General features: G+C 62.2%; 51 protein-coding genes and 1 pseudogene. 27 read left to right on the top strand and 25 right to left on the bottom strand.

Annotated features, from left to right (window positions below; genetic code table 11):
- The first annotated feature begins 26 nt into the window (after positions 1 to 26).
- Together AC0L3O_RS24200 and AC0L3O_RS24195 are read left to right on the top strand one after the other, a co-directional pair.
- A complete protein-coding gene (locus AC0L3O_RS24200) occupies positions 27 to 518 on the top strand; it encodes a universal stress protein (RefSeq protein ID WP_023796709.1) in 492 nt (163 codons plus the stop codon).
- A 429-nt stretch (positions 519 to 947) separates the two neighbouring features.
- Positions 948 to 1517: a NifU family protein gene (locus AC0L3O_RS24195; protein ID WP_023796710.1), complete on the top strand. Its 570-nt coding sequence runs from the start codon at positions 948 to 950 to the stop codon at positions 1515 to 1517.
- A 109-nt stretch (positions 1518 to 1626) separates the two neighbouring features.
- Here AC0L3O_RS24195 and AC0L3O_RS24190 read toward each other — a convergent pair whose 3' ends face one another.
- Positions 1627 to 2244: a L,D-transpeptidase gene (locus tag AC0L3O_RS24190; protein WP_027151583.1), complete on the bottom strand. Its 618-nt coding sequence runs from the start codon at positions 2242 to 2244 to the stop codon at positions 1627 to 1629.
- Between the two features lie 226 nt (positions 2245 to 2470).
- Between AC0L3O_RS24190 and cueR the strand changes: the two genes are divergently transcribed.
- On the top strand, positions 2471 to 2893 hold the full coding sequence (gene cueR, locus AC0L3O_RS24185; protein WP_287361657.1) for a Cu(I)-responsive transcriptional regulator: 423 nt from the start codon (positions 2471 to 2473) through the stop codon (positions 2891 to 2893).
- Positions 2894 to 2919: 26 nt separating this feature from the next.
- Here cueR and AC0L3O_RS24180 read toward each other — a convergent pair.
- Positions 2920 to 3684: pseudogene (locus tag AC0L3O_RS24180) on the bottom strand (TSUP family transporter); the annotation flags it as partial.
- Between the two features lie 133 nt (positions 3685 to 3817).
- On the bottom strand, positions 3818 to 4051 hold the full coding sequence (locus AC0L3O_RS24175) for a hypothetical protein (RefSeq protein ID WP_077377488.1): 234 nt from the start codon (positions 4049 to 4051) through the stop codon (positions 3818 to 3820).
- A 178-nt stretch (positions 4052 to 4229) separates the two neighbouring features.
- On the opposite strand from AC0L3O_RS24175, the gene AC0L3O_RS24170 reads away from it, so the two are divergent.
- Positions 4230 to 4730, top strand: coding sequence for an MmcB family DNA repair protein (locus AC0L3O_RS24170; protein WP_287214037.1), 501 nt, complete (start codon positions 4230 to 4232; stop codon positions 4728 to 4730).
- 225 nt (positions 4731 to 4955) lie between these two features.
- On the opposite strand, the gene nhaA is transcribed toward AC0L3O_RS24170, so the two are convergent.
- From nhaA to hrpB, 4 genes are all read right to left on the bottom strand, one after another.
- Positions 4956 to 6152, bottom strand: a complete 1197-nt coding sequence (nhaA, locus tag AC0L3O_RS24165) for a Na+/H+ antiporter NhaA (protein WP_473616807.1) — start codon at positions 6150 to 6152, stop codon at positions 4956 to 4958.
- A 130-nt stretch (positions 6153 to 6282) separates the two neighbouring features.
- Complete coding sequence (locus AC0L3O_RS24160; RefSeq protein ID WP_023796717.1) at positions 6283 to 6846, bottom strand: ActR/PrrA/RegA family redox response regulator transcription factor; 564 nt, start codon at positions 6844 to 6846, stop codon at positions 6283 to 6285.
- A gap of 63 nt (positions 6847 to 6909) precedes the next feature.
- Positions 6910 to 8235, bottom strand: a complete 1326-nt coding sequence (locus tag AC0L3O_RS24155) for an ActS/PrrB/RegB family redox-sensitive histidine kinase (protein WP_236392166.1) — start codon at positions 8233 to 8235, stop codon at positions 6910 to 6912.
- Between the two features lie 32 nt (positions 8236 to 8267).
- The gene (hrpB, locus tag AC0L3O_RS24150; protein ID WP_473616806.1) at positions 8268 to 10883 is read right to left on the bottom strand and encodes an ATP-dependent helicase HrpB; all 2616 of its coding nucleotides are present in this window, start codon (positions 10881 to 10883) and stop codon (positions 8268 to 8270) included.
- Positions 10884 to 11285: 402 nt separating this feature from the next.
- Between hrpB and AC0L3O_RS24145 the strand changes: the two genes are divergently transcribed.
- From AC0L3O_RS24145 to AC0L3O_RS24080, 14 genes are all read left to right on the top strand, one after another.
- Entirely contained in the window at positions 11286 to 12617 is a 1332-nt protein-coding gene (locus AC0L3O_RS24145) for an ABC transporter substrate-binding protein (RefSeq protein ID WP_473533002.1), read from the top strand.
- A gap of 126 nt (positions 12618 to 12743) precedes the next feature.
- Positions 12744 to 13691 (top strand): carbohydrate ABC transporter permease, encoded by a 948-nt coding sequence (locus AC0L3O_RS24140; RefSeq protein ID WP_128244752.1) that lies wholly within the window; start codon positions 12744 to 12746, stop codon positions 13689 to 13691.
- A complete protein-coding gene (locus AC0L3O_RS24135) occupies positions 13688 to 14638 on the top strand; it encodes a carbohydrate ABC transporter permease (RefSeq protein ID WP_128172947.1) in 951 nt (316 codons plus the stop codon). Before AC0L3O_RS24140 ends, AC0L3O_RS24135 begins: the two co-directional genes overlap by 4 nt.
- The gene (locus tag AC0L3O_RS24130) at positions 14635 to 14841 is read left to right on the top strand and encodes a hypothetical protein (protein ID WP_027151572.1); all 207 of its coding nucleotides are present in this window, start codon (positions 14635 to 14637) and stop codon (positions 14839 to 14841) included. The genes AC0L3O_RS24135 and AC0L3O_RS24130 overlap by 4 nt, the downstream gene beginning before the upstream one ends.
- A gap of 3 nt (positions 14842 to 14844) precedes the next feature.
- Positions 14845 to 15957 carry an ABC transporter ATP-binding protein gene (locus tag AC0L3O_RS24125; RefSeq protein ID WP_473536494.1) on the top strand — a complete coding sequence of 371 codons (1113 nt, stop codon included), beginning with the start codon at positions 14845 to 14847 and terminating at the stop codon, positions 15955 to 15957.
- Positions 15950 to 16969: an ABC transporter ATP-binding protein gene (locus tag AC0L3O_RS24120; RefSeq protein ID WP_023796724.1), complete on the top strand. Its 1020-nt coding sequence runs from the start codon at positions 15950 to 15952 to the stop codon at positions 16967 to 16969. The genes AC0L3O_RS24125 and AC0L3O_RS24120 overlap by 8 nt, the downstream gene beginning before the upstream one ends.
- Before the next feature lie 65 nt (positions 16970 to 17034).
- Positions 17035 to 17637: a dihydroxyacetone kinase subunit DhaL gene (gene dhaL, locus AC0L3O_RS24115; RefSeq protein ID WP_023796725.1), complete on the top strand. Its 603-nt coding sequence runs from the start codon at positions 17035 to 17037 to the stop codon at positions 17635 to 17637.
- Entirely contained in the window at positions 17634 to 18023 is a 390-nt protein-coding gene (gene dhaM / locus AC0L3O_RS24110) for a dihydroxyacetone kinase phosphoryl donor subunit DhaM (RefSeq protein WP_027151568.1), read from the top strand. The genes dhaL and dhaM overlap by 4 nt, the downstream gene beginning before the upstream one ends.
- 21 nt (positions 18024 to 18044) lie before the next feature.
- A complete protein-coding gene (locus AC0L3O_RS24105) occupies positions 18045 to 18347 on the top strand; it encodes an HPr family phosphocarrier protein (RefSeq protein ID WP_023796727.1) in 303 nt (100 codons plus the stop codon).
- Positions 18331 to 19917, top strand: coding sequence for a phosphoenolpyruvate--protein phosphotransferase (ptsP, locus tag AC0L3O_RS24100; RefSeq protein ID WP_473536495.1), 1587 nt, complete (start codon positions 18331 to 18333; stop codon positions 19915 to 19917). Before AC0L3O_RS24105 ends, ptsP begins: the two co-directional genes overlap by 17 nt.
- An 8-nt stretch (positions 19918 to 19925) precedes the next feature.
- Positions 19926 to 20357, top strand: coding sequence for a hypothetical protein (locus tag AC0L3O_RS24095; RefSeq protein ID WP_023796729.1), 432 nt, complete (start codon positions 19926 to 19928; stop codon positions 20355 to 20357).
- A 35-nt stretch (positions 20358 to 20392) separates the two neighbouring features.
- Complete coding sequence (gene dhaK / locus AC0L3O_RS24090) at positions 20393 to 21379, top strand: dihydroxyacetone kinase subunit DhaK (RefSeq protein WP_287171371.1); 987 nt, start codon at positions 20393 to 20395, stop codon at positions 21377 to 21379.
- Positions 21380 to 21576: 197 nt separating this feature from the next.
- Positions 21577 to 23484 carry a propionyl-CoA synthetase gene (locus AC0L3O_RS24085; RefSeq protein ID WP_473536497.1) on the top strand — a complete coding sequence of 636 codons (1908 nt, stop codon included), beginning with the start codon at positions 21577 to 21579 and terminating at the stop codon, positions 23482 to 23484.
- Positions 23485 to 23618: 134 nt separating this feature from the next.
- Positions 23619 to 24701 (top strand): acyltransferase family protein, encoded by a 1083-nt coding sequence (locus AC0L3O_RS24080; RefSeq protein WP_473536498.1) that lies wholly within the window; start codon positions 23619 to 23621, stop codon positions 24699 to 24701.
- 298 nt (positions 24702 to 24999) lie between these two features.
- On the opposite strand, the gene AC0L3O_RS24075 is transcribed toward AC0L3O_RS24080, so the two are convergent.
- The 6 genes from AC0L3O_RS24075 to AC0L3O_RS24050 form a co-directional block, all read right to left on the bottom strand.
- On the bottom strand, positions 25000 to 27381 hold the full coding sequence (locus AC0L3O_RS24075; RefSeq protein WP_023796733.1) for a polysaccharide biosynthesis tyrosine autokinase: 2382 nt from the start codon (positions 27379 to 27381) through the stop codon (positions 25000 to 25002).
- 251 nt (positions 27382 to 27632) lie between these two features.
- Positions 27633 to 28529, bottom strand: coding sequence for a UTP--glucose-1-phosphate uridylyltransferase (locus AC0L3O_RS24070; RefSeq protein WP_023796734.1), 897 nt, complete (start codon positions 28527 to 28529; stop codon positions 27633 to 27635).
- A 58-nt stretch (positions 28530 to 28587) separates the two neighbouring features.
- Positions 28588 to 29556 carry a glycosyltransferase family 2 protein gene (locus AC0L3O_RS24065; protein WP_473536499.1) on the bottom strand — a complete coding sequence of 323 codons (969 nt, stop codon included), beginning with the start codon at positions 29554 to 29556 and terminating at the stop codon, positions 28588 to 28590.
- Positions 29546 to 30496 (bottom strand): glycosyltransferase family 2 protein, encoded by a 951-nt coding sequence (locus AC0L3O_RS24060; RefSeq protein WP_473616804.1) that lies wholly within the window; start codon positions 30494 to 30496, stop codon positions 29546 to 29548. Before AC0L3O_RS24060 ends, AC0L3O_RS24065 begins: the two co-directional genes overlap by 11 nt.
- Entirely contained in the window at positions 30496 to 31488 is a 993-nt protein-coding gene (locus tag AC0L3O_RS24055) for a glycosyltransferase family 2 protein (RefSeq protein WP_473536512.1), read from the bottom strand. Before AC0L3O_RS24055 ends, AC0L3O_RS24060 begins: the two co-directional genes overlap by 1 nt.
- A 28-nt stretch (positions 31489 to 31516) precedes the next feature.
- The gene (locus AC0L3O_RS24050) at positions 31517 to 32686 is read right to left on the bottom strand and encodes a glycosyltransferase family protein (protein WP_473536500.1); all 1170 of its coding nucleotides are present in this window, start codon (positions 32684 to 32686) and stop codon (positions 31517 to 31519) included.
- A gap of 191 nt (positions 32687 to 32877) precedes the next feature.
- Between AC0L3O_RS24050 and AC0L3O_RS24045 the strand changes: the two genes are divergently transcribed.
- Together AC0L3O_RS24045 and AC0L3O_RS24040 are read left to right on the top strand one after the other, a co-directional pair.
- Positions 32878 to 34407, top strand: a complete 1530-nt coding sequence (locus tag AC0L3O_RS24045) for a lipopolysaccharide biosynthesis protein (RefSeq protein ID WP_473536501.1) — start codon at positions 32878 to 32880, stop codon at positions 34405 to 34407.
- 4 nt (positions 34408 to 34411) lie between these two features.
- Positions 34412 to 35434 carry a phosphoribosyltransferase gene (locus tag AC0L3O_RS24040; RefSeq protein WP_473536502.1) on the top strand — a complete coding sequence of 341 codons (1023 nt, stop codon included), beginning with the start codon at positions 34412 to 34414 and terminating at the stop codon, positions 35432 to 35434.
- A 138-nt stretch (positions 35435 to 35572) separates the two neighbouring features.
- Here AC0L3O_RS24040 and AC0L3O_RS24035 read toward each other — a convergent pair whose 3' ends face one another.
- The 8 genes from AC0L3O_RS24035 to AC0L3O_RS24000 form a co-directional block, all read right to left on the bottom strand.
- A complete protein-coding gene (locus AC0L3O_RS24035) occupies positions 35573 to 36652 on the bottom strand; it encodes a glycosyltransferase (RefSeq protein WP_023796741.1) in 1080 nt (359 codons plus the stop codon).
- A gap of 80 nt (positions 36653 to 36732) precedes the next feature.
- A complete protein-coding gene (locus tag AC0L3O_RS24030) occupies positions 36733 to 37182 on the bottom strand; it encodes a hypothetical protein (RefSeq protein WP_023796742.1) in 450 nt (149 codons plus the stop codon).
- Complete coding sequence (locus AC0L3O_RS24025; protein WP_473616803.1) at positions 37179 to 38639, bottom strand: GMC oxidoreductase; 1461 nt, start codon at positions 38637 to 38639, stop codon at positions 37179 to 37181. The genes AC0L3O_RS24030 and AC0L3O_RS24025 overlap by 4 nt, the downstream gene beginning before the upstream one ends.
- Before the next feature lie 90 nt (positions 38640 to 38729).
- Complete coding sequence (locus AC0L3O_RS24020) at positions 38730 to 40061, bottom strand: UDP-glucose dehydrogenase family protein (protein WP_287239110.1); 1332 nt, start codon at positions 40059 to 40061, stop codon at positions 38730 to 38732.
- Positions 40062 to 40122: 61 nt separating this feature from the next.
- Positions 40123 to 40992 (bottom strand): endo-1,3-1,4-beta-glycanase ExoK, encoded by an 870-nt coding sequence (gene exoK / locus AC0L3O_RS24015; RefSeq protein WP_473536504.1) that lies wholly within the window; start codon positions 40990 to 40992, stop codon positions 40123 to 40125.
- A 144-nt stretch (positions 40993 to 41136) separates the two neighbouring features.
- Positions 41137 to 41535: a hypothetical protein gene (locus AC0L3O_RS24010; protein WP_128172937.1), complete on the bottom strand. Its 399-nt coding sequence runs from the start codon at positions 41533 to 41535 to the stop codon at positions 41137 to 41139.
- 266 nt (positions 41536 to 41801) lie between these two features.
- Positions 41802 to 42815: a glycosyltransferase family 2 protein gene (locus AC0L3O_RS24005; protein WP_473536505.1), complete on the bottom strand. Its 1014-nt coding sequence runs from the start codon at positions 42813 to 42815 to the stop codon at positions 41802 to 41804.
- Positions 42816 to 43227: 412 nt separating this feature from the next.
- Positions 43228 to 43548 carry an exopolysaccharide production repressor exox gene (locus AC0L3O_RS24000; RefSeq protein WP_287171383.1) on the bottom strand — a complete coding sequence of 107 codons (321 nt, stop codon included), beginning with the start codon at positions 43546 to 43548 and terminating at the stop codon, positions 43228 to 43230.
- A 558-nt stretch (positions 43549 to 44106) separates the two neighbouring features.
- Between AC0L3O_RS24000 and AC0L3O_RS23995 the strand changes: the two genes are divergently transcribed.
- The 3 genes from AC0L3O_RS23995 to AC0L3O_RS23985 all read left to right on the top strand — a co-directional run bounded on the left by AC0L3O_RS23995 (position 44107) and on the right by AC0L3O_RS23985 (position 47125).
- Positions 44107 to 44781 (top strand): sugar transferase, encoded by a 675-nt coding sequence (locus AC0L3O_RS23995; protein ID WP_473536506.1) that lies wholly within the window; start codon positions 44107 to 44109, stop codon positions 44779 to 44781.
- Positions 44782 to 44953: 172 nt separating this feature from the next.
- Positions 44954 to 46162 (top strand): polysaccharide biosynthesis/export family protein, encoded by a 1209-nt coding sequence (locus AC0L3O_RS23990; RefSeq protein ID WP_473616847.1) that lies wholly within the window; start codon positions 44954 to 44956, stop codon positions 46160 to 46162.
- 204 nt (positions 46163 to 46366) lie between these two features.
- The gene (locus AC0L3O_RS23985; protein WP_473536507.1) at positions 46367 to 47125 is read left to right on the top strand and encodes a class I SAM-dependent methyltransferase; all 759 of its coding nucleotides are present in this window, start codon (positions 46367 to 46369) and stop codon (positions 47123 to 47125) included.
- A 134-nt stretch (positions 47126 to 47259) separates the two neighbouring features.
- Here the strand turns inward: AC0L3O_RS23985 and AC0L3O_RS23980 are convergent, their stop codons facing one another.
- A complete protein-coding gene (locus AC0L3O_RS23980) occupies positions 47260 to 48522 on the bottom strand; it encodes an O-antigen ligase family protein (protein ID WP_091593000.1) in 1263 nt (420 codons plus the stop codon).
- A 456-nt stretch (positions 48523 to 48978) separates the two neighbouring features.
- Here AC0L3O_RS23980 and AC0L3O_RS23975 point away from each other — a divergent pair, with 456 nt between their 5' ends.
- From AC0L3O_RS23975 to AC0L3O_RS23965, 3 genes are all read left to right on the top strand, one after another.
- Positions 48979 to 49908: a TIR domain-containing protein gene (locus tag AC0L3O_RS23975; RefSeq protein ID WP_236379044.1), complete on the top strand. Its 930-nt coding sequence runs from the start codon at positions 48979 to 48981 to the stop codon at positions 49906 to 49908.
- 213 nt (positions 49909 to 50121) lie between these two features.
- Positions 50122 to 50874: an SDR family NAD(P)-dependent oxidoreductase gene (locus tag AC0L3O_RS23970; RefSeq protein WP_473536508.1), complete on the top strand. Its 753-nt coding sequence runs from the start codon at positions 50122 to 50124 to the stop codon at positions 50872 to 50874.
- A 51-nt stretch (positions 50875 to 50925) separates the two neighbouring features.
- Positions 50926 to 52266 (top strand): glucoamylase family protein, encoded by a 1341-nt coding sequence (locus tag AC0L3O_RS23965; RefSeq protein WP_091592785.1) that lies wholly within the window; start codon positions 50926 to 50928, stop codon positions 52264 to 52266.
- Between the two features lie 185 nt (positions 52267 to 52451).
- On the opposite strand, the gene AC0L3O_RS23960 is transcribed toward AC0L3O_RS23965, so the two are convergent.
- Positions 52452 to 53888: an aldehyde dehydrogenase family protein gene (locus tag AC0L3O_RS23960; protein WP_473533026.1), complete on the bottom strand. Its 1437-nt coding sequence runs from the start codon at positions 53886 to 53888 to the stop codon at positions 52452 to 52454.
- Positions 53889 to 54150: 262 nt separating this feature from the next.
- On the opposite strand from AC0L3O_RS23960, the gene AC0L3O_RS23955 reads away from it, so the two are divergent.
- Positions 54151 to 55182 carry a hydroxyacid dehydrogenase gene (locus tag AC0L3O_RS23955; RefSeq protein WP_473533015.1) on the top strand — a complete coding sequence of 344 codons (1032 nt, stop codon included), beginning with the start codon at positions 54151 to 54153 and terminating at the stop codon, positions 55180 to 55182.
- A gap of 29 nt (positions 55183 to 55211) precedes the next feature.
- Here AC0L3O_RS23955 and AC0L3O_RS23950 read toward each other — a convergent pair whose 3' ends face one another.
- Complete coding sequence (locus tag AC0L3O_RS23950; protein WP_027151538.1) at positions 55212 to 55697, bottom strand: hypothetical protein; 486 nt, start codon at positions 55695 to 55697, stop codon at positions 55212 to 55214.
- 229 nt (positions 55698 to 55926) lie between these two features.
- Positions 55927 to 57062 (bottom strand): molybdopterin dinucleotide binding domain-containing protein (locus AC0L3O_RS23945; protein ID WP_473616801.1); only part of this gene is annotated, 1136 nt, incomplete at its 5' end.

Below are 57062 nucleotides of genomic sequence, written 5' to 3'. Positions count from 1 at the left end.
GCGACCGAAACCATTTGAGGTAGAATATGGTCTCCAAACGCCTCAGCCGCGAAGCCGGCCATCGCCGCAAGTTTTTGGCGATCATCGACGACACGCCCGAATGCGAACGGGCCGTCGTCTACGCCTCGAAGCGCGCGCAGAGCACCAGCGGCGTGCTGGTGCTGCTCTATGTGATCGAGCCGGACGATTTCCAGCATTGGCTGGGTGTCGAGAAGATCATGCGCGAGGAGGCCACCGCCACCGCGCGCGCCGCACTTGACAGCTATGCCAACAAGGTGCGCCAGAAGCTCGGCATCGAGCCGGAACTGGTGGTGCGCGAAGGCAAGCCGACGGAAGAGATCCACAAATTGATCGAGGAGGACCAGGATATCGCCATCCTCGTGCTGGCCGCCGGCGCCGGCAAGGAAGGGCCGGGCCCGCTGGTCGGCGCGGTCGCCGGCAAGGGCGCCGCCTTCCCGATCCCGGTGACAGTGGTGCCGCAGAACCTGTCAGACGAAGAAATCGACAGCCTGGCCTAAGGTGTGCTGATATTCAGGTGAGGCCGGCCTGCAAACGGCGGCTTCCTGTGCTTACTACAGCGCCGCGCGCCTTGTTGGGCGCGCAAAGGACGCTCTAGAACTCTGATTTTGCGCATGACCTTCCGAAATCAAATTCGATTTCGGAGTCATGCGCGTACCCAAAAGTACGCTCCGCTCCGGTTCTCGGAAACCGTCATTTTCGGCCCGGCCTGACCTGAATCTCAACACACCTTGGCGCAAAATCCCTGGCCAGCGCAAAAATCGAAGTGCTACAGCCCTTGCACGTCCAATAAGGACGCGCGGCGCTGTAGACGAAAATTCATTCTCTCGGGCGGCCGTTCCGGCGATGGCTTTCGCTTGAATGTCCTGCCGATAAGGCCTATTTAGAATTATTCCAAACTATATGCCCGAACGGGCTCGGAGACGTCCATGTTCATCCAGACCGAATCGACGCCAAATCCGGCGACATTGAAGTTCCTGCCCGGCAAGGAAGTGCTTGTCGAAGGCACCGCCGATTTCCGCGATGCCGACAGCGCTGCCGCGGCTTCGCCGCTGGCCGGCCGGCTGTTCGAGATCCCCGGCGTGACCGGCGTCTTCTTCGGCTATGATTTCGTCACCGTGACCAAGGACGGCCCCGACTGGCAGCATCTGAAGCCGGCGATCCTCGGCGCCATCATGGAGCACTTCATGTCCGGCGCGCCGGTCATGGCCAGGGCCGGCCCCGCCGCCGAGACCAGCCAGACCGGCGAATTCTACGACAAGGCCGACGAGGAACTGGTCATCACCATCAAGGAACTGCTCGACACGCGGGTGCGTCCGGCCGTCGCCCAGGACGGTGGCGACATCACCTTCCGCGGCTTCGAGAACGGCACCGTGTTCCTGCACATGAAGGGCGCCTGCGCCGGCTGCCCGTCGTCGACGGCGACGCTGAAGCACGGCATCCAGAACCTGCTCCGGCATTTTGTGCCCGAGGTGCAGCAGGTCGAACAGGTCTCTTAAGATCAAAGGACGTCAATTCGCCCTTCGCGCGACACAAAAAACCGGGCCAAATTGCCCGGTTTTTTGCTTTGGGACGTCAGTTGTTGCCTAGACGGTCCGCGTATGAGTTCTAGAGAACGATGACCTTGGCGCCGACGGAGGTGCGGTCGTAAAGGTCGATGATGTCCTGGTTCATCAGCCGGATGCAGCCCGACGACATCGCCTTGCCGATCGAGTTCCACTCCGGGCTGCCATGCAGGCGGTAGCCTGAATCGCCGCCCTTGTTGAATAGATACAGGGCGCGCGCGCCGAGCGGGTTGGTCAATCCGGGATCCATGCCGCCGGCAAATTTGGCGAGTTCCGGCTGGCGCTTGATCATCGCCGATGGCGGCGTCCAGGTCGGCCATTCGCGCTTCGCCGCGATGCGGGCGGTGCCGCGCCATTCAAAACCCTCGCGGCCGACGCCGATGCCGTAACGCATCGCCTCGCCGCCGCCCATGACATAATAGAGGAACTTGTTCTGCGTATCGACGACGATGGTGCCCGGCTTTTCACCGGTGTCGTAGCTCACGATCTGCCGGCGGTACTTGAACGGCACCTTTTCGATCGGAATGCGCGGCAGTTGATAGCCCGCATCGGTCATCGGGCCATAGTTGTTGGTGAATATCTGCGAGCCGATGGTGCTGCAACCAGCAATAGCCGTCGACAGCGCAAGTGCGGCGACGATTGCGAATGACTTCATGCGCATGAAAAGGTCCGATGCCCCGCCCGAAAGATAGCGGCACGAGACGGCCGCCTTGTCGCCATCATTCATGCTGGCATTTGCTTTGCTTGCCAAGCGGGCGATGCCTATATGCAGGTGCTTACATGCCGGTAAGTCCGCAGCTGTGGCTTTTCGGCAACGGCACTCATAAGATTATGTAGGAAATTCAATGGGGCGGTCCGCCAGGCCGCCGGAAGTTAGGGAACCAATCATGAATGTCGGAGATGCCGCCCAGCGTTCCGGCCTGCCGGCCAAGACCATTCGCTACTATGAGGAGATCGGCCTGATCCGTCCGGCGCGGGCCGGCAACGGCTACCGCGACTATTCGGGCGACGACATCCACCGGCTGACGTTTCTGCGCCGCGCGCGCAATCTCGGCTTTTCCATCGACGACTGCCGCCAGCTGATGGCGCTCTACCAGGACCGCAGCCGCGCCAGCCATGACGTGCGCGAGATCGCCGCCGCGCATGTGACGGCAATCGAGGAGAAGGTGCGCGAATTGCAGTCGATGCGCTCGACCCTGCAGAAGCTGATCCATGCCTGCCACGGCGATGACCGGCCGGACTGCCCGATCCTGGACGATATTGCGGGGGCGGTTTTGCCATCTGACAAAGTCGTTCCCGCACAGGTGTGAAGGTTGCGCGGCTAGGCTAGGTGGTGCTATTCGTGTCGCCAGATCTTGTAGGCTGAGATCACCAGAATTGCCGCCAGCAGTGGGAGCAGGATTTGCTCGGGGACCACGCCAAGCAACTGCCCGCCGATATATGTCCCGACAATCGAACCGCCAGCCATGGCCAGCAAGAACGCCTTGTTCCTGCCGATGACCGAAAAGCTCTGGTCGCGGCTGTAGCGGGTGAAGCCGACGAGCATCGTCGCCAGGCTTACTGCCAGCGATAGAGAGCCCGCCAGCTTGATGTCGGCACCGAACAGAAGCACAAGCGTCGGGACGAGCAGTTCACCGCCTGCCACGCCGAGCAGGGATGCCACGACGCCGACGGCAAACCCAGCAATGATCCCGGCAACGATCAATGCGGCTCCGGTGACAAATTGCAATCCTGCAGCATCTGGATCATGGCCGAAAACCAGGACAATCGCGATTAGGATCAGCAGTGCGGCAATCACCTTGTAAAGCGTCGCGGACTGGAGGCGGGTTGCCCATCCTGCGCCAAACCAGGCGCCCAGAAGGCTGCCAGCCAAGAGATTGAGTATGATCGGCCATTGTGCGGCTACCGAGGCTAGCGGCACCGTGGCCGCCCGAAACGGCAGCGCTGCGGCGACGACAGCCAGGCTGGCGGCCTTGTTCAAGATCACGGCTTCAAGGGCGGCAAACCGAAACAGACCGATCAGGAACGGCAGACGAAATTCTGCACCGCCAAGCCCGATCAAGCCGCCAAGCGAACCAACGCCAGTTCCAACTGCAAAGGCACCAGGCCACGTCGCTCAATCATTGAACCGCTATGCCGTGGCGAGACCCGGAATGCCAGCCGTTTTGCAGGTTGGGTTTGGCCATGCATCGTTATCGGCGGAGGGTCGATGATTGATCCAGCTACAGTGCCGATCAAGAAGTACCATCGACACGCTCGGCTATGGCGAATGCCTGCAGGTTCCTTGCCTTGCCGTGGTCTTCTTCGGCGTTGGCGATGATCGAGAAGAAGGCCGCACGGGCGATGTCCTTCTTTGACGCGTTCGGGTGTTCCTTCCTGGCCGCTTTGATCAATTGCTTGGGTGCCATGTCAGGCGTCACGACCCGCATCAGGGTGTCGGCTACCGCCTGCATCTCGTCCGCGTTCATCATCCAAACTCCCCTAGAGCCACCCGCATTGGCACCGTATCTCATATGCTAATGTTTGGAACTTGCGGTGTCCGTTTGGGGACCAGGATTTCACGCGAAAACCACATTTCAAGCGCGCCTTTGGGTGCCTCCCAGAAAACGGGTTCAAACCGTGAACAAAGTCTGGCATGATGCCGCCATGCCAATTATCTCACCGATTCCTCTCAATCCCCTGATCGACGGTCGCCAGTCGGAACGCGCGATGCTGGTTCGGCGCGGTGTGCAGCGGCTGCTCAGGGAAATGGGCGCGCATGTGCTGCCCGAGCTGTCGCTGGCGACCGGGCGCCGCGCCGACCTCGTCGCGCTGACCCGCCAGGGCGACATCTGGATCATCGAGATCAAATCCTCGATCGAGGATTTCAGGGTCGACCGCAAATGGCCGGATTACCGGCTGCACTCCGATCGGTTCTTCTTCGCCACCCATCCCGGCGTGCCCTTGGAGATCTTTCCGCAGGAATGCGGTTTTATCCTTTCCGACGGCTACGGCGCCGAAATCCTGCGCGATGCGCCCGAGCACCGCATGGCGGCGGCAACGCGCAAGGCGCTGATGCTGAGGATCGCGCGGGCCGGAGCAGCGCGGCTGCTGGCGGCGGAACTTGCCGGCGTGGCGGTGCCGGCGCTGGAGGGCGAGAGCGAGTAGCTGGAACGTTTGTGCTCTTCCTTGACCCTTCGAGCTGCCCCACATCCGCCTGCCGGCACCTTCTCCCGGTACAGTGACGGGGAGAAGGGATCTGGCCGCGACCTTGGCGTCCTTTCTTGCAACGCTGGAAATTGGCGAAATCCTTTGCGAAGGCGTCTTTCTCCCCGTCTCTATACGGGAAGAAATGCCCGGCAGGGCAATGAGGGGCGGCGCGACGTTCGTCGGCTACTCTTCGTCCTCATCCATCCCATTCGCCGCCGGCGCCAACAGCAGCACGGCGGCGCCGAGGATGGCGGCGATGAAGGAGCCGGCGAGGATGCCGACTTTCACCGCGTCCTTGAGCTCGACATCGCTGGCGAAGGCGAGCAGGCCGATGAACAGGCTCATGGTGAAGCCGATGCCGCAGAGCAGCGAAATGCCGACCATGTGCAGCCAGCCGGCATTGACTGGCAGATCGGCGAGGCCGAGCCGGATGGCAAGCGCACAAGAACCGAACACGCCGACCAGCTTGCCGGCGACGAGGCCGGCGGCGACGCCCAGCGTCAGCGGCTCGACCAGGGCGGCTGCGCTGAGGCCAGCAAGCGAAACACCGGCATTGGCAAAGCCGAAGATCGGGATGACGACAAACGGCACTATCCTGTGCAGGCCGTGCTCGAGCCGGTGCAGCGGGGAATGGTCTGAATCCTGACTGAAGCCCGGGGTGATCTTCAAAGGTATGGTCAGGGCCAGCGCCACGCCGGCGAGCGTGGCGTGGACGCCCGATTTCAGCACCAGCACCCACAGGACGACACCAAGCAGGAGATAGGGCAGCAGTGTCAGCACCTTCATGCGGTTGAGCACGACGAGCAGAGCGATGACGGCGAAGGCGGCGCCGAGATAGGCGAGCGACAGGCCGCTCGTGTAGAACATCGCGATGATGATGACGGCGCCAAGGTCGTCGATGATGGCGAGCGCGGTGAGGAAGACCTTCAGCGACCCCGGCACGCGGCTGCCGAGCAGCGACAGCACACCAAGCGCAAAGGCGATGTCGGTGGCGGTCGGGATCGCCCAGCCGGACAGGGCGGCTGGATTGTCGCGGTTGATGGCGACATAGACAAGTGCCGGCACCAGCATGCCGCCGGCAGCGGCGATGCCGGGCAGAGCGCGGCGCGGCCATGTCGAGAGCTGGCCGTCCAGCATCTCGCGCTTGATCTCCAGGCCGACCAGCAGGAAAAACACCGCCATCAGGCCGTCATTGATCCAGTGCGATACGCTGAGCGGTCCCAGATAGGCGTGAAGGGCATCGAAATAGGTTTCGGCCAGCGGCGAATTGGCGACGACCAGCGCCAATGCCGCGGCTGCCATCAGGACGATGCCGCCTGCCGCCTCGCTGGCCAGGAATTCGCGAAAGATGGAGGTCGGCCGCGGCTTCTGGTCCTGCATGTCGTCTCCGTCGTGTCGCCTACCAGCCGGCAGGGACAACATCACCCTGTGCGATGATGCGCAACCGCCGATGGCAGGGCAGTTCTTACAGTGCCACGCGACCTTGGCGCGCGCAAAGGACGGTCAGGCGTTAGCGCGGCGCGCGTTTGGCGAGTATCCGTTGCAGCGTACGGCGATGCATGTTGAGACGCCGGGCCGTCTCGGAGACGTTGCGGTCGCACATTTCGTAGACGCGCTGGATGTGCTCCCAGCGCACGCGGTCGGCCGACATCGGGTTTTCAGGCGGTGCGGCGCGTTCGCCCGCAGTGCGGGTAAGAGCCGCGAAAACCTCGTCGGCATCTGCCGGTTTCGACAGATAGTCGATGGCCCCCAGCTTCACCGCCGTAACCGCGGTGGCGATGTTGCCGTATCCGGTGAGGATGACGGCGCGAGCGTCGTCGCGCTTCTCGCGGATGGCGGCGACGACGTCGAGGCCGTTGCCGTCGGCGAGCCGCATGTCGACCACCGCGTAGGCTGGCGGATTGGCGCGCGCCTTGGCCACGGCCTCCTCGACGCTCTCGGCCGTCTCGACCACGAAACCCCTGGTCTCCATGGCGCGGGCAAGGCGCGTGAGGAATGGCCTGTCGTCGTCGACGATCAGCAGCGAGGTGTCCTCGCCCTCAACCATTGCGCCAATCGTTTCGTCGCCATTCATCGTCTTGACATTCCTGCTGCCCGAATTTTACGCAGATATAGTTTTGGAGCGCTATTGTCCAATTCAAGCCGTGTCAAACATGGTGGCCGAAGCCGATTCAGGATTGAGGAAGACGCTGCGCGGCCACGATATCCGCACGACGGCGCCCTCGCCCGGCTCGTTTGAATTGCGGAAATCGAGCGTGGCGCCCGAGCGTTCAAGCAGGGTCTTGGCGATGAACAGCCCCAGTCCGAGGCCGCCGCCGGCCTCGGTGCCCTGGCGTGTCGACATATAGGGCTCGCCGATGCGATCGATGATTTCGGGAGGAAAGCCCGGCCCGTCGTCGGTGATCGAGAAGGTGACCGTTGCCTCGTTCCAGCTCCAGCGCACGGTGACGCTCTTGCGGGCAAAATCGACGGCGTTCTCGACCAGATTGCCGAGGCCGTAGATGACGCCGGGATTGCGCCGTCCCACCGGTTCGGGGCCGATGCGCTCGCCAGGGAGAAGCTTGATCGAGATGCCGAAATCGCGGTGCGGGGCGGTCATCTCCTCGACCAGCGAGGTCAGCGGCAGGCGGGAGAGATGCGCCTCGCCCTCAGAGGACAGGCTGGTCAGGCGTTTGAGGATCTCGCGGCAACGCTCGCTCTGCGAGCGCAGCAGCGTCACGTCCTCGCCGTATTTCGGGTCATTGCGGAGCGCCTTCTCCATCTCCTTGGCAACAAGCGTGATGGTGGCGAGCGGCGTGCCGAGCTCATGCGCGGCGGCAGCGGCAAGGCCGTCCAGCGCCGACAAATGCTGTTCGCGCTGCAGCACCAGCTCGGTGGCGGCAAGCGCGTTGGCGAGCAGCCGAGCTTCCTCGGCCACGCGGAAGGCGTAGATCGCGGTGAAGGCGATCGAGGAAAACACTGCCATCCACATGCCGGCGACGTAAATGAACGGCATCTCCAGCGGCGCGCCCTCGTACCAGGGCAGCGGCAGATGGAAGAACACCAGCAGGCTTGCCGTCACCATCACCAGCGCGCCGAGGATGGCGGTCAGGCGCAGCGGCAGCGACGTCGCCGAGATGACCACGGGCACGGTGACCAGCACTGAAAACGGGTTGGTGAGCCCACCAGTCAGGTAGAGCAGACCGGCAAGCTGCAGGCTGTCGATGGTCAGGATGGCGAAAGCCTGCAGCGGGGTCAGCCGATGCGCAGCCGGATAACGGAAGGTCAGCAGCAGGTTCATCCAGGCCGAACAGGCGATCAGCGCGAAGCAGAGACTGACCGGCAGCGGGAATTTCAGCCCATAGGCAACGACAAGGACCGCCAGGCTCTGGCCAACAATGGCAAGCCAGCGCAGCCTGATCAGCGTGTTGAGGCGCAGCCGCTGGCTTTGCTGGAAGTCGGGCGCCCGCAGGATGTTTATCATGGCCAAGGATTATAGCCGGAAAAGGAGAAAGGCTAGGTCCCCCGCGGTTTGGCGCGGCTGGTGGCGGTGGCGAGAAGCGGGTTCTCCGGCCAGACATGCCGGGGATAGCGGCCACGCATCTCGGCTCGCACATCGGCCCAGGAGCCGCGCCAGAAACCGGGCAGGTCACGCGTCGTCTGGATCGGTCGGTGCGCCGGTGACAATAGCTCGAGCGTCAGCGGCACCGCGCCGTTGGCGATCGCGGGATGCCGGTCGAGACCGAACAGCTCCTGGACGCGGATCGCCAGCACCGGCCATTCACCGTCATAGCGGATCGGCACACGGCTGCCGGATGGAGGGTCGAAATGGGTCGGCGCCAGCGCCTCGATCCGGCGCTGCAGATCGTGCGGCACCAATGCCATGAGGCCGGCCGAAAGCACGCCCGGATCGATCGCGGCAAAGGACGCCGCGCCGGAAAGGAAGGGCAGCAGCCAGTCGTCGAGGCGGTCGATGAGCGCCGCATCGGAAACATCTGGCCAGGGCGCGCCAAGACCGCGATGTAGCCAGCCGAGCCGTTGGCGCAGCGTTTCGGCCTCCTTGCCCCACGGCAAAAGCGACAGCCCGTGTTGGCGCAGGGCGTCAAGGATGGCGCGATCGGCGGCGATGCCGGCCGGCGCCGGCAGCATGCGTTCGGACAGGGTGATGGCGCCGAGGCGAACGGTTTCACGCACACGCACCGCACGCCTGTCGCGGTCGAAACTGGCTTCGCGGTTTGTCTCGATCTTATCGGCGAGCGAAGCGCGAATGTCGGCTTCGTCTATCGCCGCCGCTGCCGTAATACGGGCGTTCTGCGCCTTGCCCTGCAGATCGGCGACGACAAGCCAGGTTTCGCCCGCCAGCGGGTCGGCGGCGTCGAGCATGGCGCCTGAACCGTTGGCCAGCACGAAACGGCCGCGCTCTCCGCGCGCCCTGGCGACGCGGTCCGGCCAGGCATGAATGAGGAGAGCGCCGGCGCTGCCCTCCCCCCCGAGGGGAGGGTCGGCGAGTGAGCCTTGCCCAGCAAGGCGAGGGAGACGGGGTGGGGTCGGCGATGGCGTGCCCGACCCAATCCCACCCCGATCCGCTTCGCGGATCGACATACCGGGGCGAACCACGGGCCTCGCCCGTCCTTCGGTCCCCCTCGAGGGGGAGGGTGAAGCCTGTTTCGCCAGCCGCTCGGCGAGTTGCCGGGCGGCGGTGGCGCGCGGCGATCTTTCGGATCGGAACCGAAGCAGCCGCCGTTCGAGGTCGGCGCCGTCGCCGCCCAGGCCACGCTCGGTGAGCAGCACGGCGAGCATGGCCGCTTCGAACGCCCGGCCGGTGTTTGCCACCTCGGCGACCATGTGAGCCAGCCGCACAGGCAGTGCCAGCCTGCGCATCGCAGCACCCGATTGCGTCAGTCGCCCTGCCTCGTCAATGGCGTCGAGCGCACGAAGCAGCGCCCTTGCCTCGCTGAGCGCCGGGGCCGGCGGCGGATCGAGGAAGCAGAGGCTCGACGGGTCGGCGACACCGAAGGCGGCGCAATCGAGCAGAAGTCCGGAAAGGTCCGCCTCGAGGATTTCCGGCGGCGTGAAGGCGGGAAGTGCCGCGGTCTGCTCGGCCCGCCACAACCGGACGGCGACGCCGGGCTGCGTGCGGCCGGCGCGGCCGGTGCGCTGGTCGGCGGAGGCTTTGCTGACCCGCACCGTCTCCAGCCGCGTCAGGCCGCTGGCCGGCTCGTAGCGCGGCAGGCGCGACAAGCCGGAATCGAGGACGACGCGCACGCCGTCGATGGTAATCGAGGTCTCGGCTATCGAGGTCGCCAGCACCACCTTGCGGCGGCCGGACGGCGCCGGCTTGATCGCGGCGTCCTGCGACTTGTTGTCGAGCATGCCGTAGAGCGGCACGATGTCGGTGTCGGCACTGACGCGGCCTTGCAGCCGCTCGGCGGTGCGCTCGATCTCGCGCTGGCCGGGCAGAAAGGCGAGCACGCTGCCGCTCTCCTCGGCAAGGGCCGCGCGGATTGCCTTGGCCATCGCGTCCTCGATGGCGATGCCGGCCGGCCGCTCGTCGTAGCGGATGTCGACGGGAAAGGCGCGGCCTTCGCTCTCGATCACCGGGGCGCCGGAAAGCAGCCGAGCGACGCGCGCGCCGTCGAGCGTCGCCGACATGACCAGCAATCGCAAATCGGTCCGCAGCGCACCTTGCACATCGAGCGCCAGCGCCAGACCAAAATCGCCGTCGAGCGAGCGCTCGTGGAACTCGTCGAAGAATACCGCCGAGACACCGGGCAACTCCGGATCGTCGAGGATCATCCGCGACAGCACGCCTTCGGTGACGACAAGGATCCTGGTCCTCGCAGAAGTGCGGTTCTCCATCCGCATGGCATAGCCGACCGTTTCGCCGGGCTCCTCGCCGAGCAGTTCGGCCATGCGGCGGGCGGCAGCGCGGGCAGCGAGCCGACGCGGCTCAAGCAGAATGATCTTCCCCGTGCCGAGCCATGCTGCATCGAGCAGCGCCAGCGGTACCAGCGTCGTCTTGCCGGCGCCGGGCGGCGCCACCAGCACGGCACTGTTGCCATGGCCGAGCGCTTCACCGAGCGCCGGCAGCACGGCGGAGACCGGAAGCTCTGGCAAGGGTTTTCTGGTCATTGTTTCAGGGATGCATCCATCCAATCTCGCGGCAGGTCGGTCGCGCCCCGCATATCAGCGGTGGCCGTCGCCGCGCAACCGGGCAACGGACCAACTCAAAGCGAGTCCACCTCCTCGCCATAGTCAAAGGCGGAAGCCACCGACGATGACGCGGCCGAGGAGCGACAGGAAGTCGGATATTTCCTAATAGAACGGCGCGGCCAGGATCACCGCCCAGATACAAGCAAATTATGCTGCAGCGCAGCGACGAATTCGCTTGCGTTGTTTAGTAAAAATTGCATCACTAAACAAATTACTAAACATCCGCCGCTAAACTGCGTCGTCATGTTTAGACCCCTGAGGAGGGGGTTGAGGTTTTTTTGAAACCGTCATCCGGGCGCGTTTCGCAAATGGGAGGAAGGCATGAAATCGACCTTGAAACTGACGTTGGGACTGACATCGGCGATGTTTGCGTCGACCGCCGTTTCGAATGTCGCGCAGGCTGAAGATCTGACGCTTTGCTGGGCAGCCTGGGACCCGGCCAACGCGCTTGTCGAATTGTCCAAGGATTTCACCAAGGAAACCGGCATCGGCATGAAATTCGAATTCGTGCCGTGGACCAACTATGCCGATCGCTTCCTCAACGAACTGAATTCCAAGGGCAAGCTGTGCGACCTGATCATCGGCGACAGCCAGTGGATCGGCGGCTCGGCCGAGAACGGCCACTACGTCAAGCTGAACGACTTCTTCGACAAGGAGAAGATCAGCATGGACGACTTCGTGCCAGCGACCGTCGTCGGCTACTCCGAATGGCCGAAGAACTCGCCGAATTACTGGGCGCTGCCGGCCATGGGCGACGTCGTCGGCTGGACCTATCGCAAGGACTGGTTCTCCAAGCCGGAACTGCAGAAGGAATTCAAGGAAAAGTACGGCTGGGATCTCGCAGCGCCGACGACCTTCGACCAGCTGAAGCAGATCGCCGAGTTTTTCCAGAAGCGCGAGATCGACGGCAAGACGGTCTATGGCGCATCGATCTATACCGAGCGCGGCTCCGAAGGCATCACCATGGGTGCCATGGACGGGCTCTACAGCTTCGGTTTCAAATATGAGAATCCCGACAAGCCATATGAGATGGACGGCTTCGTCAACTCCGAGAAATCGGTGAAGGGTCTTGAGTTCTACAAGGCGCTCTATGACTGCTGCACGCCTCCTGGAGCCTCGAACAGCTACATGGGCGAAGGCGTCGACGCCTTCAAATCCGGCCAGGTGGCGATGCACATGAACTTCGCCTTTACCTGGCCAGGCCTGCAGAAGGACGAAAATGTCGGCGGCGACAAGATAGGTTATTTCGCCAATCCCAAGGGGCCCGACGGCGATCAATTCGCCCAGCTTGGCGGCCAGGGCATCTCGGTGGTCTCTTACTCCGACAAGCAGGAGGCTGCGCTCAAATACATCAGGTGGTTCGCCAACAAGGATGTTCAGGCCAAATGGTGGTCGCTCGGCGGCTTTTCCTGCCTCAACGCGGTCGTCAAGGATCCAGGCTTCCCGGCCAGCCAGCCTTATGCGCAGACCTTCCTCGACTCCATGGCCATCGTGAAGGATTTTTGGGCAGAGCCCAGCTATGCGCCGCTGCTGCAGGCGTCGCAGAAGCGCTTCCATGATTACGTCGTCGCCGGCCAGGGTTCGGCCAAGGATGCACTTGATGGCCTGGTCAAGGACTGGACCGAGGTCTTCCAGGACGACGGCAAGATGTAGTTGGGGCAGTATCCAATCGGCTCCTCCCGAGCCACGACCGCGTGTCCCGTGCCACCCTTGGCACGGGACACAGCTCAGATAAATTCCACTGTCGAGACGACCCAAGTGACCGAAGCGGGACTGACCATGCTCAATCGGACTGCGGACAGCGTCGCCCGGGCTACGCCTGAGCCGTTGGCCCGCAAGGTCCGAGGTATCAGCGACAAGGGCCTCGCCTGGCTGTTCATCTCGCCGACGATCCTGTTGCTGCTTGCCGTCAACATCTTCCCGCTGTTCTGGGCGATCTATCTGTCCTTCACCAATTACCGCGCCAACCGTCCCAACGAGGTGGTCAGGAACGTCGGCCTTGCCAACTACAAGCGCATCCTCGGCGACCAGGACATCTGGATCGCCATGCAGACGACGGCGCATTTCGTATTCTGGACCATCCTGCTGCAAACGCTGATCGGTTTTACCCTGGCCTGGCTGATCGATCGGAAGTTTCGCGGCCACGCCTTCTGGACGACCATCATTCTGGTGCCGATGATGCTGTCGCCGGCAGTGGTCGGCAATTTCTGGCGCTTCCTCTACGAGCCGCAGATCGGGCTGTTCGCCTATGCCATCTCGTTCGCCACCGGCATTCCGGCAACGCAGATCGGCATGCTCTCCAACGTGTCGCTGGCGCCGTGGTCGATCGTCATCGTCGACACCTGGATGTGGACGCCTTACGTGATGCTGATCTGTCTCGCCGGCCTGCGCTCGATCCCCGAATACATCTATGAGGCTGCCGAGGTCGACCGCGCCTCCAACTGGCGGCAGTTCTGGTCGATCACGCTGCCGATGGCGCTGCCCTTCATCATGCTGGCGGTACTGTTCCGCGGCATCGAGAACTTCAAGATGTTCGACATGGTCAACCTCCTGACCGGCGGCGGACCGGGATCGACCACCGAGGTCGCCTCGATCACGCTGAAGCGGCAGGCCTTCGAAAGCTGGCGGACCGGCTATTCCTCGGCCTTCGCCATAATCCTGTTCGTTGCGGTGTTCGGGCTAGCCAACATCTATGTCAAGGCGCTCAACAAGGTGAAGCAGAGATGAGCCTGACGTCAGCCCATTCTGTTGTCGCACCCTCCGCGATTTCGAAGCGCGTCGCCGGCACAATTATCGTGCTTTACGCGCTGATCTCGATCGTGCCGCTGTTGTGGATCTTCGCCACCAGCTTCAAGACGCCGCCGGACTCGATCGCCTATCCGCCAAAAATCCTGTTCCAGCCGAGCCTCGAGGGCTACTGCAATCTGTTCTCGACCCGCACCCGGCAGACACCGGAATACATCAACGCGCTGGGACCGGCGACGGACATCTGCGATGAGACAGTGCGCAAGCGCAACATGGTCATCGCCGGCCCGTCCAATTTCATGCCGCGCTTCGTCAATTCGCTGATCATCGCCTTCGGCTCGACCTTTTGCGCGGTGTTCCTCGGCACATTGTCGGCCTATGGCTTCTCGCGCTTCAAGGTGCCGCTGGCCGACGACCTGCTGTTCTTCATCCTGTCGACGCGCATGATGCCGCCGATCGCGGTCGCTATTCCCATCTACCTGATGTATCGCGAGATTGGCCTGTCGGACACCGCGCTCGGCATGATCCTGCTCTATACGGCGGTCAATGTGTCGCTCGCCGTGTGGCTGCTGAAGGGCTTCATCGACGAAATCCCGCGCGAGTACGAAGAAGCGGCGATGATCGACGGATATACGCGGCTGCAGGCCTTCTGGCGCACCGTGCTGCCGCAGGCGACCACCGGCATTGCCGCGACCGCCATCTTCTGCCTGATCTTCGCCTGGAACGAATATGCCTTCGCCGCACTGCTGACCTCGGGCACGGCGCAGACCGCACCGCCCTTCATCCCGACCATCATCGGCGAAGGCGGCCAGGACTGGCCGGCGGTCGCCGCGGGCACGACGATCTTCCTGGTGCCAATCCTGGTGTTCACCATCCTGCTTCGCAAGCAGTTGCTGCGCGGCATCACTTTCGGCGCGGTGCGCAAATGAGCATGACCCAACCCGCAAAACGCAAGTCGCGCTGGCCGGTCTGGGCGAGGCGCGGATTGATGGAGAATATCGCCACGGTGATCATTGCCATTGGCTTCCTGATGCTGTTCCAGCCGTTCGCGCTGTCGCTCTACACTTATTCGTTCATCACCATGCTGGCCGGCACGGCGATGTTCATCATCGTCTCGAAGTTTCCGGAGTAGACGATGGCGGAGATCAGGGTCGAGCATCTGAGAAAGGCATTCGGCGATTTCGTCGCCGTGCAGGATTCCAACTTCGTCGTCGGGGATGGCGAGTTCTTCGTCATGCTGGGGCCGTCGGGTTGCGGCAAGACGACGACGTTGCGCATGATTGCCGGGCTCGAACTGCCGACCGGCGGCAAGATCCTGCTCGGTGGCGAGGACGTTACCATGCGGCGTGCCCGCGAGCGCGACATCGCCTTCGTCTTCCAGCTGTTCGCGCTCTATCCGCATATGAACGTGCGCAAGAACATCGGCTTCCCGCTGCTGGCGCAGGGCACGCCAGGCATCGAAATCCGCCGGCGCGTCGAAGAGACGGCGAAGCTGTTGCGCATCGACCATCTGCTCAACAAATCGGTCTCCGGTCTTGCCGGCGGCGATCGCCAGCGCGTGGCGCTCGGCCGCGCCATCGTGCGGCGGCCAAAATGCTTCCTGATGGACGAGCCGCTCGGCACGCTCGACACCGAATTCCGCGATCTCATGGTGCATGAACTGCGCGAACTGCACAACCGCATCCACGCCACCACGGTCTATGTCACGCATGACCAGATGGAAGCGATGTCGATGGCCGACAAGATCGCGGTTATGAACCACGGCGTAATCGAGCAGTTCGGCATGCCGCGCGAAATCTATGACCGGCCGGCGACAATGTTCGTCGCCGATTTCATCGGCTCGCCGCCGATGAATTTTCTCGGCTTCGGCGGCGGGCTTTCAAAGGGCGCCAAGGAGATTTTGGTGCAAGGCGCCAAGGTGGCAGTGCCGGAGGTGCGCGAGGACATCGCGCCGGCCGACATGGCGCTCGGCATCCGACCGGAACACATCCGCTTCGACGACGCTTCGAAGCTGCGCGGCGCCATCTATAGCACCGAGTATCTCGGCACCACGCAGATCGTTGCGGTGGAGACATCCGGCGGCATCATCAAGGCGCGGGTGCCGGCCGAAATCCGGCTCAATGCGGGCGACCATGTCGGCCTGGCGCTGAGCAGCGCACGGCTGTCGCTGTTCGAGAAGGGCTCCGGCCGCGCGGTGCGAACCGCAATCCATGACGGGGCGTCCCAGGGAAGAGCGCATCATGGCTGACGTGCAGATCAAAGGCGTGACCAAGAGCTTCGGCGAACATGTCGCCGTGGACACTCTCGATCTGCACGTCGCCGACGGCGAATTCGTCGTGCTGCTCGGCCCGACCGGGGCCGGCAAGACGACGACGCTCAGACTTATCGCCGGATTGGAACGGCCGGATACGGGCTCGATCCATATCGGCGGCCGCGATGCGACAATGTTGTCGCCGGCCGAGCGCGACACGGCCTTCGTCTTCCAGCAATATTCGCTTTATCCGCATCTGTCGGTCTTCGACAATTTGGCCTTTCCGCTGCGCTCGCCTGCGCGGCGGCTGAGCGAGGACTCGGTGCGCCGCCGCGTCGAGGATGTGGCCAAGATGGTGCGTATCCACCACAAGCTGAACAACCGCTCCACCAAACTTTCCGGCGGCGAGATGCAGCGCGTCGCCATCGGGCGCGCGTTGGTGCGCAAGCCCTCGATCTATCTGATGGACGAGCCGCTGTCGTCGCTCGATGCCAAGCTGCGCGCCGATCTCCGGCTCGAACTGAAGCGCATCCAGGCCGAGGTCGGCGCCACCATGCTTTATGTCACGCACGACCAGATCGAAGCGATGACGATGGCCGATCGCATCGGCATTCTCGCCGACGGCGTGCTGGCGCAGATCGGCACGCCACGCACCATCTACTCGGAGCCGGCAAACGTTCATGTAGCCGCAAGGCTCGGCCAGCCGGCGATCAATCTGCTGCCGACCGGCCTGCTGCCGGATGGCGACATGCCGGCGGGAACCAAAACGATCGGCGCGCGTACAGAACATCTGTCGATCGGCAAGGCATCGAATGGCCCCGCCGACGGCGTTGTTAACTGGGTCGAGCATCTGGGCGACCAGAACCACCTGCATGTGACGGTGGGAAGCAGAAAGCTGGTGACGCTGACCGAACCCGACATCCAATTGGAAAAAGGCGACAGGGTGATTATCCGCTACCGGGCGCCGCTGTTCTTCGACCAGGCCGGAAACAGGATTGCAAACCGATGAGCCCCGGGACATTGGAAAAGAACGGGATACTGGACAAGACTGCGACACTGGACAAGACCGGGACGATGGACAAGCTTGACCTGAAGACGCTGATATCAGTCACCGCCGACACGATTGCCGCTCACGCCGAAGAGCTGACTAAGCTCGACCAGGCAATTGGCGACGGCGACCATGGGCTGAACATGAAGCGCGGCTTCGAGGCAGTGCGCGCCGAGGCGGACACGTTCGCGACAAAGCCGCTGCCGGACGCTCTGAAGGCGATCGGCACCAAGCTGGTAATGACCGTCGGCGGGGCTTCGGGCCCCTTGTTCGGGACGCTGTTCATGGCGCTCGGCAAGGAAATTTCCGTAGAGCCGGATCGCGCCAACCTGATGTCGGCGTTCGGCAAGGCGATCGAGGCGGTGGCAGCCAGGGGCAAGTCGCAGGTCGGGCAGAAGACCATGCTCGACGTGCTGCAACCGGTGCATGACGCCCTGCTGCAGGGAAAGACCGGATCGGAAATCGCCGATGTCGCGGACAGTGCTGCCGATGCCACCGTGCCGATGAAGGCCTTGCGCGGGCGCGCCTCGTTTCTCGGCGACCGCTCCATCGGCCATATGGATGCCGGGGCACGCTCGACCGCGCTTCTGGTGCGGGCTGTCACCGAGACCATCGAGGGGCAAGCATGAGCAATGTCGGCATCGTCATCGTATCGCATTCACCGCTGGTCGCCGAGGGCACGGCCGACATGGTGCGCCAGATGGTCGGCGACGAAGTGCCGCTTGCATGGTGCGGCGGAAACGGCCATGGCGGGCTGGGAACCAATGTCGAGGCGATCATGGGCGCGATCGACAAGGCCTGGTCGGAGGCAGGTGTCGCTATACTTGTCGATCTTGGCGGCGCCGAAACCAACAGCGAGATGGCGGTCGAGATGATCGGCGAGCCGCGCGCGCACAAGATCATCGTCTGCAACGCGCCGATCGTCGAGGGCGCGGTGATGGCGGCGACGGAGGCGTCCGGCGGCGCCTCGCTCAGGGAAGTGGTGGCGACGGCACACGAATTGTCGCCATCGTGAATGAACAGGAATTTTGACTCAATGTCCGCATCCGCAGAAGCCACCGTTCTGATCACCCATGAGGTCGGCCTGCATGCGCGCCCTTCGGTGAAATTCACCAAGCTCGCCAAGACGTTTTCGGCCGAAGTCGAAGTTGCGCTCGCCGCCAACGGTCCTTGGTTCGACGCCAAGAGCATCGTCAAGGTGATGGCGGCCAAGGCGCCGAAAGGCACGGTGCTGCATATCAGAGCCAAGGGCGACGGTGCCGGCGAGGCGGTCGGCGCGCTCGTCGAACTGGTGCGGCGCGACTTCGACGAGGGCGTGGACCATGCCCGAACCGCTTAAGCTGCAGGGGATCCCGGCTTCGGCCGGCTATGCCGAAGGGCCGCTGTTCAACCTCGACCCGGTCGTCGCGCGCTATAAAGGTAAAGCGACCGCCGCTGACGAGAGGCTCGCGCTCGAAACGGCAATCGGCACAGCGACAGGCCGGCTTGCCAAGCTGATCCAGGCAACCGACGGCGATGCCGCCGACATTCTCGAATTCCAGCTCGCCATGCTGGAGGACGATGCGCTGACCGGCCCGGCCTTTGCCGCGATTGCCGCCGGCCAGCCGGCCGATGCGGCATGGCGGCAGGCGCTTGACGCCGAAATTGTCGGCTATGAAACGTCGGATCAGGATTATTTCCGGGCACGCGCCGCCGACATGCGCGACATCAGAGACCAGGTGCTTCGCGCGCTGACAGCGGACAGCGCGGCTGCCGCGCCGACAGGCGCCATCTTCTACGGCGAGGACATCGCGCCGACGCGCTTTCTCGAAACCGACTGGAGCGCCGGCGGCGGCATTGCGCTGAAGGCGGGCAGTACCGCCAGCCACGTCGCCATGCTGGCGCGCTCGCGCGGCGTGCCTATGATCGTGGGGCTCGGTGCTTCGCCGGCTGATCTTGCCGGCGTCGCCCTGCTCGATGCCGAGCACGGCGGCATCGTGTTGAGGCCAACAAGGGCAGAGGTCGAGGCGTTCCGGCAATCGTCGTCGTCTTTCGCGGCACGTCGCGACAGGGCGGAAACTTTTTTGGCTCGGCCGGCGGTGACGAAAGCCGGCACTGCGGTGCGGGTGCAGGTCAACATCGCCGATCCGTCCGATGTCGACGGTATCGATGTCTCGACCTGCGATGGCGTCGGGCTGATGCGGACCGAGTTCCTGTTCGGCAAGACGCTGCCGGACGAGGAATCGCAGTATCGCGCCTACCGCAAGGTGCTCGAATGGGCCGGCGACAGACCGGTGACCATCCGCACCATCGACGCCGGCGGCGACAAGCCGGTGCCGGGTTTCACCGTCGAGGCGGGTAATCCGTTTCTCGGCCTGCGCGGCATCAGGCTATCGCTGGCGAGACCGGAGGTTTTTCGGGTGCAGATCAGGGCGCTGCTGCGCGCCGCCTTGCATGGCAATCTCAAGGTGATGTTCCCGATGGTCGCCGTGTGGGACGAGTATCAGCGAGCAGCCGCGCTCTTCGCCGAAGAGCAGGCCGCGCTTGCCGCGCGCGGCGTCGCGCAAAAAATGCCGCCGCTCGGCATCATGGTCGAGGTGCCGTCGGTGGCGATCGCTCCTGAGGCGTTTGCCGAGGTCGCCTTCTTCTCGATCGGCTCGAACGACCTGACCCAGTATGTGATGGCGGCGGCGCGCGACAATGCCTCGGTCGCGCATCTCAATTCGATCAGGAACCCGGCCGTGCTTCGGCTGATCGCCTCGGTTGCGGCGTTCGGCCGCGCGCAAAAGATTCCGGTCAGCCTGTGCGGCGACGCCGGCGGCGATCCTGCGGCGATCCCGGCGCTGATTGAGGCCGGTCTGCGCGACCTTTCCGTGGTTCCCGCCCAGCTCGCAATGGCCAAGGTGGCCATTGCGGACGTCTCGATCTAGGCACCGGCATGGCCGAAACCAAGAAGACGCCTGAAGCCGGTTCCGAAGAGGCGATCCGCGCCTATAAGACGATCCTGTCGCAGGTCCTCGACCAGCGCCCGTCCGGCATGCGCCAGCGCCTCGCCGACGCGTTGGGCAAGCATCGCAGCTTCGTCACCCAGATTTCCAGTCCGGCCTACTCGATCCCGATCCCGTCAAAACATTTGCCGGCTATTTTCGCCGTCTGCCATTTCAGCCCGGCCGAACGCGACCATTTTCTTGCCGCCTACCATCAGGCGCATCCGGGAAAAATGTCGCTGGCATCCGGCATGCGCAAGACGCGGCATGTTTCGCTGATCGTTCCCGATTTCGGCGACGACAAACAGAACGCGGCGCTCGACAGGGCGGTCAACGATTTCATCCAGAAGATCACCAGCATTGCCGGCAAGGGCGGGACATAGTCGCGCCACGTTCAGCTATTTCGGGAGAGACGGCCATGAAGAAGTTTCTGAATTCTGTGGACACGGTGCTGACCGAAAGCCTCGACGGCTTCGTTGCCGCCCATGCCGACATCCTTGTGCTTGGCGACGAGCATAAATTCGTGCGCCGCAGGACACTCAAGCCCGGCAAGGTAGCGCTGATTTCCGGGGGCGGCTCTGGCCACGAGCCGCTGCATGGCGGGCTGGTCGGGCATGGCATGCTGGATGCCGCCTGCCCCGGCCAGGTGTTCACCTCGCCGACGCCGGACCAGATGATGGCGGCCGCGGAGGCGGTCAACACCGGTGCCGGCTGCCTGTTCATCGTCAAGAACTACGAGGGCGACGTGATGAATTTCGACATGGCTGCTGAAATGTCGGAGGGTGTGATGCAAGTGGTGACCAATGACGACGTCGCGGTCGAGAACTCCTCCTACACCACTGGCCGACGCGGCGTTGCCGGCACGCTGGTGGTCGAGAAGATCCTCGGCGCCGCGGCCGAGCAAGGCATGGCGCTGAAGCCGTTGAAGGCGCTTGGCGAACGCATCAATGGCGCGACGCGCTCGATGGGCGTTGCGCTGACCAGTTGCACCGTACCGGCCGCCGGCAGGCCGACCTTCGATATCGGCGACGGCGAGATGGAATTCGGCGTCGGCATCCATGGCGAACCCGGCCGCCGCCGCGACACATTGAAGAGCGCCGACGCCATCGCCGAGGAGATCTGCGCGGCGATATCAGGCGATCTGGGTGACAGAGCAAAAGGCCCGGCGCTGCTTTTCGTCAACGGCTTCGGCGGCACGCCGCTGATGGAGCTCTACCTGATGTACAACAGCGCCCGGAAAATCTTCGAGAAAAACGGCGTGACGGTCGCCCGTTCGCTGGTCGGGTCCTATGTGACATCGCTCGACATGGCCGGCTGCTCGATCACGCTGACCATGCTCGACGACGAGACGACCGCATTGTGGGACGCACCGGTGCATACGGCTGCCCTGCGCCGGGGGATGTAGCACGGCCAACACCGCGCCACGGCTATAGGAACAGTATTAAGCAAGCAGGCGCTTTCTACGACCTGGCCGGTTGCGGCGATAAAGCGGCGGTCACGTCCATTTCGACCAAAGCGAGGTCGCCAAGACGAATTTGCACGTGCTTGCAAAAACAGCATACGCTATTTCCAAGGACAGAAACATTCCTGGGAGAAAGCTGGATGGCGTCACGCTACCACGAGGTCTATGACGGCTGGAAACGCGATCCGGAAAAATTCTGGGCGGATGCGGCCAAGGCCATCGACTGGTTCTCGCCGTTCGAAACGGTCTTCGATGCGAATGCCGGCGTCTATGGGCGCTGGTTTGGCGGCGCCTCCTGCAACACCTGCTTCAACGCCGTCGACCGCCACGTGGCGGGTGGCCGCGCCGATCAGATCGCGCTGATCCATGACAGCGCGATTTCCGGCACGGTCAGGAAATTCACCTATGCCGAATTGAAACGCGAGGTGGTCGCGCTGACGTCGGTGCTGAAGAACCGCGGCGTCCAAAAAGGCGATCGGGTCATCATCTACATGCCGATGGTGGCGGAAGCTGCGTTTGCCATGCTTGCCTGCGCCCGTATCGGCGCCGTACATTCGGTCGTCTTCGGCGGCTTTGCTTCGCACGAGCTCGCCACACGCATCGACGACGCCAGACCGAAGCTGATCATTTCCGCCTCTTGCGGCCTGGAGCCCGGGCGCGTCGTCGCCTACAAGCCGCTGCTCGACAAGGCGATCGAGATGTCGCGGCACAAGCCCGAAGCCTGCCTCATCCTGCAGCGCGATCAGCTGCGCTGCGAGCTAGAGGAGAACCATGACATCGACTATGCCGACGCCGTCGCCCGCGAGCGGGCCGCGGGCGCCAATGTCGACTGCGTTCCGGTGCTCGCCACCGACCCGCTCTACATCATCTACACGTCCGGAACGACCGGCCAGCCCAAGGGCATCGTGCGCGACAATGGCGGCCACATGGTTGCGCTGAAATGGTCGATGGAGAACGAGTTCGGCGTCAAGCCGGGTGAGGTGTTCTGGGCGGCTTCCGACGTCGGCTGGGTGGTCGGCCATTCCTACATCGTCTACGGCCCGCTGCTGCATGGCTGCACGACCGTCCTGTTCGAGGGCAAGCCGGTCGGCACGCCCGACGCCGGCACCTACTGGCGGGTGATATCAGAGCATAGCGTGGTCGCGCTGTTCACCGCGCCGACCGCATTCCGCGCCATCAAGGGACAGGACCCCAAGGGCGAATTCGTCCCGAAATACGACCTGTCGAAATTCCGCACGCTGTTCCTCGCCGGCGAGCGCGCCGATCCGGAAACCATCAAATGGGCCGAGCAGAAATTGAACGTGCCGGTAATCGACCATTGGTGGCAGACCGAGACGGGCTCGCCGATGACGATCAACCCAGCCGGATTAGGGCTACTGCCGGTGAAATACGGCTCGCCCGGGGTGCCGATGCCCGGCTACGATATCCGTGTGCTCGACGATGCCGGCCACGAAGTGCCGCGCGGCACGTTGGGCAATGTCGTGGTCAAGCTGCCGCTGCCGGCCGGCTGCCTGCCGACGCTGTGGAATGCCGATGACCGGTTTCGCCAAGCCTATCTCGAGGAATTCCCCGGCTTCTACAAGACGGCGGATGCCGGCATGATGGACGAGGACGGCTATTTGTTCGTGATGGCCCGCACCGACGACATCATCAATGTCGCCGGCCACCGGCTGTCGACCGGCGCCATGGAGGAGGTGCTGGCCGCGCATCCGGACGTTGCCGAGTGCGCTGTCGTCGGCATTGCCGACGCTATGAAGGGCCAGGTTCCGCTCGGGTTCGTCGTGCTGAATGCCGGTGTCACGCGTGACAGCGGCACTATTGAGACCGAGGTGGTCACGCTGGTGCGCGAGCGGATCGGCCCGGTCGCCGCCTTCAAGACGGTGGTCACGATCAAGCGCCTGCCCAAGACGCGCTCCGGCAAAATCCTGCGCGGCACCATGCAGAAGATTGCCGACAAGGAAGACTGGACAATGCCAGCGACCATCGACGATCCGGTCATTCTCGACGAAATCACCGCGGCGCTGAAGGGACGCGGAATCGGGCTTTAGCTGCTTTCGGAGCGCGGCAGGCGGATCGCGGCTTCGGACGAATTCACGAATTCATCCTGCACTGCAATCGTCTGTTGTGCAATGCAGCAATTGCCCTTAAACCTTTGCGTGGGGGGCCATTCCGAAGGCACGGCATGGCTCAGCAAAAAACAACATTCGGCGGCGTCGACATCCTGCGTTTTGTCGCCGCTGTCCTCGTGATGGTCTACCACTACGGCTTCTGGGTGTGGGCGTTCCCCGAGGGCGTTTCGGCGCGTGCGACGGGCGGCATCCCGCCGCATCCGGAAATAGGCGGACTGGTCCAATTCGGATGGGTCGGCGTCCAGATATTCTTCGTCATCAGCGGCTTCGTCATCGCCTTCAGCGCCGAGCATTCCACACCGCTGCGGTTTTTCGAGGCAAGGGTGAAACGATTGGCGCCGGCCGCCTGGATCTGCGCACCAGTCACCGCGATGGTGCTGCTTCTCGTCGATCTCAGTTGGCCGACGGACGCTGTCACCACGCTCATACGCACCGCCCTGTTCGTTCCGTTCAACCCCTGGGTCGACAGCGTCTACTGGACGCTTGGCATCGAGATCGCCTTTTACGCCGTCGTCTGGATCCTGCTGCGGCTCGGCCGCTTCGACCTGATGGAAGCGGTGGCAGTTGCGCTCGGCGCGATCAGCACGCTTTTCTGGTGCCTGTACTATCCATTCGACTGGACGGACCTTGCCGAGGCGCGCTGGCTCGACCTGCTCCTGGTGCATCACGGATGTTTTTTCGCGACAGGTGTGCTGTTCTGGCTGATGCGTTTCAAGGCAGTGACGCCCGCCCGCCTTGTCTTCTGCGCCTCGTTCCTGGCTGGCGGCGTGCTGCAGATCATAAGTGCTGTCGACGTCCGCAGCATCAAGGTCGAAGCCGCGATGCCCTACGGGCCGCCGATCGTCCTGTTCCTCGCTGCCATGGCGCTGATGGCGTGGTCGTTACGGCTCGACCTGTCCTGGCGCGGCTGGCGCCGGATCGGCCTGATGACCTACCCTCTCTATCTGATCCATAATGTCGTCGGCGCAGCCATTCTCGGCGCCTTGATGCGTGCGGGAGTGCCATACCTGCTTTCGGTGGTCATCGTCGGGGCGACCATGATCGCCGCGAGCTGGCTGATTGCGATCGAGGCCGAACCGCGCATCCGGCTTCTGCTCGACCACACCATCTTCCGCTACCGTCTCAAGGCGGCGTAACGCGCCAGCGTTGTCACGCCGGTTCCTGGCTGCAAACGTCCTACGGTGGAATGTCCGGCACAAAGCAGGGTGCGAACGCTTTTGCGCGACCCGTCGCGGCTCGGCGACCTGATCAAGCGAGGAAATCGACCGGCACCCTAAGGAACGTCATTCGCCACCGACCCTACCGGCTCGTGCACAGGCTGCCTGTCATGGTCTGTTCGAGGGGCATTCGTCTTCGCTCACGACGGCCTCGGCCCGGTATCGGCCTGACGGCGCAAGACGACGATCTGCTCAATATCGGTCCTACAGACCGGCCTCAGCTGTTCACCTTCGTCCGCGCTTCCGACTTCTCCAGATAGTATGACGAATATCTGTCGAAGAATTTTTCCGAGCCGCCGATCGATCCATACTTCGCCAGCTTCTTCAAATCGACCTTGTTGAGGACGACGCCGACGATCTTGTTGGCGATATAGGATTCCGAACTCAATATGGATTGCACCATCGCACGCGGCGTGCGCCCCCACTCGGTCACGAGCACGAAGCCGTCGGCAAGCGGCGCAAAGGCCTTGGCATCAACCACGGGGCCGAGCGGCGGCAGATCGACGACGATGTACTGGAAGGTCTCCTTGGCATTGTCGATGAAACGCCGCATCCCGGCCGACGACAGAAGCTCGCTTGTGTGCGAGAAATGACCGCGCGGCACGGCGGGGACGATCGCCAGCTTGGTCTGCCGGTCGATCTTGCCGACGGACTGCCAGGTCTGCCCGCTCACCACCGCTTCCATCAGGCCTTGCTCGGCTTCCATGCCAAGGCTGCGGCTGAGGCCGGGGTTACGCAGGTCGCCGTCCACCAGCAGCGTTTTCGACCCGTTGGCGGCAAGCAATCCGGCCAGATTCGCCGCCACGGTCGACTTGCCCTCGCCGGGAAGGACCGAGATTACGCCGATGACCCGGCTGCCCTGCCCTTCCATCACCACGTCGAAGGCAATCTTGGCGCTGCGCAGCGTCTCGGAAAACATCGATGCCGGGGCGTCGATGCTCACCCGCATGCGCGCGCGTCTTTCAGCCGCCGACGCTGATTGGGCGGTTTTGATATCCGCCTGACCGTCATCGCGCTTGTCGTCCTTGGCGACCTTGCTGCCAATGATCGGCAGGTAGCCAAGGAATTTGAGGCCGACGCGATCGCGAACGTCTTCGCCGGTCCTGAAGAACCGCTCCCTGAACTCATTCAGGCCACCAACCCCGGCTCCCAACATCACGCCAAGCACGAGCGAAAGTCCCAGCACTATGGACGTGCGCGGGGTTGCCGCGGACTTCGGCAGCGTCGCGTCCGAGATGACGCGGATCTTGCCGACCGGGAAGGACTGCTGCTGGGAGGCTTCCTCGTAGCGGCCAAGGAACGTTTGATAGAGCGTCGAGAGCGCCGTTGCCTTCTGCTCCAGTTCGCGCAGCTTGACCTGCGACTGGTTGTCGATGGAACTCTTGCCAGCCGCTAACGCGACATTTGCACGGAGCGCCGTCTCGCGCGCGAGAGCGACTTCGTATTCGTTGCGGTAGCTTTCGGTCAATTGCTTCAGCTCGCCGAATATCTGCGCCGATATGTCGGCCCTTTCCTTGGCAAGTGCGACCGCCTGGGGATGCTCAGCCCCGAAATTGGCTTCGATATCCTGCTGCCGCTTGGCGACAGTGAGATAGCGGGTCTTGAGCGTTGAAATGATCGAGTTGCTCGGCTGGTCGGCGGATATCGCGGCGTCCCTGAATGCGTTGTCCGAACCGCTTTCGACGATCGACTTGTATTGCTGGTAGCGGGCGCTGGCGCGGGCGGTGTCGGCCTGCGCCTCAATGAGCTGGCCATTGAGGTCCGACAGTTGCTTGTCACTGATCAACTGGCCGTCATCGACGGCCAGCCCATGTTCGGCCCTGAACTTCTCGACGGCGAGCGCCGCTGCCTGGGAGCTTTCGCGAAGCTCCGTCAGCCGACCTTGCAGCCAGACCGCCGCCCGCTCGGTCGCATCGAAGCTCGCATCGAGCTGATCGGCGAGATAGGCGTCGGCATAGGCTTTGGTAACCGCGGTCGCAAGTGCGGGGTCCGTGGCCTGGTAGGCGATGGAGATCACATAGCTTCGACCGATGCGCTCGGCTTGCACCTCGTCCTGCAGTTTGAGGATTGCGTAATCGCGCCGCGACGAGGCAATCATCGCGTCACGCGTCGCCGGGTCAAGCTGAGTAACGTCGGCCGTACCCACGGCGGGATTGGGACGGAAATACCGGACCACGCCGCGCACAAAACCGGCAGCCTTCGACACGGCCGACGTCGGAGGGTTCATGAAAGCGTCGTTCTGATCGAGCTTCTGCTTGTCGACGACCACCGCCGCCAGTCTCGCCGAGTGGAGTATTTCGATCTGGCTCAAAATGGCGGAGTCGGTCTGCATGCTGACCGACGCCGCCGAGACCTCGTCGACGACCTTATTCAACCCTTCGTCGATCAGCACACGGCTCGTCGCCATGTAGGTGGGAGGCGTGGTCTGCAAATAGAGCACGCCCAGAAAAAGACCGATGGCAGCGCATGCCGCAACCACCTTTGCCTGCCTTGCTGCCATGCCGAGCAGGCGCTCGACATCGATGAAATCGTCGGCGCTGACTGGGTCCGAACTCGGCAATGGTTTCCTCTTGTCGAGAGGAAAATTGGCATAATTCATCTTCGGTCCAATTCAAGTTTGCATCTAGAGCGGCGGTCTCTCAAGTCGAACGCGCCGCCGCTCTATTTTTGTTTGAGCCTCGGAAACCCTGTCTCCACTCGGGTCCGCTGCTCTCGTTTGCAGGCGCTAGAGCGGGAGCATCAGCATATGCCCAACGCAAGCTTCATGCCAGCCACCGCGAGACCTGGGCAGTCAAACATATCGGCATGTCTTGCGTCACCATTCATATGCTTGCTCCCAAAAAATGGGCTTTATGCGGCTTCCACCCGGCGCTCATGCAACCGGACGAACTCCTGAAGCATCTCGAAGATCGGTCCCTTCATGTCGTCGCGCGCCAGCGCGAAGGCGACATTGGCCTGGATGAACCCTTCCTTCGAGCCACAATCGAACATCCGGCCGTTGAAGGGCTGCGCGAAGAAAGCCTGGCTTTGCGCAAGGCGGACCATGGCGTCGGTCAGTTGGATCTCATTGCCGGCGCCGCGCTGCTGATTGCCGAGCAGCCCGAATATTTCAGGCTGCAGGATATAGCGGCCGTTGATGTAGTAGTTCGACGGCGCATTCGCCGGAGCCGGCTTTTCGACCATGGCGGTGACCTCGAAGCCCGAGCCGACATCGGCGCCGCAGCCGACGATGCCGTATTTGCTGGTCTCGGTCGGGTCGCAGCGCTCGACGGCGATGACGTTTCCGCCGGTCTGCGCATAGAGGTCCGCAATTTCAGCGAGACATCCGCGGCCGCCGAAGGACACCATGTCCGGTAACAGCAATGCGAAGGGCTCGTCGCCGATGACTTCCCGGGCGCACCATACCGCATGGCCCAGACCTTGCGGTGACTGCTGCCGAATGAAGCTCGTCGCACCAGCCACGGGAAGCAGGCTTTCCAGCGCCTGAAGCTGCGCCGTCTTGCCGGTTTGCTCCAAAGTTCCGATCAATTCTGGATGCAGGTCGAAATAATCTTCGATGACCGCCTTGTTGCGGCCCGTCACGAAGACAATGTGCTCGATGCCGGCTTCGAACGCCTCGTCCACCGCATATTGCACGACAGGCCTGTCGACGACCGGCAGCATTTCCTTCGGCATCGACTTGGTCGCCGGCAGGAATCGCGTTCCAAGCCCCGCTACCGGTATGACTGCCTTCCTGACTTTCTTCATTGCATATTCCTTCTGAGGAGATCGACTTCAACCTGTCGCAGGCCGCGAAAACTATTTTTCAGCTGCCTGCACCCTTCACCTCCCCCGCACCCACGGCAAATTGCGCCGCGACCCTTCGCAGCCGAACGGCGATCGGCATGCCCATATGCCAAACCGCCGCCGGATCGCTGAGCGCCGTCCACACCGCCTTGAGTGGGGATCGCGCCTTGATGTGCTGGACCAGAGAAAGGAACGACGCCGCCTTGCGCAGGCTGCGCGTGCGCCTTGCGAAAGCGGCTGCGGCCTTTGCGTCCATCGAATGGGTTCTGGCGAAAACGAGGTCGGCCTTACGCATCGCCTCGACGTGATGAGGTTCGAGCACGCGGGAAATGGAGCCGGTCCGGATATGGTAGACATAACCGGTCGTCGGCTCGACCACGCACTTGCCGCCCTTGGCCAGAGCACTGGCCAGCAAGATGTAGTCCTCGCCGATGATCAGGCTTTCGTCATAGCGAAGCCCGTTTTCGTTCAGAAACCGGCGCTGGAAGATCGGTTTGAGATAGCCGAGATTGAACCTGGATTCGAAGACCACATTGCCACCAATATAGTCCGCCAGCGAGATTTCACTCAAACCCTTGAGATAGTCGGCAGGGAACATCGTCTCTTCGGCAACACCGTCCTCGCGAACCACCTGGAGATTGTCGACTGCGAGCTCGGCGCCCGCTTTCTCGGCGCGGTCAATCATGGTGCAGATCCGCCCGGGATAGACCGCGTCGTCGGAATCGAGGACCGCCACCCACCTGCCGCGGGCAAGCTCAAGGCCGACATTCCTGGCGCCGCCTGGACCGCGGTTTTGCTCAAGTGCGACGACGCGGACGATGTCTTCGGAGTAGGATCGCGCCAGATCGAGCGTCCGGTCGCGCGACTGGTCGTCGACGACTATCACCTCCACGCTCACATCGCGCTGGGCGATGGCGCTGGCGATCGCCCGCTCGATGGTCAGCTCCGAATTGTAGGCGGCAATGACAAAGGTGACGTCAGGCTGCACGCTTGCCCCCTTCCTGCGGCGAGGGCAGGCCGTATTGGCAGATTTCACGCACGCCGACAAGACCGCTCACGACGCCGACATGCATGATGCCGCGAAGCACGCTGCGGTTCCTGCGCACGGGACTGATGGCGACCGGGATTGCCGATGCGAAACAAAAAACCGCCTTTGCCGAGGCGAGGCCGACTTGCCTGACCAGCGCGAGGCCATGCGCGTCGCGCCCCAGCAGGTGCCCATGCGTCTGCCCGACGCGGAACCGGCGGCGACGGAGCCAGTCGAAGGCCGCCCTGGCGCGCGGCACCACTTCATCGACCCAGGCCTGCGGCGAAAAGGCGATGCGACCGCCGGCCTTGACCATGTGGTCGAAGAATTCGGTGTCCTCGCCGCCGGTCTGGCCACGCGCCAGGCTGAATCGCCGGCCGCGGAGGCTGTCGGCGCCCATCCTGAGCAGGACGTTGCAGGTGTAGCCGGTGCGGATCTCGCCGCCCACCCAGACGGGCAGTGTGGAGTGAAAATCGCCGCGGCGCATCCAGTTGGGCGCATCCGGCCGATAGCGCGCCCGCACTGGCCCGAGCACGGCGGCAGCGCCACTCAAGTCCGCCGTTGCAACCAGTTCGACGAGCCATCTCGACGATGCCGTTTCGTCATCGTCGAGGAAGGCGACGAAATCCGCCGTGCTGGCGTCGAGGCAAGCATTGCGGGCGATCGAGATGTTGCGTGCCGGGCAATGACGATAGCTGATCGGCAGCTTCAGCGTCTCCGCCAGCGTCGCCACCAGCAGTTCGGCCGTTGGCCCGTCATCATTGTCGGCGACGATGACGCGGATGTCGAATCCCGAAGGCACGTCCAGGGCGGCTACCGAGCGAAGCGTGTCGGCAAGCTCCGGCCGCCTAAACGTGCAGACGCAGACGTCGACGCTGCGGTTTTTTTCGGCCACACCCATCACGCCACCCTTCTACGTTGCAATCGCGGTCCAAGCAGTTGCAGCCAGAAACCGACGGACCAGCCGAAATGCATGACCATCGCCGAAATCCCGGCAAGGGCGCTGTCCGGATTGCGCTGGCTGATCGCAATCCACACGCCATAGCCGAGACAAACCGACGCCCACACCAGAATCGGCATGACTGCCAGCCAATGCACGAAGAAAAAGGCAGAGAGAAGGACGACAGGGAACACCAGGAGCGGCACCATCTGCCGGACCTTCGGTATCATGCGGTGCTTGAGAACGTTCTTTGCCCGGCCGCGGCCATAGCCGAGATACTGGAAATAGAGGCCGGCGAGCGACGAGCGCGGGTAATAGATCATTTGCGTCTTGCCGCTCATCCAGATCCGGTAGCCGGCCTTGCGCAGCCGGTAGTCGAGCTCCGCATCCTCGTTATGGCTGAACGTCTCGTCATAGCCGCCCACCTCCTTGAACGCCGAAATCCGCATCAGCGCATGGTGACCGTGGTCGACCCACTCTCCCGCCGAGAGATGCCGGTGCTTGGAGCCGCCCGTGCCGAGCTTGGAATTCTGTGCAGCCGCAACCGCGTTCTGCACTGTGCCGCTGCCGCTGGTCAGCATCGAGACGACGACCGAATCGGCGCCGGTGGCCAGCGCCTCTTCGATCAGCCGATCGCAATAATCCGGAGGGTAGCCGCCATGCGCGTCGATGCGAATGAAATATTCAGCCCCATCGCCGTACCTGGCGATGGCGAGATTGATCGCCGCGCTCTGGAGGCGCTTTTCATTGTCAAGAAGGATGATCCTCGGATCCTTCCCGGCGATCTCCTCGACGATCGCCCTGGTGCCGTCCGTGCTACCGCCATCGGCAACGATGATCCGGGCGCCGAGCCTCTCGGCGGCCGGTCGAAGCTCGTGAACAAGCGCACCGATGTGAGCCGCTTCGTTCAGGCACGGAATCACGATCAGGTTGGACGGCATTTCGGTCTGCATCATCGGCCCATGTCCTTCCCTAGCCATCCTAAGCCAGTGCCTCGGCAGCATATGAACCGGGCGCGACCGTCAACCCGCGAAGCTTCTCGACGAGCGCCCGGCAATCGCTGCGATCGTGGCTCCAGATTCGCGGATTGCGAGCAAGAACACGCGCCCGCAATTTCCCGAAACGATGGTCCTCCAACTCGCCCAAGGCAGCCTCGAGTGCCTCGGGAGTGGCTTGAGGCAAGAGAACACCGATCCCCTGCTGGTCGAGGAACCGGCCGGTTTCGGTGTGGCCCATCGAGATCGGCACGGCGCCGAAGCGGCAGCCCTCGTAGAGGCGGTTGGGCAGCAGCCATTCAGAATTCAGCCCCTGCTCGAAAAAATCGATGGCCCAGGAAAAATGAACCTCACGGTAGATCGTCGCCATATCTTCGGGATTCCGATAGGGTCCGCCAAACGAGAGCCAGGGCTCAGATTCGACGAAACCGTGGAAATCCGGAAATTCGGAAAGCGCCGGACGGCCCCTGAGGATGATTTCGAAGCGGCCCTCGTGTCGCCGGGAAAATTCGGCCAGCAGTTCCAGGGAGCGGCGGCATCGGAGCGCGCCGAACCAGCCGATCCGCCAAGGCGGAGCGACGGGCTCCGCCGCCGTGCGATCATTCAGCGAAACCGCGGCAGGCTCGAAATATTTGTTTTCGAGCAGTTCGACCGGCGCGGCAATCTGCCCGAACGGCTTGAAATAGTTTGCGATGAAGGCCGGCGAACTGGTGACCAGCAGCTTTACATCCCTGGCCAGATAGCGCTCCGCGCCGCGCATCGCCTTGCCCAGAAAATCGTCGCGAAGCATCAGGCGATGGATGTCGAGACACTCATAGACGATCGGCACGGTTGCCTGGAATGCCGATTTGGCACGCCGGGCAAGCGCCAGCATTTCCAGATTGCGCGCGATGATGAGGTCGGGTCTGGGCATCGAACCGAGTTTCGACCCGATCGAAACCGCCGCCTTGGTGACCGCTGCCAGCCGCTGGGCGAATCGCCCATCGCGCGTTGCGCCAAGATCGATCGGATGCAAGCCCTCGACCTCGGCGATCGGGCTTGCTGACCGGCGAAAGCCTGCCAGTGTGACCTGGGCACCGCCTGCCTTGAGCATTATGATCCGCCGGCGCACTGCCGGATCGGAGACGTCGTGCACCAAGTACAAGACATGCAGCATGAAAAACTCGACCACTGTTGGCCCGCCCGAAAGAATCCTAGTACAGCTCGTGCTGCATCGCAACATTTTTGGTGCAGCGTAGCAAAAATCAATGTTTTTTGTTGCGCTGCAATATTATTGCCGTAGTTTGATGGTGGCATCGGGCACGGGTCGGGACTCCGGGACCGGCACGACAATCAGGGACCCTGAATTTGCAAGCCAATGCATTCGACCCGCCAGAGGGCTCTCTCCGCAGATCGGTCGGACGCGGCGCTATCATTACGGCTTTGGCGCAATCGGTGCGGGTTGCGACGCAGATCGTCTCCGTCATCGTGCTGTCGCGCCTGCTCTCGCCGCAGGACTTCGGCGTCGTGGCGATGTGCGCGCCTGTGCTGGCGTTCATCGCGCTGTTCCAGGATTTCGGCCTGACCCAGGCGACGGTTCAGAAAAGCGGAATCAAGCATGAAGAGGTCAATTACCTCTTCTGGGTCAATGTCGCGGTTAGCGCATTGCTCGCCTGCGTGCTTGCCGGCGCGGCGCCTCTGGTCGCCGCCTTCTATGGCGAACCGCGGGTGTCTGGTCTGGTGGCAGCACTCGGACTGCAGATCATAGCCTATGGGCTGGGCGCCCAGCATCTGGCGCTGCTGACACGCCGAATGCAGTTCGCCCGCTTGGCCATCATCGACGTCGCAAGCGCCATTGCCGGCCTTGCCGTATCGATCGCCTGGACTTTCATCGACCGTTCCTACTGGGCGCTTTTTGCCGGCACCCTGACAGCAGCCGTACTGCCCACGCTTTGCTACTGGGCAAACTCGCGATGGCGCCCCAGCCTGCCGCGCAAGGTCAACGGCATTAGCGAGCTGATCAATTTCGGCGCCGGCATCACCGGGTTCAACTTCGCCAACTTCTTTGCCCGAAATCTCGACAATGTGCTGATCGGAAAATACTGGGGCGAAGCGCAGCTTGGACTCTATGACCGCGCCTACAAGCTGCTTCTGTTTCCGTTGAGCCAGATCACCAATCCGCTGTCGAAGGTCATGGTGCCGGCTCTTTCCAGGCTGAAGGACGAGCCGGATCGCTACCGCAGCGCTTATCTTCGCGTCATGCCGCTGATATTGCTGGTCGCACTTCCGGGTGTCGCCTTCGCCATCGCCATGGCCGACGTGCTGATACCGTTCGTGCTCGGCGAGCAGTGGCGGCAGAGTTCCAGCATCTTCCTGGCGCTCGGTTTTGCCGGTCTGCTGCAGCCGCTCAACAACCCGGCGGGATGGCTTTTCATCAGCCAGGGCCGCTCGGGCGATTTCATGCGCTGGGGCATCATAACAGCCTTGACGTCGGTGCTGGCCTTCCTGATCGGCCTGCCCTATGGCGCGCTGGGCGTGGCGATCGCCTATGCGGTCAGCGAATATCTCAGAACGCCTTTTCTGTGGCTGTATATCGGAAAGACCGGGCCGCTGCGGGCAAGCCATATGCTTCGCGCGGCAACGCCCTTCGTGCTTGGCGCGCATCTGGCGCTTGCCGCGATCTGGTTCGCCAAGCCGTTGCTGCCGCAACAGCACATCGTCGCGATGGCGAGCGCGGTGGCGCTGTCCTACATGATCACGGTCATGACCGCGCTGGCGTTTGCTTCCGGCCGCGAGGCGTTGCGGGAGGCCCTAAAACTGCTGCCGGCGCGGGCGCCTAAGGCCGCACCAAGCGAGGCGAGTAACTTGCACGGACATCCATACGAGGACCAGGTCTGATCCCATGCACTACCGATCGATCTCCGACATGAATGACGCAATTGTCAGAAACCTTCACCGGTTGCCGCGCGACATCGACCTGGTGGTCGGGGTCCCGCGAAGCGGCATTCTCGCCGCCACCCTGCTCAGCCTGACGGCGAACATTCCGATGACCGACCTGGACAGTTTCCTGGCCGGAAAGATCTATACTTCGGGCGTCACCAAACGCCGCGCCGCGCTCGACCGCCAGGCGACCGATATGCGCAAGGTCCTGGTGATCGACGACAGCGTCAGCGGCGGCGCTGCTATGAGAGAGGCGCGCAGCCGGGTAGAGGCCGCCGGCATCAAGGCGGACTTCACCTTTGCCGCGGTGTTCGGCCTGCTGCCCCAACACGAGGAAACCGACATCGTCCTCGAGGTCGTGCCGCATCCAAGGATGTTCCAATGGAACTTCATGCACCACAAATTCCTCGCGCAAAGCTGCGTCGACATTGACGGCGTGCTTTGCCTGGACCCGACCGAAGCAGAAAACGACGACGGCCCCGCCTATGAGAAATTCCTGGGCGAAGCGCTGCCTCTGTTTGGCCCGACCCGCAAGATCGGCTGGCTCGTCACCAGCCGGCTCGAGAAATACCGCGCGCTTACCGAAGCATGGCTGGCAAAGCACGGCATAGAATACGACAAGCTGATCATGCTTGACCTGCCGAGCAAGGCAGAACGGCAACGGCTTGGCGCGCATGGCAGTTTCAAAGCCGATTTCTACCGCAAATCCGATGCCATCCTGTTCATCGAAAGCGAGCACCAGCAGGCCCTCAAGATCGCCGAGCTTTCCGGCAAGCCGGTGCTGTGCGTTGAAACGCATCTGGCAATTTATCCTGACACGCTGTCACTTCCGGCACTTGGACAGGCGGCGCGCAACCTTCCGGGCAGGTTAAGGCAGATCAGTTCGCCTGACGGGCGCAAGACGGCAATCAAGACCGTCGCGCGCACGCTGCTTGGCGAACGCGGTTACGAGACGCTCAAAAGCCGGGTCAAACGACCGGCTTGAACCCGGTTTCGGGACTTAAAGCGCGTCACGCGACGCGCGCTTTTGTTTTGTTTTATGCAGTCGTTATCGCAAAACCGCTACGCACCCTCTGGTCAAGCCCCGGGTCAGGCCCGAGGGCATGCTTTTGGGCGACATGCGTTAGGCGGCTTGCCGCGAAGGCTGTTGTGTCGCCCTCTCCAGCATCGAGAAGAAGGTCGCGAATTGACCCGCCGGATCGAGTTCCGGGCGCTCGGAGAATGCACGCGCCGCCGCTGAAAGCCGCCCATATTCCAGGCTGTCGGTCCACAGACGCCTGACCACTGCCACCCAGTCGGCGAGTGGGGCATCGTAATCCAGCACCACGCCACCGGAGCCGATCGCTTCGGGCAGGCCGCCACGACGCGAGCCGACGACTGGAATGCCGCTGCAATGGGCTTCCGACGCCACCCGACCCCAGGCCTCTTCCCATTTGCTGGGAGCCAGTAGGATTTTCGTGCGGCCGTAGACCGTCTTCATGTCGTTGGTCCGGCTCTCCAGGGTGACGTTGCCGAGCGGCGCGATCGTCTGCTCGATCCGGGCCCGATGATCATCGTCAAGCTTCCAGCTTTCGACGAACAGGAACGGGATTTCAGAGCAGGCGGCGGCGATGCGCACCGCAAGCTCGAAACCTTTTTCCTCATAGGGGTTGATCAGCGTGACAAACTCGCCTGTCGTCGGCGTGCGGTAGAGCGCGGGATTGATGGTCGGCGGTATAACCGTCGAATCGATATCGAATTTTGCCTTGTAGGTGCGCGCCGTGAACTCGGAATTGGCTATGTAGAGCGCCGAATGCAGCTCGCGCAGATCGCCGCCCAATTCGTGGAACTCGACATTCCTGAGATAGACGACCAGCGGCACGCCTTCGGCCTGCAGCGCCTTGCCGATCGGAACCGACTTGTGGCACTGGACCACGGCGACATCCGGCCTCAGCTTTTCGACGGCGAAACCCGCCGCCTCCCAGGGAAACCAGGCGCGCACGACCGGATAGCCCGGAAAGCTGTCGATGACAGCGCGCTGCCTCAAAAGCTTCATCTTGGCGCGCGCCTTGTAGCCGAAGACGCCCTGGCCGAACAGGGCGGCGAGCACCGAAGCCTCATGCCCGTGCTCGCGCAACTGTTCGGCAAGGTGATGGGTGCTGGACTGGACACCGCCGCTGAACTGGGGCGTGTAACCGTTACCGCCTGCAAAAAGCACTTTCATGGTTTCGGCTCCTTGTCGCATTCTCAAGTTTACGGGCAATGACGCACGGCTTATTTACGGATGCTGGCTTGCGACCCGCTTCAAGCATCCTGCTGCGTCTCCAAATTGGCGAACGGATTGGTACACGGCTGCCATCCGGTGAACCGGACCGGGTCGGCTGGCGAACTGCGCCGGGCGTAGTCGGTCAGCATATGGAACTCGGCAATGACCCAGCGGTCGAAATGCCTCAGGTCCTGTTTTTTCTGTTCGGGCAGAAACCGGCGTGCGGCGCCCAATTTCAGCGCCTCAAGCACAGTGACAGCATCGCCCAGCTTTGTGTTTGGAAATATCCAGGGGTTCCGCTTCTGGAATTCCAGGACGAACTGCTGCAAATGTTCGATGCGCATGTTCAGCCTGCCGAAATATCTTTCGAGCGTGACGCGCACCAGGTCTTCGTCCGAAAGCGAGGAAACGGTGGCGTAGGCGATGCCGGTCGAAGCAACTCCGCCAGCCATGATGGCCAGTGCCGCGCGTCGCGAAACCTTGGTCATCCGGCCATTTCCTTTCCTGCTATCCGGCTCGCCGCCCGCAGGGAGAGGGCTGCCGCCGTCAGGCTCGGGTTGGCGCAGGAACAGCTTGGATATGTGCTTGAGCCGACGACAACCAGGTTCCTGAGCTGATGGTGGATCATGTCCCGATCGACCACCGAATCCGCCGGGCTCGAGCCCATCCGCAACGTGCCCTGGACATGCGACTCGGTGCGCCGGATGCCGCGATCGAAGATTTCTTCGACCGGCAGCGGCGCCAGAAGCGCCGCCAATTTCTCCTTTGCCCGGGCCATGCCCTTGACCGCATAGTCGGATGCTCCCGCGAAACTGACGAAGGCGTTTTCATCCTCGTCGAGAATCACGAGATTTTCCGGGTCGAGCAGGTCTTCGGTAACAATGATGATGGGAAGCGTCTGACGGACACGTCCCTTTTCAGGGCGCATCCCGTGCTGCCAGCGGTTTTCGAAATAGACCAGCGCCGCCGCATGGTCCGATCTGTGAGAGCCGTCATAAAGGCCGAAATTCAAGCCGGTGGTGATGGTGCTTCCGTCGAAATTATCGACACCGTCGAGATAGGCTTCGAAATTCCATCCGTAGGATTCGTGCAGGCCGCGCCCGACGAATTCGCCCGACAGGCCAGACCGCAACATGATCGCCGGGCTCTGGATGGCATTGGCGCCCAGTATGAAAAGATCGCCGCTGACCGAATATTCCTTGCCCTCATGCACGAATGCGACCGAACGGACCGAACCGCCGATATGGTCGAGCCGGCGCACTTCAGCGCCAAGGCAGACCGAAACGTCGGGATGCTCGAAGACGTGCATCAGCCCATTGTTGGCGGTGAATTTGGCATCGACCGGGCATAATCCGCACCGCAAGTTGGCGCAGCAAGAAGACCGTTGCGCGGTCGGCACGCGCGCGCGGGCTGTCGGCATGACAAAATGCTGGTCCGGCTGCGCCGCTTTCATCATCCGGTCCGGCGTCGACATGTGATGCGGTGGCTGGGGAAATGGCCTGGAACGCGGCATCATCGCCGCCATGTCGGGGTCGCCTGAAATCGACATGACGTCCTCTGCATCGCAGTAAAACGGCTCGAGCTCGTCATAGCTGATCGGCCAGTCGTTACCGACGCCGTAGAGGCTTTTCAGCCTGAAGTCGTTCGGGTGAAAGCGCGGCGTCTGGGCGAACCAGCAATTCGTTCCTCCACCCAATCCGATGGTGTAATTCCACGGCTTGTCAGAGTTGGTCTTGTAGGTGGTCTTGTCCTCGATGTCGGTGTTGACGTTCTGCTCGAGCTGCCATTCATGCGTGTTGTGCCCGCCCCATTCCAGAACCAGAATGCGTGCCTTTCGCTGCTTGGCGAACGCATGCAGGAAGAAGGCCGAACCGAAACCGGAACCGACTGCGACAAGATCGAAATGCTCGTTGGCGATCTGTTCCGGCCTGATGCCCAGCACCATCAGAGAAGACCCCTTGTAGACACGAGCGCGTTCATCGAAGCCTTCGCGATCGTCCTTGATGTCCTGGCCACCGGCCTGTCCTGCCTGATCTCACGCCGCCATCCTGCCGATCGAGTGATATTCGATGCCGTAGCGAGCGATGACCTTGGGGTCGTAGAGGTTTCGACCGTCGAAGATGATCGGCGTGGACAGCGCATCCTTGATCGCGTCGAACGACGGTGCCTTAAAATTCTTCCACTCGGTGGCGATCATGAGCGCATCGGCGCCACGCAGCGCTGCCTCCTTGGTCCCGCACAAGAGCAGATCCTCGCGCAGTCCGTAGACGGCCTGGCATTCCTGCATCGCCTCGGGATCGTAAGCCTGCACTTTGGCGCCGGCCTTCCAGAGCGCTTCCATCAAGACCCGAGCCGGCGCCTCACGCATGTCGTCGGTATTGGGCTTGAACGCCAGGCCCCACAGCGCAAAAGTCTTGCCCTTCAGATTGCCGTTGAAACAGCGGTTCACCTTATCGAACAGGACCGATTTCTGTTCGTTGTTGCGTTCCTCGACGGCGCGCAGCAGCTTGGCATCGAATTTGACGCCTTCGGCGGTCTTGATCAGGGCGCGCACGTCCTTGGGGAAGCACGAGCCGCCATAACCGAGGCCCGGATAGATGAAGTGGTAGCCAATGCGCGGATCGCTGCCGATGCCCTTGCGGACCTCCTCGATGTCGGCGCCGAGTTCCTCGGCCAGATTGGCCATTTCGTTCATGAAGCTGATCTTGGTCGCCAGCATGCAATTGGCCGCGTATTTGGTGAACTCGGCGCTGCGCACATCCATCACGATCATCTTCTCGTGGTTGCGGTTGAATGGAGCGTAAAGCTCACGCATCACCGCCTCGGTGTCCTCGCTGCCGGTGCCGACGATAATGCGGTCGGGCTTCATGCAGTCGGCCACCGCGGAGCCTTCCTTGAGGAATTCCGGATTGGAGGCGACGTCGAAAGTAAGATCCTCGCGGCCCCGCGCCTTCAGCGTCACGGCGATCCTGGCCTTAATCTTTTCGCAGGTGCCGACCGGCACGGTCGACTTGCCGACGACGATCTTGGGCGCATCCATCTCCCGGCCGATGGCCTCGGCAACCGCCAGCACATATTTGAGGTCGGCCGAACCATCCTCGCCCGGAGGCGTGCCGACAGCGATCATCTGGATCTGGCCATGCTTGACGGCGGCCGCGGCGTCGGTGGTGAACTTGATGCGGCCGGCCGCGTGGTTCTCCTTGACGAGGTTTTCGAGCCCGGGCTCGAAAATCGGAATGAGGCCCTGATTGAGCCGCTCCACCTTGTTCACGTCGATGTCGACGCATAATACCTGATGGCCGACTTCGGCAAGCACCGCCGCCTGCACCAGACCGACATAGCCGATTCCAAAGACCGTCAAATTCATTTGATTTCATTCCTGTTCAAGACTTCGGAGCGCTTTCGGCCCGGCCGGTTCAGATTGGTCTTTACTTAATGCTGCATGCCAGCGATTCCGGAAACTGGCATGGCTGGCCGAGCGCCGTGAATGCGATGCGATCCACTTGCAAGGTAAGCTTGCGACCCGGATCCGAAAACGGCCCCAGCCATTCCTTCATCGTGTCGCTGCCCCAGAGGCTAAAAAATATCTTTTGCGCATGGCTGGGCAGCTTTGCCGGATCGGTGATCGTGTTCACCAGCTCGCCATTTACGTACCAGCGCAGCCGGTCCTTCTCCCAAACGAAGGCGTAATCGTTAAAAGCCTTGTCGGTGCCGCCAGCTACATCCACCACTTTCTCGTTATTGCCCTTGCCGGCGATGTAGGCGTTGACCTGCACTTTGGAGGTGTCCTTGGTCAGCACCTCGAAGTCGATTTCATCCCACGGCTGCTTATCGGTGGGGCCGATGTAGGTGAAGAAGGAGGCGTTGATGCCAGAGCCCGAATCGGTTTTCATCCGCGCCTCATAGGTGCCATAGCCGAAGCGCTGCTTGGATTGGACCTCGCCGCAGGCAAAGTCGCGATCCTTTACCTTCTGCTTTTCGAAACCGAGCGTCAGCATGCCATTGGAAAGCTTGACCTGCTTTTTGGACCAGATGCAGTTCTGATACTTGCCGTTCGCCCAGCCGTCAGCAATGTACCAACGCGCCCGGTCGAAGCTGGTGAAATCATCGACGAACGATGGCGCAGTCGGGATGTCCTGCGAACGGGAAGGGGTCGGGCCCGCAACCAGGCTGCCGAGTGCGACCAGCAGAAACGCTCCGCCCAAACATAGCTGCCTCAGTTTCCCTTGCCTCATCATGTGCGTGAACGGCCGGTCGCCGGTTGCTCGGGTGGACGTGCTTTTCGAATCCGCGTTCATACCAAACTCACCTTGTGCTGTGCGCCCCCCAACCCAAATCGATGTTCAAAACCATGACGAAACGAGCTGATCTTGACCTTCTGCCGGTAGCTTCCCCGGTTGCCTGCTTCTTGCCCAGTGGCGCCACCCAGGCTCTTTGAAATTTCACCCCGCGCCGGCGGCCGGGTTGGCGAAATCGGCCTTGGTGGCCGAGCCAGGTTGGGCGCTTTCGTCGAAGATAGCATCCAGCGAATGCCGGAGACCCTTCATCAATTCGTTCTGGCGGGCGAGCGCCGCGATGCGCCGCTCGTAATTCAGGATCGACTTCGTCAGTTCGCTGACCTCGGAGGATCTACTGGAGGAGGCCGCGCCATTTTCGATCGCCTCGACCAGGAAGGCGGCGTTGGTGGCCTTTGTCCGGTAGCGATTCTCAAGCCCGTTTTTCTCCGCCTCGATCTCGGCTGCGATCTGGTCAAGCAGCTTTGCCAGGCGGTCAAGGCGCGAGATATCGGTCTGCCTGTCTCGAGCCGGATCCCTTGATCTGAAGCCAAATATGGAGGCCATACGCTCAGTTTCCTGTCATAGCCGGCCTAAGCTGTCCCTTGTGCCCGGCCGGGCCAAAAAAGTTCTTGTCGCATCGTCCAGCTCCTCTGACAGGCGGACATTTTCGGCCGATTCAAACAGCCAATCAAAATTGCTGCACCGCAACATACATGCCATTCCCAAAGCGAGTAGGCAACCACCTAGTGCGGCGAATCGGAAATTCGCATCGTTTTGAGGCAGGGTAAGGACCTGTTGACATGATCGGTGTGGCGCGCCGGCGGACCAGCTCAAGCCTCGCCGACCGGGCTGGTTGCGGCCATGAGAAAGCGCCGCGACGGCACAGGCTGTTTCGAGCCAAAGCCGACGCGGCGAAACAGCGCATCCAGCTTGTCGGCGGCCACGCCGCGAACGATGGGGATGAGATTGGATTGGCTGGCCAGGGCGTAGGCCGCAGCCGCTGTCAGCCCTCTCTCGTTCTTCACGTCGAGGAAGTTTCGCAACCGATATTTGTCGCGCACCTGCCGTTCGTGCTTTCTGAGCACGGCCTTGGAGCCTTCCGGCAAACTGTCGATCGCCAGCAGCGCCAGATCCGCGTCGGCCAGACGCTTGAGATCCTGCGTCTTGTGCTGGCCGCTCAGCGAATCCGCGCGAACGATCGCTCCGTAGCCGCAGGACCTGATGACCTTGAAGCGCGCCCCGCAAGCAACTGCGCGCGCGTAGAGTTCATAGTCTTCGCCCAGCCGCAGGTTTTCGTCATAGCGCAGCCCATGCCGGTCCAGAAAAGCGCGGCTGATCACCGGCTTGAGGAAACCCAACTCACCTCTCTGCACACGACGACTGGAGATGTTGCCTTCGATGAAGCGCTCGAAATCGAGAAATTCCGGATCGGCTGCAAACCGCGGAGCGGTGATTTTCGAAACGTCGGTCGCCGCATCGTCCCTGATCATCATGATGTTGTCGGCAGCGAAATCCCAATCGGGGCTGGCGAACAACTCGCGAAATCTGCCCTCGAGAAAAAAATCGTCGGCGTCCAGAATGCTGATGAACGGCGATTTGGAGCTGGCGATCGCGGCGTTGCGGGCCAAGGAAGGACCGCCGTTGACGTCGAGCCGGATGACGGAAAGCCTGCCGCTGCCATCGTCGGCCGCCCGAACGACTTTCGCGGTATCGTCAGTGGAGGCGTCATCGACGACGACGACTTCGGCCACCTCCGGCTCGCGCAAGGCCGATGCGATGGCAACCGCAATTGTCCGCGCCGCGTTGCGAGCAGCAATGATCACGCAGACTTCCGGTTCTGTCATCAATTCGCCTCTCGACTGCACAGGTAGCTCCGAATTTCTCCCGCAATGCAGCTCTCGTTCTCACTGACTGCCCGGCTGTACGAAACATCAGCCGGCGCTTATGCTGCGAGTGCGAAGCATCGTTAAAATCACTCGCTCCGTCCAGTCTTTCCTTTCGGGGTCGTCATGGCGCAAATCGATGGGCGGTGAAATGCCAGCGGATAGGCGGGCCGCTTCGCACACCGTCCCTGCCCATTCTGGATGGGTGATCAGCGCACTCGAATCGCTGATCACCAGGTCGATCGACAGGGTTTAGGCAGTGGTGGCCGAGTCAGAGGATCCGAGGCTGAAGGGGAAATCACAAGTCGGTTGCCCAGGATGCTGTCGGGCGAGCAGTGCGCCAGGGACCCGGCCGACGCTACCTGCCGTCAGGTCAGTGGAGGCTTCTCCTGGCACTGAACTTCTCGCCATCGGCCGCTTCGGTCGAACTCAGCTTTCGTTCGACGTCGCGAATCTTGTCAGCCGACGTCGGGGTATTTCTGGCAACCATGGCGAAAACGAGCAGAAAGTAACCCAATTGAATGACAATGGCGCAGGCTATAGCGCGAAGAAGCGTTGCGCCTAGCGAAGCGCCGTTGAGATAAGACCAGGCGACCACGATCGCCAGCGCGAAAATCATGCCGATAATGAATTTTGGTAGCGACATACCCGACAGCCCGTCAACCTGCTCGGGCAAAAATCGATGATTGACCATCCCGAAGCCTCCCTTCGCCATGCGAGCTTGTTGAGGCCACCCGCTTTTTTTTGGCCGGTTGCTTCCAGCCTTCCCACGCTGTCCATACTCTGACAGAAACAATTTGCAACTCTATTAAGGTGTGCAATAGCGGGCAAGGCCAGCCGCAAATTATTTTGCATAAGTTCGGGGGATCGACTCTGCCATGTTGCGACGCACACCCCGGTATCACGACCAATCACCCGGTCTGGACTCACTTCAGTAAGGGCCATAATATTAATCAGTATTTTACTTTAAGAGCGCTCTATATTTCACAAAGCTACAGCACGATATTTCTCAACCGTGCGGCACAAAGAGCGACACGCCCAAAATCAGCCTCAAAAAGGCACTAAATTTTTCAAGTTTGCCCATAATTTGTCACGAAACCGCCATAAAAGGCCAAAATTTGCGCAGGACCGGTTTATTATTTAATCAATGCATGACGCGATTATTTCAGGCGCTCAAGGAATTGTGTGTTGCGATGCAGCATTTTTTTGATATCGTGCGGCAAACCATCCGTTCAACGTATGGAGTTTATGCATGAGGGACGTAGCCAAGCCGGCCGACGCGGATTTTCCACAGGCCGGTATCGACTTTCCACCAATCGGCGGCCTGCTCAAACGCAGCTTCGATATCGCCGGTTCACTGATTGGGCTGGTTGCTCTCAGTCCGCTGTTTGTGATGGTCGCGCTGCTTGTCAAGTTTTCCGACGGCGGGCCGATTTTCTACGGTCACAGGCGGATCGGGCGGGGCGGACGGATTTTCCCGTGCCTCAAGTTTCGCACCATGGTGCAGAATGGCGAACAGGTGCTGGCGGCATACCTTGCCACCAACCCGGACGCGAAGGCCGAATGGATAGCTACCCGCAAGCTCAAGAACGATCCGCGCGTCACGCGTGTCGGGGCCGTGCTGAGGAAGCTCAGCCTCGATGAACTGCCGCAGATCATCAACATCCTTCAGGGTGACATGAGCCTTGTCGGTCCTCGCCCGGTGGTGCGCGACGAGCTCGAAATCTACGGCAGTTCGGCCGTCTATTACCTGAAATCGCGCCCTGGCCTGACCGGGCTCTGGCAGGTCAGCGGCCGCAATGACGTTTCCTATGACAGCCGCGTCGCGTTCGATCGCCACTATGTCGAGAACTGGTCGCTGTTCGAGGACATTCGCATCATTATCAAGACCGTGCCTGCCGTCTGGATGTCGCGGGGCTGCTATTGACCGGCCGGCAGCCGGCTGTGTGCGGAGAAGTGACTGTCCAGACGCCAAGCATTCTGCAGCAAGCTCCATCGGGCCGGGCTAAAGCGAATCGGAAAACATACAGTTGAAAACAGACATCTTCGAAATCTCCTGGGCCGGCACGGTTAGCAATCGCATGCGACGGATGCGGCTTATGACCACCTGCCTCGCGCTGGCGCTCGCCGTTCCGCAACTCGCCGCGGCCGACGAGTACCGGCTTGGATCCCAGGACAAGCTGACCATCCGCGTGGCCGAATGGCAGACCGTTGAAGGCACGTTCCGCGACTGGACGGCCGTCAACGGAGAATACACGGTCGGCCCGTCTGGAACATTGTCGGTGCCGTTCGTCGGCGAAATGCCGGCAACCGGCAAGACCACATCCGAGATCGCGGCAGCCATCAGCCAGGCGCTCCAGCGCAAGCTCGCTCTGGCGGACCGGCCGGAAGCCTCCGTCGAAATGGCGCAGTACAGGCCGTTCTACATTTCCGGGGAGGTGCAGACGCCGGGCCAGTATCCCTACGTGCCCGACCTGACCGTCCTGAGGGCGATGAGCATCGCCGGCGGTGTCCGGCGAGCCCCCGAAGGACAGCGGTACGACCGCGACATGATCAACGCCAAGGGCGAGTTTGACGTTCTCCAGGACCAACGGGTCCGACTGATCGTTCGGCGCGCGCGGATCGAAGCACAGATCGCCGACAAGCCGACATTCGACGTGCCGAAGGAGCTAGCCGAGGATCCGAAGCTGGCAAGCATCGTTGCCGACGAGATGGCGATCCTGACGGCCGATCAAAAGAATCTCAAACTGCGCCTTCAGGCGCTCGACGATTTGAAGAAGCTGCTGCAGAGCGAGATCGATTCGCTGCAGAAAAAGATCGTCAACCAGCAGCGGCAGGTCGACCTGGCAAAGGAACAGCTCAGCGGTATCGGTTCGCTGGCGCAAAAGGGCCTTGTGGTCAACACTCGGGTTCTGGGTTCGCAGCAAACGATCGCCGACCTGGAAGGACAGATCCTGGATTACGAAACGGCTATCCTCACCGCCAGGCAGTCGATCAGCAAGGCCAACCAGGACGCCATCGACCTGGAGAACACCCAGAATGCCAACCTCGCCACTGGCCGGCAACAGGCAGAAGCCGATCTCGCCGAAACAATGCTCAAGATGAACATGCACACCGGCCTGATGGCCGAAGCCATGTCGGGGAACCCGGCACTGCAAGGCTATCGCGACGGCGAAGAGCCAACGATGTCGTTTGGCCTGGTCCGGATTGTCGACGGCAAGACCAGCGAAATCGCCGCCAGCGAAGACACGCCCGTACTGCCCGGAGACGTGATCAAGGTGAAGCTGGTGCCAATGGCTAGCCAATAGGCCTTCGAGCGATCGGCCGATCCGATCACGCCGCCCAGATTCGATCGGCAAAGAGTTCGACCGGGACGAGTTCGACCATGAACTCGTCGACACTGTGCTCGCTGCCCGACAGGCCAGCCAACCGTCAACTCGGGACGTGAGTAATTACAGCGCAAGGAGATGTTGTGCTTTAGTTGCAACTCAAAATCCGAGGAGGACTTCGTCATGCACAGTGCAAGGGACGAAATCGTCAGTCGAGAAAGAGAATTTCACAATCTCAGATTTAGTCAGGAGGAGGATCCAAGAGGAAGCCTTGACAAGTGGTATCGAACGATCCGTCACGGCGCTGAACGTCAAGACGAGCAGATAAAACAGCTTTCGAAAAACGCAGACGTGCTCGAGTACGGCTGCTCCGATGGCGGGTGGTCCCTGCATTCCCTGCACCTGCCCGATCATTGCCGATCTCTGACGGGGATCGATATTTCGGATGTAGCGGTAAACAGGGCGAACGAACGGGCGAGCGCGCTTGGAAGCACGAACGCTACATTCCTGGCGATGAATGCGGAAGCCATGTCGTTCGAGGGCAACAAGTTCGACCTGGTGTATGGACGCGGGATCATCCATCACCTGGCCCTGGACCGGTGTTTTTCCGATGTGGTCCGTGTCCTGAAGCCGAACGGCGTGGCGTCCTTCTACGAGCCGATGGGACACAATCCGCTCCTGAATGCCTACAGAAAGCGGACACCCCTCATCCGCACCGCTGATGAACATCCCTTGCTGATTTCGGACTTCGCTTTGGCCCGCCGCTATTTCAGCGATGTCCAGGTGGACTATTTCGGCCTGTGCTCCGTAGGAAGCGCGCTGATGCCGCGAACCATCTCGGAGACCGTCTACACGGTTGGCAAAGCTGTCGATTCAGTGGTTTTGACGCTTCCCTTTGTGAAGCGGTTCGCATGGTATGCGCTCCTGACCCTCAGGGCCTGATCAACAGGCAGCAAACCCAACTCGGGCGAGGCTCGCCTGCTGCCTGTGAGATGAGATAATTGCTTGGCCTTGGCGCTGTCAGGCGGCGTTTTTGTGCGCGCCACCAAAATCAAGGTAATATTTTAGCCCTTTGATTAGCGCCCTGCGGTTTCTGGTTCCGCGAGGTCCGCTGCGGTCCATCGGGGACGGGCGACATGCACCCTGACCAGCTTGAAGTAGCTGTAATACAGGAGGAAGGAGCCCGTGATGTAGGGGTTGAAGGTGTCGATCTCAACGAAGGACCGAATGAACAAAAGCACCATCACGCCGGCAAGAATCACCGACTCGGCTTGCCATGCCCTGAATATCAGGGCCGATATATGGCCCCATAGGGTGCGCAGGATGATCAGCGAAATCAGCGTCGCCCCGACATAACCTAGCTCGACGAGGGCTTCGATATAGGTGTTGTGGAAGTGGAAGCCGCTTCGGGTTGTGATGTAGAATTCGTTCCAGAGCCGCTCGGCCTCGGCGAACCCCTGCACCCAATAGGCCGCGTAGCCGACGCCGAGGACTGGCGCCTGCTGCGCCGCTTCCCAGCCCTGCTCCCAGAGATAGGTCCGTCCGGTGAGCGTGGAATCCTTTCCGAAGGCGCCAAGGACGAAATCCAGAAGTCCTGCAAAGGCAACCGCGGTGACCACGACCAGCCCGCATGCGCCGACCACGAAAATCACCCGTCGGTAGCGGAGTGGAAGCTTTTTGGCCATGGCAAGCAGAGCCACCAGAGCGAGAACTGCCGGTATCGAAGCCGTCGAGGTGGCGGAATGCGCCATGATCAGAAGATAGGCCGATAGGACGAGGATGGGCGCCGTCAGGATGAAGCTTATCCGGCCGCGCCTGAGAAAAACCAGGAAGACAATGCAAAAATAGATGCCAAGGGAGGCGACAAAGCCGATCTGGTTCTTGGAGCTGAATGCGCCGACGAAATTGTACGTCCCGTCGAGCATATCATAGGAATAACCCCCGACCTTGAGCGAATAGAGCAGGACGACAAAAATCCCGATCAGTGAGCCTATCGTCAACGTCCGGACGCTGACGGTGCGCGCGGCGATGTAGGCGCAGGCGATATGGGAGCAATACTGGATTGACGTCCTCAACGTGATGCCGGGGGCATCCGACCAGAACACCGAGAGGCAGACATAGAATGCAAACGCCAGCGGCAGCCACGCGCTGGAGGCATGCCGCAACAGCCGCCGGTAGTCTACCAGAATCAGGGGAAGCCAGACCGCATAATAGGCCAGGATCAGGATCGGCCCGAAAACCGAGGAGTAGGAGAACGCCCAAATAGAGATGGCAACAGCAAATGCGCCGTAGACGGTGCTCTTCTCCGGGTCGACCAACAGAGATTTTGGAATCTTCATCTCGGTAGCGAATTCCCGTCCATGCAGTTCAATGCCGATTCGCCGCCGCGCCATGCGCGAACGATCTCATTGTGCAGTGCAATATAACCCATCCCCCACAGCCTGTCACCCAAATGAGGCAAAAACAGCCATAAGGCGCCCCGTGCGGCGGTAAAAGGCCACGACAGGCCGTGCGGCAAGAACCCGAGCATCCCGGCGCAGGGCTGGGGCATCGCTCTCGGCGCCGTCAAAAGCCATCGCCGCCGCATCTAACGAGAGGGTCGGCATGACCGCCGCGCGGAACTGTTTTTGCAGTTGCTTTCAGCACCGGACCGAAAAATAGCAGCCGGCATTCGTTGCATCCGTTGCAATGAATGAGGCCCTCCGCGTACGCTATCTCGGAGACAACCAGACGATGGCCACACCAACAATTGGCAGAGGCTGGTCGTCCCCGATCTGCTGGGTTGGAGCAAACGGATGGACAAACCTCGAATCTTCCTGGGCTCGTCGGGGAAGCAGAAAAAACTGCTGCAGGCGCTGACACGCGGTCTTGAAGACATCGCGCATGTGGAACCCTGGACGACGTCATTCAATCCGGGGACAACCACCCTGGGGCGCCTCCTCGAGCTTACGCGTGAAGTCGACTTCGCCGCTTTCGTCTTCGCCCAGGACGACTGGACCAGTGTAAGCCTGCCAGCATCATCTGCTCCTGTATCCGCTCAGGCTTCTCCGCGAGACAATGTCGTCTTCGAAGCCGGCCTTTTCGGCGGAGTCCTTGGAATGCGCCGAACGTTTATCCTTCATGCCAACGGTTCCAAGCTTCCAAGCGATCTCCTGGGCCTGACGTCCGTGAGGTATGGCGAAGCGACGACCGCCGCGGAGATGAGAGCGGTCAACCAAAAGCTGCGAAAAGCTGTTGAAAATGAAGGCCGCGTCGCCCGAATAGAGGGCCTTTGGTGGCAGTTTTCCCTGTCGGAGCGGACCGTAAAGGAACCGTCCGCCGTGAGCCTCCTGCGTATCGCGCGAGACCGCGATGGCGCGTTGGAGTTGGCCGGCCGCTCATGGCAAGAGAATGGCAGTCTGTCAGCCAGATACTGGAGCGAGGCGGTAAAGGAGAGAAAGGAGCCTGCCGGCATCTTCTACTTTTGGAATGGAGAACGGCCCTTGGATGCTAACGCGTCGCAGTTGTACGGGACGGGGGAGATCCGGCTGGAGTCCGCCGATCGCGCGTCCGGGTACTTTACCACACGCGCCGACACGCAGCCAAAACTGAACGCGCGCACCTCAGGCGTCTACTTGCGCGCCGAACCGGAGGACTTGAGCATCCTGGACGGGCGCGACAACCAGCGACGGGTGGAGTTGATCGCGGAGCGGCTGAGCCATTGGAAGTCGATCAAGAACGTTTGAACTGTGCGCGTGGAAGTCGCCTTGCAGAGACGGCAGCCCCAGCATCGAATGGTCAGGTCGTAGCCAAGAGCGGCTCTCAACCGCCTGCTCCTGGCCCGCCATGAACCTGTTCGAGGCTCCAGTCCCCGGCTTGAACTTCTCCGCTGTTGACTTCACATTCGCCGCCGGCGGTGTCGCCAGCGCCCGTCGGGGCGGGCAAATGAGGGAGACCATATGCCAATGAGTTTTGCGGGACGGTTTGCCGGACGATCGGCCGTGGTCACCGGTGGCGCCTCAGGCATCGGCCTGGCCGTCGCGCAACGAATCGTTGAAGAGGGCGGGCGCGTTTGCGTCTGGGATCGCAACTCCACCCAGATCGAGCAGGCCAAGGCTGTCATCGCCGACTTGCACGGCGTGACCGTCGACGTCGCCGATCCTGTAGCGGTCGCACAGGCCGCCCGGCAGACGATTGAAGCCCTTGGCGCGGTCGATATCCTGGTCACCAGCGCGGCCATCACCGGACCGAACATGGCGACCTGGGACTATTCGGTGGAGGATTGGCACCGGGTCATCGACATCAACGTCAACGGCGTCTTCTACTGCAACAAGGCGCTGGTTCCGCACATGCTCGAGCGCAATTACGGCAGGATCGTCAACATCGCTTCGATCGCCGGCAAGGAGGGAAACCCGAATGCCTCTGCCTACAGCACCTCCAAGGCGGCGGTGATCGGCCTGACCAAGTCGCTGGGCAAGGAACTGGCGAAGACCAAGGTGACGGTGAACTGCGTCACGCCGGCAGCGGTGCGCACCGCGATCTTCCAGCAGATGAGCCAGCAGCACATCGATTTCATGCTGTCGAAAATACCAATGGCGCGGTTTGGCGAGGTCGAGGAGGTGGCGGCGCTGATCTCGTGGATCGCTTCCGAGGAATGTTCCTTTACGACGGCTGCCGTTTTCGACGTTTCCGGCGGCCGGGCGACCTATTGAAGCAACTGGAACGATTTGCAACCACGGACGCCAGACTGGAGTTCCCGTCGTTTGCTTAGGATCGAACCTCCACAGTCCGACGAAGAACTGCTCGACCGCTTCCAGCGCGCCGCCTTCGGCTATTTTCTGGAAACCGTGAATGCGGAAAACGGACTGGTTGCCGACACGTCGCGGCCAAATTGGCCGGCAAGCATCGCGGTCGTCGGCTTCGCCCTGTCCTGCTATCCGGTCGGGGTCGAGCGCGGCTGGATAGCACGAGACGCAGCCGTGAAGCTGACGCTTGCCGCACTGCGTTTCTTCTGGAACAGCCGGCAAGGCGATGGCGACGACGTCACCGGCCACAAAGGCTTTTACTACCATTTCCTCGACATGCGGACCGGCCTGCGCGCCTGGCGATGCGAGTTGTCGGTGGTTGACACGGCGCTGCTGATGGCCGGCGTGCTCACGGCTGGCGCCTATTTCACAGGCGACACTGACGACGAAACCGAAATCCGCGAGCTGGCGGAAATGCTCTACCGACGCGTCGACTGGCGATGGATTCAAGGCAGCAGACCGATCTTGCGACAGGGCTGGAAGCCGAAGAGCGGTTTTCTGCGTTATGGCTGGGAAGGCTACAACGAAGCGACGATCCTTTACGTCCTGGCAATGGCCGCCCCCGACAAACCCGCCTCGGACGACAGCTATGCCGGCTGGACGGCGACATATCAGTGGGAAAACATCTACGGCTACGACGTGCTCTATGGCGGCCCGCTGTTCATGCACCAATTCTCGCATGCCTGGATTGACTTCGATGGCATCCGGGATGCGTTCATGCGGGACAAGAACTCGGACTATTTCGAAAACAGCCGCCGCGCGACCTACCTTCACCGGGACTATGCGCGGCACAACCCCTCTGGCTATGACGGCTACGGCGAAGCACTTTGGGGACTTTCGGCGGGTGACGGACCCGGCAAATTCCGCGCGCGGATCGAGCGGCGGCCGCGCAAATTTTCCGGCTATGCAGCGCGTGGCGCACCGTTCGGCCCCGATGACGGAACGATTGCGCCGTGGTCGTATCTCGCATCGCTGCCCTTCGCACCGGAAATCTGCCTGCCTGCGCTGCGCCACCTCAGAGAACGCCACCCTGAGGTGGTCGACGGTTTCAGGATGCCGAGCGGCTTCAACCCGACGCTGGCGAACCGGCGGAAGTTCGGGCCGAGCGGCTGGATATCGGATGCGCACTATGGACTGGACCAAGGCATCGTCGTGCTGATGATTGAAAACCACCGCTCGCGGCTGATCTGGGAGCTGATGCGGTCGAGCCCGCATATCCGTCGCGGCCTGTGCAAGGCCGGGTTCTCCGGCGGCTGGCTGTCGCAGCCGGCGAGCCCTCCTCGCAAGGACCCCTGCTGAATGACGGCTAAAACGCGCCGCGTTTGACCGGCCTCCTGCGACGCGCTTTAGGTTGCTGTTTCATGCATGTGCGCGACATGCATTAGCGCCCAGTGGTCGCTGTCGTTTCGGCCACGAAGACGTTCGCCTTCCCGGCAACTCGCGCCCGCCGGGAAGGCCGTTCGATTTCGTCTGGCTTGATTTACTTAGCCGGCGAACGTGTAGGCGGTCTTTACCGTAGTGTAGAATTCCGCTGCGTAGCGGCCTTGCTCGCGCGGGCCGTAGCTCGATCCCTTGCGTCCGCCGAAAGGCACGTGGAAGTCAACGCCCGCCGTCGGCAGATTGACCATCACCATGCCGGCCTCCGAGTTGCGCTTGAAATGCGTGGCGTGCTTGAGGCTCGAGGTGCAGATGCCCGACGTCAGCCCGAACGGCGTGTCGTTGGCCACCGCCAAGGCCTCGTCATAGTCCTTGACGCGGATGACGTTGGCGACCGGCCCAAAAATCTCCTCGCGTGAAATGCGCATGGCGTTGGTGGCTTGCGTGAACAGCGCCGGTTGCAGGTAGAAGCCGCGGGTTTCGCGATCGAGCCGCTCGCCGCCGAAGGCGAGATCGGCGCCTTCCTGGCGGCCGATGGCGATATAGTCTTCGTCCTGTTTCAACTGGCTCTGGTCGACGACGGGTCCGATCTGGGTTTTCGCATCGAGGGCGTCGCCGACGACCAGCTTGGCGAGGCGATCTTTCATCGCATCGACGAAGCGGTCATGGATGCCGTCCGTCACGACCAGGCGGGACGACGCCGTGCAGCGCTGGCCGGTCGAGAAATATGCGCCATTGATCGCGCAGTCGACGGCGACGGCTAGGTCTGCATCGTCGAGCACGACGAGCGGGTTCTTGCCGCCCATTTCGAGCTGGTACTTGCGCATGTGCTCGACGCTGGCGGCAGCCACGCGCTTGCCGGTGCCGACCGAGCCGGTGAAGGTGATGGCATTGAGGTCAGGGCTGTCGAGCATGGCCTGGCCGACTACCGAACCCTTGCCCATGACAAGATTGAGCACACCCTCAGGCAGGCCGGCGCGGTGCAATATGTCGACAATGGTCCAGGCGCTCTCCGGAACCAGCTCGGCCGGCTTGAAGACGATGGTGTTGCCGTAGGCCAGGGCAGGAGCGATCTTCCACGCCGGGATGGCGATCGGGAAATTCCACGGTGTGATGATGCCGACGACGCCGACCGCTTCGCGTGTGATCTCGACACCGACGCCGGGCCGCACGCTTGGAACCAGCTCGCCCGACAGGCGCAGCGTCTCACCAGCAAAGAAATCGAATATCTGGGCGGCCCGCACGGTTTCGCCAATTCCCTCGACCAGCGTCTTGCCCTCCTCGCGCGCCAACGCCCGGCCGATTTCATCTTTCCGCGCGGTGATCTCGTCCGACGCCTTCCTCAGCACCGCATGGCGTGCCAGCAAGCCCGATCGGGACCACGCAGGAAATGCCGCTTTCGCCGCCGCGATGGCCTGCCGCGCCTGCTCGGCGTCGCCCGACGCATATTCGCCGACCACGTCGTCGAGATTGGAAGGGTTGATGTTGCGGGAGCCGGCATCGCCCACCCACTCGCCATCGATGAGGTTCTTTCGAAACGGGATCATGTCGCTGTCTTCCTTGTCCTTCGATTGCCGTCTATCTGGACCACCAGCCGCCACACCGCAAGGCCGCCAGCGGCAAAGTTCTGCTCCTCGACAGGCATGTGCTAAGCAGGTTTCGAAAAAGTGTTCGATGGTTTTCCGATAAAAACCAGCGACAAACACAAACCCGGCAGGCGAAGCCCGGCAAGCCTGCTTGGGTGTCGAGGTGGTAAACCATGATTCTAGTGCGGCGCGACGCGGATCGCGCCAGGAGGAGGCTGCCATGTCCGACAGCGCGTTGCCGCTGGTGATCAGCGCGCCCGAGCCACGCACGCTCGACCTGATTTTCACGCCCGAGGCACTGGCGAGATTCCGCGCCAGATACCGTATCGTCGAAACGTCGCCAGAAGGCGTCGCGGCCCTGGCACACGATGTGCTCGCCGAGGCGCGCTACATCGTCGGCCAGCCGCCGATCGCGCCGGAGACGCTGGAAAGGATGACGGCGCTGCGCTGTGTCTTCAATGTCGAGAGCAACCTCATCAACAACATGCCGTATGAAACGCTGTTTTCGCGCGGCATCCATGTCGTCACCACCGGCATGGTGTTTGCCGAGCCGGTGGCCGAGCTCGGTCTTGCCATGGCGCTCAACCTCGCCCGCGACATCGTCGACGCCGATCTCGCGTTTCGTCAGGGCAAGGAGCTGTGGGGCGGCGAGGGTAACCGGGCGGCGCGGCTTCTCTCCGGCGCGGATGTCGGTATCATCGGCTTCGGCGATCTCGGCCGTGCGCTCAACCGGCTGCTGTCGGGCTTTCGCACGCGGACCAAGGTCTTCGATCCGTGGCTGCCGCCCTCGATCCTGATCGAGAACGGCGTCGAGCCGGCTTCCCTCGACACGGTTTTGTCGAGTAGCGATTTCGTCTTCGTCGTCGCTTCGGTGACCAGCGAAAACCAGGGTTTTCTCGGCACTGAGGCCTTTGCCAGGATGCGCAAAGGAGCCGCCTTCATCCTGCTCAGCCGTGCCGGCGTGGTCGATTTTCCGGCGCTGATGGATGCAGTTCGCAGCGGCCACATCGTCGCCGCCAGCGATGTGTTTCCGCAAGAGCCGCTGGCGCAGGACCATCCTGTCCGCACGCTGCCCGGCTTCCTGCGCTCCGCCCACCGGGCCGGCGCGCTCGACATCGCTTTCAAGCGCATGGGCGACATGGTGCTGGAAGACATGGACCTGATCGACCGCGGCCTGCCGCCAATGCGTTCGAAGCGGGCCGAACGCGAGACCGTTTCGCGCATGCGCTCGAAGCCGGTCGACAAGAACTGAGCCGTCAGGCCCAGCGGCTGCGAGGTTTCTCAGATGGTGAACGACCAGAACAGGCAGGCGAGCGTCGCTGCGGCGAAGACGACAAAGAACAGGCTTCTCAGCAGGATATTGCGGCGCAGCTCGTTCATGAAGAGATGGCAGCCGACGACGGCCACGACAAACAGGAACCGCCAATTCAGCAGTGCCGGCAAGACATTGCTTCGATCGAAAGCCCATCTGGCGGCGAGGCCGCCAATGATGGCCGCGAACAACACGATGACTGTCCAGAAGATCGCATCCGCAGCATGTGTCAGGACGATGCCGGCGACCCTGATCGGCAGGATCATCATCAGCAGCGCGCTGAAGAAGTACACGGCCGCGAGCGGGATAAACGTCCCGGCATCGGCGACGTCGTCCAGGCGTTCTGCGCCGATCGCACCAAAGGGATAGCCATGCCTGGCCACCGCCAGGCTGAGAGCCATCAGCAAAGCCGTCAATATGGCCACCAATGCGAAAGAAGTGAGGGCTTTGCTCATAAGGGTCCTGCTCGGAACGAATCGAATAAGGACGTTGGTAGCCCACCGTTTGTAAATTGCTGGTAAGCGCCGAGGCCCGGCGAGACAGAGTTCTCATGCATGTCGCGCAAAAGCATGCCCTCGGGCCTGACCCGGGGGTGTGCAGCGGTTTGCGATAACGACATGCATAAAACAACACCCTGAAGCGCGTCGCATGAGGCCCGTCAAACGCGACGCGCTTTAGACGCCCTCACTCCGCCGCGTGAAGGCGCCGCGCCTCGATGATGGTCCTGATCTCGGCGCGGCAGGAGCCGCAATTGGTGCCGGCATGCAAGCTGGCGCCGATCGCTTCGACGCTTACGCAGCCTCGGCGCACCGCGTCGGCGATCTGATTGGCGCCGACCCCGAAACAGGAGCAGACGATGGCGCCGCGATCGACGCTGTTGCCGCCCGGCCGCCCCGCCACGATCGCCAGTCGCCCGCGCCGATCGGCATGGTCCGCGCTCAACTGCTCGACCGCCCAGCCGCGCGACACCGCGACCGGCCTGGGCGCAAGATAGAGCGCGCCAGTCAGCCGGCTGCCGGCAAAGCGGGCGAAGCGATAGTGCCCGCCGGCGACATCATGATAGGCGAGCGTCTCGCCTGGCGCGTCCGCCCCGAAAAGCGAGGCCGCGAAACCCGGCCAGTCCCGGTCGGCTTCCAGCGCAAGCTCGAGACGCCAGCCGGCGGCGCAGCGGGCGAGGCTCCAATAGTCGGCGTCGATCGAGGCTGGCCGTTCGGCAAGCACCGCGAAGCCGAACGCGACGGCAGCGAAGCGTTCCACCCTGGCGGCAACATTCTTCGAGGCCGGCTGTCCTGAAATCGGATCGGTGATGGGCGCCACCAGCGCATCGACACGAGCCCGCGCGGAAAACTGGTCCGTCCAATGCATCGGCACGAAGACCGAGCCTGGCCGCTGCCGCGCCGTCACCAGCGCACGAAGCAGCACCTCGCCATGCTCGGTTGAGACGCGGACGATGTCGGCATCGCCGATGCCGAAGTGCTGAGCGTCCGCCGGGTGGATTTCGGCGAACGGCTCCGCCAGGTGCTGCGACAGCCGCTGGCTTTTTCCCGTCCGCGTCATGGTGTGCCAGTGGTCGCGAACCCGCCCGGTGTTGAGCACCAGCGGGAATTTTTCGTTCGTGCGGGTTTGCGGAACTGGACGGATCGGGATGAAGCGCGCCTTGCCGTCGGGTGTGTAGAAGTTGCCGTTGGCGAAGAAGCGGGTGCTGGCTGAGCTATGTCCAGCTTGAACACCCCCCTCGGGGGGGGGGGGCGGGGGTGGGGGGGGGGGGGGGGGGGGGTGGGGGGGGGGGGGGGGCGGGGGGGGGGCGGCGGCGGGGGGGG

Source organism: Mesorhizobium sp. WSM4810, from assembly GCF_055811235.1.
This window is presented reverse-complemented; position numbering and strand designations above follow the sequence as displayed.

Bases quoted from the DNA above. Each gene is read 5' to 3' on its own strand.
- AC0L3O_RS24085 (WP_473536497.1), top strand. From the start codon at position 21,577: ATGGCGTCACGCTACCACGAGGTCTATGACGGCTGGAAACGCGATCCG.
- nhaA (WP_473616807.1), bottom strand. From the start codon at position 6,152: ATGCAGGACCAGAAGCCGCGGCCGACCTCCATCTTTCGCGAATTCCTG.
- cueR (WP_287361657.1), top strand. From the start codon at position 2,471: ATGAATGTCGGAGATGCCGCCCAGCGTTCCGGCCTGCCGGCCAAGACC.
- AC0L3O_RS23970 (WP_473536508.1), top strand. From the start codon at position 50,122: ATGCCAATGAGTTTTGCGGGACGGTTTGCCGGACGATCGGCCGTGGTC.
- AC0L3O_RS23995 (WP_473536506.1), top strand. From the start codon at position 44,107: ATGAGGGACGTAGCCAAGCCGGCCGACGCGGATTTTCCACAGGCCGGT.
- exoK (WP_473536504.1), bottom strand. From the start codon at position 40,992: ATGAACGCGGATTCGAAAAGCACGTCCACCCGAGCAACCGGCGACCGG.
- AC0L3O_RS24175 (WP_077377488.1), bottom strand. From the start codon at position 4,051: ATGAACGCGGACGAGATGCAGGCGGTAGCCGACACCCTGATGCGGGTC.
- AC0L3O_RS24030 (WP_023796742.1), bottom strand. From the start codon at position 37,182: ATGACCAAGGTTTCGCGACGCGCGGCACTGGCCATCATGGCTGGCGGA.
- AC0L3O_RS24010 (WP_128172937.1), bottom strand. From the start codon at position 41,535: ATGGCCTCCATATTTGGCTTCAGATCAAGGGATCCGGCTCGAGACAGG.
- AC0L3O_RS24025 (WP_473616803.1), bottom strand. From the start codon at position 38,639: ATGGTGCTGGGCATCAGGCCGGAACAGATCGCCAACGAGCATTTCGAT.
- AC0L3O_RS24145 (WP_473533002.1), top strand. From the start codon at position 11,286: ATGAAATCGACCTTGAAACTGACGTTGGGACTGACATCGGCGATGTTT.
- hrpB (WP_473616806.1), bottom strand. From the start codon at position 10,883: ATGACCAGAAAACCCTTGCCAGAGCTTCCGGTCTCCGCCGTGCTGCCG.
- AC0L3O_RS24095 (WP_023796729.1), top strand. From the start codon at position 19,926: ATGGCCGAAACCAAGAAGACGCCTGAAGCCGGTTCCGAAGAGGCGATC.
- AC0L3O_RS23950 (WP_027151538.1), bottom strand. From the start codon at position 55,697: ATGAGCAAAGCCCTCACTTCTTTCGCATTGGTGGCCATATTGACGGCT.
- AC0L3O_RS24040 (WP_473536502.1), top strand. From the start codon at position 34,412: ATGCACTACCGATCGATCTCCGACATGAATGACGCAATTGTCAGAAAC.
- AC0L3O_RS24070 (WP_023796734.1), bottom strand. From the start codon at position 28,529: ATGAAGAAAGTCAGGAAGGCAGTCATACCGGTAGCGGGGCTTGGAACG.
- AC0L3O_RS24160 (WP_023796717.1), bottom strand. From the start codon at position 6,846: ATGAATGGCGACGAAACGATTGGCGCAATGGTTGAGGGCGAGGACACC.
- AC0L3O_RS24020 (WP_287239110.1), bottom strand. From the start codon at position 40,061: ATGAATTTGACGGTCTTTGGAATCGGCTATGTCGGTCTGGTGCAGGCG.
- AC0L3O_RS24005 (WP_473536505.1), bottom strand. From the start codon at position 42,815: ATGACAGAACCGGAAGTCTGCGTGATCATTGCTGCTCGCAACGCGGCG.
- AC0L3O_RS24140 (WP_128244752.1), top strand. From the start codon at position 12,744: ATGCTCAATCGGACTGCGGACAGCGTCGCCCGGGCTACGCCTGAGCCG.
- AC0L3O_RS24125 (WP_473536494.1), top strand. From the start codon at position 14,845: ATGGCGGAGATCAGGGTCGAGCATCTGAGAAAGGCATTCGGCGATTTC.
- AC0L3O_RS24130 (WP_027151572.1), top strand. From the start codon at position 14,635: ATGAGCATGACCCAACCCGCAAAACGCAAGTCGCGCTGGCCGGTCTGG.
- ptsP (WP_473536495.1), top strand. From the start codon at position 18,331: ATGCCCGAACCGCTTAAGCTGCAGGGGATCCCGGCTTCGGCCGGCTAT.
- AC0L3O_RS23985 (WP_473536507.1), top strand. From the start codon at position 46,367: ATGCACAGTGCAAGGGACGAAATCGTCAGTCGAGAAAGAGAATTTCAC.
- AC0L3O_RS24055 (WP_473536512.1), bottom strand. From the start codon at position 31,488: ATGCAGACCGAAATGCCGTCCAACCTGATCGTGATTCCGTGCCTGAAC.
- AC0L3O_RS24170 (WP_287214037.1), top strand. From the start codon at position 4,230: ATGCCAATTATCTCACCGATTCCTCTCAATCCCCTGATCGACGGTCGC.
- AC0L3O_RS24075 (WP_023796733.1), bottom strand. From the start codon at position 27,381: ATGAATTATGCCAATTTTCCTCTCGACAAGAGGAAACCATTGCCGAGT.
- AC0L3O_RS24190 (WP_027151583.1), bottom strand. From the start codon at position 2,244: ATGCGCATGAAGTCATTCGCAATCGTCGCCGCACTTGCGCTGTCGACG.
- AC0L3O_RS24105 (WP_023796727.1), top strand. From the start codon at position 18,045: ATGTCCGCATCCGCAGAAGCCACCGTTCTGATCACCCATGAGGTCGGC.
- dhaL (WP_023796725.1), top strand. From the start codon at position 17,035: ATGGACAAGCTTGACCTGAAGACGCTGATATCAGTCACCGCCGACACG.
- AC0L3O_RS24000 (WP_287171383.1), bottom strand. From the start codon at position 43,548: ATGGTCAATCATCGATTTTTGCCCGAGCAGGTTGACGGGCTGTCGGGT.
- AC0L3O_RS23980 (WP_091593000.1), bottom strand. From the start codon at position 48,522: ATGAAGATTCCAAAATCTCTGTTGGTCGACCCGGAGAAGAGCACCGTC.
- dhaM (WP_027151568.1), top strand. From the start codon at position 17,634: ATGAGCAATGTCGGCATCGTCATCGTATCGCATTCACCGCTGGTCGCC.
- AC0L3O_RS24135 (WP_128172947.1), top strand. From the start codon at position 13,688: ATGAGCCTGACGTCAGCCCATTCTGTTGTCGCACCCTCCGCGATTTCG.
- AC0L3O_RS24195 (WP_023796710.1), top strand. From the start codon at position 948: ATGTTCATCCAGACCGAATCGACGCCAAATCCGGCGACATTGAAGTTC.
- dhaK (WP_287171371.1), top strand. From the start codon at position 20,393: ATGAAGAAGTTTCTGAATTCTGTGGACACGGTGCTGACCGAAAGCCTC.
- AC0L3O_RS24035 (WP_023796741.1), bottom strand. From the start codon at position 36,652: ATGAAAGTGCTTTTTGCAGGCGGTAACGGTTACACGCCCCAGTTCAGC.
- AC0L3O_RS23975 (WP_236379044.1), top strand. From the start codon at position 48,979: ATGGACAAACCTCGAATCTTCCTGGGCTCGTCGGGGAAGCAGAAAAAA.
- AC0L3O_RS24060 (WP_473616804.1), bottom strand. From the start codon at position 30,496: ATGGGTGTGGCCGAAAAAAACCGCAGCGTCGACGTCTGCGTCTGCACG.
- AC0L3O_RS23990 (WP_473616847.1), top strand. From the start codon at position 44,954: ATGACCACCTGCCTCGCGCTGGCGCTCGCCGTTCCGCAACTCGCCGCG.
- AC0L3O_RS24080 (WP_473536498.1), top strand. From the start codon at position 23,619: ATGGCTCAGCAAAAAACAACATTCGGCGGCGTCGACATCCTGCGTTTT.
- AC0L3O_RS24155 (WP_236392166.1), bottom strand. From the start codon at position 8,235: ATGATAAACATCCTGCGGGCGCCCGACTTCCAGCAAAGCCAGCGGCTG.
- AC0L3O_RS24200 (WP_023796709.1), top strand. From the start codon at position 27: ATGGTCTCCAAACGCCTCAGCCGCGAAGCCGGCCATCGCCGCAAGTTT.
- AC0L3O_RS24050 (WP_473536500.1), bottom strand. From the start codon at position 32,686: ATGCTGCATGTCTTGTACTTGGTGCACGACGTCTCCGATCCGGCAGTG.
- AC0L3O_RS24120 (WP_023796724.1), top strand. From the start codon at position 15,950: ATGGCTGACGTGCAGATCAAAGGCGTGACCAAGAGCTTCGGCGAACAT.
- AC0L3O_RS23955 (WP_473533015.1), top strand. From the start codon at position 54,151: ATGTCCGACAGCGCGTTGCCGCTGGTGATCAGCGCGCCCGAGCCACGC.